Raw genomic sequence first — 44,254 nt, 5'->3', positions numbered from 1 at the left:
CTTATGCGCAGCTCAGGTTAGCTATTTTTTGAGACAACAGCAAAAACCTCATCTGCATAGGTCCGACTTTCAGTGGCCAAGTGATGTAAATTGCTAACAGGTGTTGCTGGACGCACTACAGCTAATACGCTTTCTGCTTCTTGCCAGTCATTTTTCTCAATAGCTATTGCGACCTTGAGAGCACCACCCAATAAGCCTTTATAATTTAGCAAAGCACCACTTAGGGTACTATCTAATGAGAACTCACTAATGATGGTCGTCAGGTCCATATCTAAAACAGCGCCTAACACAGACATCAAACCGATAAGATAACCCTGCTCTGCCATTTCTTCACCACCAGGTTCTAGAAATAGCTCCATAAACTTAGCGCGCATCAAACCATACTTTGTGAGCTCGGATGGCTTATCTACACCCAATTCACTGAGCGCTAAAACACGAACAAATTGCCTTAAAGCTTCTTCACCTAAATAAACAACCGCTTGTGAAATCGATTTCATTTCTAATTTATCTAAACCAGAGCGAGCATTTACTAACTTTAAAATACGTGCGGTTAGACTTAAATCTTTCGCTATTTTCTTTTCAATATCTTTAAAGCACAGATTAGTTTGTGCAGTTGATTTTAATAAATCTAAAACCACCAGCTTAGAAGGTTCAACATTGCCATGGGTCAGCATTTCAGGCTTAGCAAAAAAGTATCCCTGAAAATAATCAACTCCCGCCTTTTTTAGATATTCAAACTCTTCATACGTTTCTATACGCTCAACCACTATCTTCATTTTAGGGTATAAACGCTTCAGCTTTTTCACTAATAAGGTTGTTTTTAAGATTGGCTGCTCTAATTCTAACTTCACATAGGACATATGCGGCAGCAAAGGTTCCCAGCGTGGATCGCAATCATAGTCATCAAGCGCAAATTTATAATGTTGTTTACGTAAGGTCTTAACAATCGTAAGCAATTGCTCGATATTTTGTGAGCGCTCGACAATTTCTAAAACTAAATTATCTGGCTTTAAAAGCTTTGGAATTTCTTGTAGTAATGTGGTGTCGGATAAATTTACAAACGCACAATGATTCGCAACTAGCTTTTCTTTCCCTACTAATATAAGTGAATTAAAAAACACTCTCCCTGTTGCTTGCTCATCACTCACACCAATAGGAAAAGCATTGTTATGTGAGTCTCGATATAATAATTCATAAGCAAAAACTTGCTTAGTTGCATCGAGTATTGCCTGCCTTGCAATATATTGTGTTGCGGGTTTTGTCATAGGAATTACTGGCCAATGATTCAGTTTAGTTTTTAACTAATTTTCTCTATTGAGGTCTACTCATGAAACCCAGAGGCTTATATTAAGATTAGTTCAGGCTGAGTATTATGGGCTAACTCTGCGATGTCAGAAACACTTATTTGATGAATTAAGGAGTAAAATAAGGTGTTATCTTAGGAATTGTAGTATGTAAATTGACAGTAAGTCGATCACTTGATACCCAAGAAAAAAGACAAAATAAAAAGCAGCCTTAAAACAAGACTACTTTTATTTTTATCTTTTGTAACTTAATTATCTTCAAACTTAAATTTAAAGATAATATTTAAAGCCAGACCGGGCTGCATTCTCTCAACCGTTACTTTACCTTGTTGGGCATTAATGAGCTCTTTAACCAAAGCCAAACCAATCCCCGTACCTTGGGTCGCTCGGGTTAATTCATTGCCGCCACGGTAAAACAGCTCAAACAGTTTTTCTTGCTGCTCTTCACTAATACCAAAGCCATAATCACGTATTTGTAACTGAATAAACTCTGGCTGCTGCTTAGAATAATGAAAATTGAAATCGATTTTTTGTCTCTCAACATCATTGATCTTGGCTTGATCAAAGAACTTCACTGCGTTATCGGTAATATTAATCACCACTTGCGCAAAGGCATCCATGTCAACCCATAGCAATGCACAGTCTGGATGCTCAAAAGGCTGGTTAATATTGAGAGCAAAGTCGTTTTTCACCAATAACGACGATACTTTTGATTGGATAACGTCATTCAATATGCTCAATTTTACCCAGTTCGGCTCAACATTATGTGCAGGCTGACTAAGCTTTGAGAGCTGCAGGATATTATCTATGAGGCGAGACAAACGTTCACTCTCACTAAATATAAACTCGTAGTAATCACTGCGATGTTGCTCAGATAAAATTTGCCCAGACTTCAGCATTTCTGAATACATACGAATGGATGTTAGGGGGGTTTTTAATTCATGACTCACCGACGAAACAAAGTTTAAACGTTGCTCGGCTAACTTTAACTGACGTTTGCCCAAAGCATAAAAACCATAGCAACCAAGTGCAATGGTCAGTAATAAGACCCCCATTAACCCTAACCCATACAAGGCCAGACTACTGGTGCCAAACGCCTTAGTTGAAAATGAAATACAATAAGATGGAAACGGCCAGTGCAATTTGCTTTCTTTCAGGTGAACTTGCATCAACTTTGCCGGTAACGACGCTTGTAGCTGTACGTCCATGTCCCCATTTTTCAGCATCTTGGAAACAATAAACGCATCTTCGGCATGACCTTTCTTATCACTGATAGTCAATCCGAGAAATGCATTAGGACGCTTATTGGTCATCACTTCCATAATAAGTCCGAGTAAATAGCGCTGCTTATCTAGCACGTAGCCTTGCATTTTTACTTCATCACTCACCGTGACTGCACGATAAAAAATAAAGTAATCAGGTACGTCTTCTATCGCTTCATATTTTTCAGGTTGTACGATAAAGCCATTATTAATTAAAGTTTTTACCTGCTCTGAACGCATCACTACATCGTATAAACCACGTGCCATTTTGAGGCTTTCTTTTTGAGCTTCTTTTTCAGAGAAAACATCATCCGCTTGGATCACATCAGGCCACATAGGGCTATTAAAACGCCCTTGTGCATCTATTTGAAAGAACCCCACTAAACCTTCATAACGCTGAAAACTTTCTGGATCAGCAAGCGGAGATACTTGTCGCGTGACCTTTTTGGTTTCTGGGTTGTAAGCATACTGGTAATAATCAAACTCCGTGGGAGAAACCGAGTTGGTAATAATCGCTTGTTTAAATAGCCGTTTATTAATAATGTCGCTGAGCTTGGTTGCATGTTTTTGGTATTTAACGATTTGCTCTTGCTGAAATTGCTGAAACACAAACACACAAACCAAGGACACAGGAATAAACAACAGCAAGAAAAAGCTCAGCGTGAAAATTCTTAGCCTTTTTAAACGCTGTTGATAATTGAGCAAAGGTGAAGGTTTTAAGAATGCTTTCATCAAGAAGCCTGCCCGAATAATTGATACCCTTCACCACGCAGGGTCACTAGGTATTTTGGCGCTTTAGGATCAGGTTCAATTTTCTTGCGTAACTTGGCTATATGAATATCAACCGTTCGAGTATCAATGTGATCCGTTGACTTATACCCCCACACTTCTCTTAACAGTTCGCAGCGTGAAACTGGCGCTTTTTGCTGGCTCAAATAGTTTAAGATTTCTACTTCACGACGGGTATAGCGCACCGTTTGGTTAAACGATTGGCCAGTTAAACTCTGAGTGCAGATCTCTACCTGATCGCAAATGATTAGTTTACTGTCTTCGGGGCTCCACCCTGAACGACGCACTAAGGCTTTAACCCTTAAAACCAGCTCGGACGTCGAAAATGGTTTAGCTAAATAATCATCAGCCCCCAAAGTCAGACCATTGATGATATCTTCTTCACTGTTTTTAGCAGTCAGCATCAAAATCGCTTGGCTTTGCGAGTGTTGGCGTAGCGCATTACAGATCTCAAAACCATTCATACTCGGCAGCATCACATCTAAAATCACACAGTGATAATGACCTTGCAACGCGGCTTCTAACCCTTGCTTGCCATCTATTTCACTGTCGACCTCAAAACCATGGAAAATAAATAAGTCGGTCAAGCCGCGTAAAATACTGGCTTCGTCTTCCACGATTAACAATTTAGGTTTGATGCTCATAATTCGGTACTCCTTTTTACACACGCGTTACCCTACCCCAGACCTTACATTTTCTTAAGTAAACTTTTGTAAAAAGATCCTACTGAGAGTTTTACTTTTTGTGTCTATTTTACCTTGGCTCGCCCTCCTAATATGAACTCAAACGCCATTGAGGGAATTATCATGAAACGCCTTTTCACATCTCGTCTTTTAAAATTAAGTGTGGTTGCAACTGCACTGACTTTGTTTTTTAACAGCCAAGCAAGCTGTGCCAATGATGATGTAAGCAACAACACAGCCGCTAACATTGATACTTACGACGAGAGTTTCTTCACGCCATTTTCACCACAGAACCTGCGAGATATCTTAGAAAAAATTCCAGGTGCCAACAACCTACTGTTAGCCATGAATAACAACAATGAAACCCGAGGTTTTGGCTCGTCAGGCGAGCAAATATTAATTAATCGACAACGCGTATCGGGTAAAGGTAATAGCATAAAAAGTGAGATTGATAACATTCAAGCCAAAGATGTTGATTACATTGAGCTGATCAGAGGCTCAGTATCCGGTCTTGATGTACAAAGTAACGGTTTAATTATCAACGTCATGCTCAAAGACGACATCAGCACCGCGGTACTATGGAATATTGGGGTCACGAAAACAGACTCTATGCAGGGTAAACCGTTAGGCTCTTTAGTATTAAGTGGTGGTGAAGGCGATTTAACGTATCGCTTTGGTTTTGAAAGAAAGCTTTATCCCACGAAAGTCAAAATCAATGAGCTGTTTAGCTCTGCCGACAATGAACCGACGAAACACTACAAGCGCGTACGTAAAAATTGGTTCCGCGAAGACATATTCAGCAACAAGCTCAGTTACAAACACTCCAACAGCACCTCCATGACGCTGAACAGCATGTATAAAAAAATCTATCTAGATAGCGACTTTGATTCTACGTATATACAACTTGCGGACAACACCACAACGGCGGATAACCTGACATTTGATTGGGGCCTACGAGAATGGGAAATTAGTGGAGATATCAGTCATAAAATTAACGATAAACACAGCTTGAAACTACTCTTTATCGAAAACCGCAGTAAAGCCAATGATCAACTTTGGCAGACCATTATCAATGACGATGGCAGCACCACTGCGGGATACCAACTTCCCCGACTTTACAGAGAGTCAGAAAGCGTCGTGAGAGGAAGTTGGAAATATGCACTCGACAAGCAACATAGCTTCGACTCAGGCGTTGAGCTTGCTATTAATAAACTCGATGAAAACCTTCAATTCATCGACAGCCAAGATGATGTTTATCATTCTACAGAACTTAATGACATCAAAGAAACCCGCTATGAAGGCTTTAGTCACTATAACTATTCAATATCTCAAGCAACGAACCTACAGGCTTCTTTGGTTTACGAGTATTCAAAACTGGATGTTGCTACTGATTTTAGCCTGCAAACCGACACATTTGAGCAAGCAACCAGTGGATCAACGCGTTCATTTAATTACTTAAAACCACGTATTAACTTTCGCCATGATTTAAGTGACGATATTCAGTTACGTACCAATTTAGAGCGTACCGTGAGTCAATTAAGATTAAATGACTTTGTACCTCGCTTTAACCGAGAAGAACAGCGATTAGAAGAAACCAATCCAAACTTACGCCCAGAAGTCAGAGACGAGTTGTCTGTTAGTTTTGAGCGACAATTTCAAGCAACTAGCGGTAGCCTAACGCTGACGCCGTATTATCATAAAATCACCGATCTCATTGTTGAGATCCCATTAGTTAGCTACTCAGGTGAAGGTAATGTCGACAGCGCCAAAGAATATGGTGTTGAGCTTGAAACTGATTTTGGTTTAGACGTCATTGGCCTACCAAATACTATGATCAGCGCCAGTTATACTTGGCGTGATACTAATATGCGTGACCCATTTACAGGTCAAGACAACAAAATAGCGAGACTTAGCGATAATGAATGGCAAGTTAAAATCAATCAAACAGGCCCTATCGAAAACCTTGATTGGAGCATGACACTACAAGATAGAGGTACTTCGCCCTTTACTCGCTTCGACTATACCAGTACGTTAGAATACAAGTTGTGGGCGAGCATGGAGCTAAACTATAAATTGCCATCAAACTTAAAATTAACCCTCAAAGGCGACCGTTTACTAAGCCGTAAAACCAGAAATATCAGAACTCGACACGACGGCTTATTTACTGAAAATGGTATTTCACAATACGAAGATCGTCGCTTTGAACGCTCACCGCGCTTTACTTTACTGTTAAGCGGTCAGTTCTAACTGACTCCTTTATCTCTCAAAAGGCACGTTGTTGACTTCGTGCCTTTTGAAACCCGCTAGGTATTTAGCAAGCTCTTAAAAAGAAGCGCAAAACTACTCTAAAATCCACTTTGAGTGCTGTTTATCTGCACTGCCTGTCGAAGTTAATTGTGGACGCTGCTTATCTTGGTTATACCAAAAATACTGCTGCCAGTAGGTATTTTTAATATTCCATACGCCTCCTTGATAAACGAACTCGTACTCCGCTTGTTTTGGCGAGTCCCATAATTTGCCATACCCTGATGAAGACCCACTATAGCTAAAAAACAATGCAGGCGCTTGGCGACTTCGTAAATAGTAACGCCCTTCACTTGCTGGTACTTTTAACCACTCCACAGGGTTATTCTGTACTGTGGTTAAGCGCTCATTATTATTTAAAACAGATACCGACAGCGCCTTATCATCTACAGCAGACTTGATCACAACCGCTTTGCCACTGTCAGCTTGCTGCTTAGTCGGTTGCCAGTCATTTGGTGGTGTTTGCCAAGTAAGTGACTTCCAGCGCCAGTTATATGGCATTCCCATATAATCATCGTACAGATCTGCATATCCAGGTTCTGCTTCAATGTTATATAAGCACTGGCGACGCTCAGCATCTAATTGCGCAACACGCTCTGCTTGATTGGTTGTGCCTACCTTCAACTCTCCCATACAAGCTTCAAGTGTTTTACCAATACCGCTTTCACCTGGGGCGAGTACATAGGTATGGTCTCTATGCTGTTGATTGTCATACCATGCAAGCATCGCTTGTTCATCAAACGACAACCAATTGTCTACCAAGGTTTGCGCTTCTTGTCTGGCATAAGCTTCACGTGCACTCTTGTCTAAGGCCATTGTACGAATGAATGCCGCCCATAAGTCTTTACTTGCCTCTAGTGCCACCAGCGCAACAGGCTTCATATTACTTGCAGAATATGAATCCCACCCTGAATCAAGGCGAATATTTTCTTGCCAGATCACATCACCACTGCTGAAGTCGAGCACATCTTTGGTATCATGTGTGTGCTGCTCAGCACCTTCTGAACATAAATAAGCTTTTACTTGCCATACTTTTTCGTAGTTATCCGCTGGTAAACGTACTGTATGTTCCGGGCTAAATGAGTCTTGGAATAAGTGCACCGCTCGACCAAACAAGAAATAGTTATGATCCACTTCTGTTTTAGCTGAATAGCCTCCGCCATCCCACACTTGAATACGCTTTTGCTCTGCCATTGCGGCATTAACAAAGTGTTCAATAAAGCGCTTTTGACCGCGGTAAGCGGCATCTACACCACCTTGACCACCTATGTCATCATAACGGCGCATAAAGTGATCTTGTTGCAGATCGGCAGGTTCTTGCGAAATTGCACTAAAGCAGTTTGGTCCAGTCGGATCCGTACTGGCATTCGTCACATTAAACCCAGCAATATCAACCCAACGTTCACCCACAATGGCTGCATAGATATCATCATACTTAGGTTGGTAACTTGTATTGTTATTACTTTTAGCTTGTATTCGCTGTACTTCATTATACGCCGCAGTTAAGTCAGTGCGCTTCGCCAGGCCTTGCTGCCAGTGATATCGAGGATCATTGGGATCGGTTTGAATGATGTGCTCTTGGTCTAATAACTCTAATGCAGCGGTACGTGTGAGCCATTCATGACCCATTGGCATAATGCCACCGCCACCTAGTTGCGTGAATGCACTTGCTGATGTCGCACCTAGCAGTGCCAGACCAATACTCAGTTTTTTGATATTCATAATTTTCCTTATAGAACAGGCTTAATAAGCTTTTTATACCAATCCTCCTAATTGAGTCTTCTATTTGGAGGGTTGGTGGTCCAGCTCATATCCTTAAGCCAATAAAAATCATGCGCATAGTAGAGCTAAAACTCTAAAGTTACAACAATGTTAATTAAAATTTAAATAATATAAGTGAGGTTTTGATAACAGCCCTAAGTGATTGGGGAGGAACTCAGGGCTGGAGTTAGTAACTTTATTACTGGCAATTCGCGTTCGGGAAGTTGTTCACGTGAGTTACAATATGATCGGCGTAACTGTTATTTAAAATCGGCGTTGTACCGTAATACCCCGCATCTTTACCTATGGTAAAACTTTGAGAGGCACTTAGACCTGATTTGATGAATGCTTCAGCATCCGTTTTTGCATTGCCATAGGCGCGCACAATTTTAATGCCATTCGCTTCAAGTTTGTTGATCTGCTCTGTCTTGTATTCTGCAGTACGAAATAAGCTAGTTTCATTACTTAGCGATGTGCGCAGATAACCTTGAGGCAAGCCCATCCAAGATAGCCATTTGCGCGTACCTTTGGCATACCAATAAACACGCGCAGTAAGATAAATAGGCTGATAACCTAAATCCAAATAGCTACGCGCTAGCGTATAAGCCTCGTCCTTTGCATCAGCATAATCTATGCCTGTGTAATCACCAATTTGCTCAGCATCAGACTCTGTTAATGTGCCATCAATGTCGAATAATACCGCTTCTGTATTTGGCTCTACGACCGTTAAGAAACCTTCTGTGCCAGTGCCATCAGCTGGTACGCCCGCATAAATACGGTATTGGCCTGCAGACATGCCCGGTAAAGACAAGGTCGCTTTACCATCGCTGTTTGTGGTCGCTGTCGATAGATATTGCCACTGTGCGTCATTTTGGCCACGAATATAGAACTTCACTGTTTCAAACTCTAAGTCTTTATGCGCCACACTGCCGTAATCAAACTTAGCAGTTACTGTGACGGGTTTACCTACCGCGACAATTTCATCATGGATCATATGAAAGCTTGGCAGCCAAGTAATAAAACGATTTGACCAATTTTTATATTTTCCGGTTTCAAAGCTGGGCGCTTCAAAACGCTGCTCCATCAATTGTGGTTGCGGGCACTGTGGTAGTGCAAAAGCCGAGGCTGCGCTCAGCAGTAGCGGGGCAAAAAGCCATTTATTATTGTTCATATTCTTTCCTTAAGTAAAAACATCAATTACTTAGAATAGAATAAAAACTCAAAGTTACAAAAATGTTAAATATAAAATAAAAACTTAATTCATATAAAAAAGGCCGCGCACTTTATCAAGTGCGCGGCCTTTATGTATGCGTATGAAAATGAATTAGACGTTGCGCGATTTAGACACGATTTCGACTTCTTCAGGCACTAAGAACACCCCTGAAATCGCTTTAAGATTAGCTTGCTTCCCTTCAGGCAGACTAAATTCAAACTTATGCGCTAACTGAGCAAACAAGGTATGAATGATGTATTTACCAAAATGTTCACCCAAGCAGCGGCGCTGTCCTAAACCAAATGGGAAAGCCTTACCCAATTGCTTTTTGCTCAACTCGCCATCTTCATCTAAAAAGCGTTCAGGCATAAATTCATGCGGGTTTTCCCACAGCGTTTCATCTCGTGTAATACTGTAATTATTAATCACCAATGGCGTGCCTTCGGCAAGAAAGTAACCGTCTAATAGCGTGTCTTTGCTGGTTGCATAGTTGGCCGCAGGCATAGATGTAATTGAACAATGGCGCAATACCTCACTGATAAACGCCTGTGTATAAGGCAGATCCGCTTTGTGCTTATTCAATGGCACCGCGTTTTTACCCACCACTTCATCGAGTTCTTTTTGTACACGCTGCTGCTGTTTTGGAAAAGCAGCCAAGTACAACAACGCCCAGCGCATCGCAAATGCTCCAACACCGCCACCAGCTCCCGCGACTTGAGTCAGTGAACCGATGACAATTTCTTTTTCATCAATGTTTAAAGCAGCTTTCGTTTGCGCATCGACACTGTCATTTGCAGCAAACAAATAATCACATAAATCACGATACTCGCCCGGTTTATAATCGGCTTTACGACGGTCAACATTGAATGACACGTATTGATCAAGAGCGTTCAAGTTACCGCTAAACTTTTCAATCGCATCACCATACTGAGCGTAATATTTCTCTTGCAGCTCAGTAGGCATCAACTCGTAACGCGTGCTGTTAATAAAGCCATTTGGTAACCAACTTAAGCTTTTCTCGTCAAACAGGCCTTTTTCAAACTCACCAAAGCGATCATCAAACATGACCTTATGTAAAAAACTAGCAAGCTTAATTGACACTTCACGATTCGGGTCAAATGGCTTGCCCTCATCGGCTTGCCATACCGCTGCGATATCCTCAATTTCAGTGGTCATCCATTGCTCAATGTTATCCCAGCGCGTGGCAAAATATTCACGCATGGCATGGGCAAATACTTTACGGTGCACCTGCCAAGGCTCGCCAGCTTCTAACTCTAAAAAGTGCTTTTGTGGTGCCACTTGCAGAATTTTATAGTCGGCTCGTACATTAAACACATCATTCTGTGTGACCAATGCTTCTTTGATGTATTGATAGCCGTTTAATACCACCAAATTGCCCTTGGCTGTTTCAACCGAGTAGATATCTCCGTACTTCTTTGATAGAGACTCGATAATTAGGTGGTATTCCTCACCCCAAAAAAACAGCTGCCCGTCTTCGCTGTTAAATGGGATGTGAGGAATACTCGGAGTCAGTTTGTTAATGTCTAAATTGATTTGTGGTTGCGCCACGACGCTGTCTGTATTTTTCATTGCTCAAATTCCGCTGACTAAAGTTGGTGTTGCAGTGGTCGCTGCACTCGCTGTGAATTGCTCTGATTGCAGATACCAAACGAAAGGAAACTTTTCGGTGATCCGGAAGATCTTTTTACCCTGAGAGAACACCAAGTAGGTGCGATACAACACCAAATCATGGCTTGAAATCGCAAAGTGAGGTGCTAGCTCATTGGCATATTCAAATCCCCATGACAGCAAGGTTTTATAGGTTTCAACCTGAAACTTTTCCCAAGCTTTGCCAATGGGGATCTGAGAATGAGTCAGGGCGCGAGAAAAATTCACGTTCATGTTTCCGTGATAAACCAAGGAGTCGGCATACAGGTATGGCAAGCCTGAGGTCTCGCCTTGCAATAAAATAACCCGCCTTTGGCAATGTGTTTCAGCTTGTTGTTCGCTCGACGTTGTGGCGATCGTGTCACTATCAACATCGGCTTCAAACAGTTTATTCACCACCAACTTTTCATCGACAATACTTTCGATTAATTGGGTTACTGTGCCATCGGTGCCTAAGATGATTTTTTGCAAATGGCTTAAACGACTTAAATTAAAGCGGTGTGGTTGCAACGCATCATTTAGATTGCACAAGCACTCATCGGTTAGTCGGATCATAACGTTTTCCCGTCCCTGAGCAGCTATTTACTAAGCTCACGTAAGCCATCAAGGCGTAAACGTGAGAGTAGTTTTTGGGTGATCAAAGCCAACTCAAAATGAATGATGCGTGGCCAAGAACTGATATTTGGAAAGCCTAATAAGAACGAGCGCGCTGTATGAGTCATTTTATTTGGGCCATCTAAACGGTATTGCGCTGCAAACTGCGGGTTATGCAATAGCTTTACGCGCAACAGTGGATCTTTAAACAAGCTAGGGATCTCAGGCATGCAGCCAACCAGCTTTGCCATAGAATCCATGTAATGGCAGTAGTTCACCAAAGAGGCCACATGTGGGGTGATCTTATACTCCGTCTGCCAGTGCTCGGTATCGTATTTAATGATGTCGACCATTTCTGATAGCGGCGGTAATAACTTCTCGCCACTGGCCAGCTGTGATAAGTAACGACATTGCATTTCAGCAATAACCGGAATGCCCCCTTGTTGCGGACGAACAAAACCGATAAACGACAGTGAGTCACCCATTTCAGGAATAAACATTTGTTTGTACAAGTCACGCATATTGCTGATGCTGACATCTAAAAATGGGAAGCTCAGTTGATAGCCTGTGCAAAATACTACGGCATCAATTTCTTCACGCGTGCCATCTTGAAACACCACGGCGTTTTTTTCAAAACGCATAATGCCACCAATGTTAGGGACTACTTTGCCATCGGCGATTGGCCTGAATAGTCGCTCATTTTTAGTGACGGCTTGATGGTGAGAAGGGCCTGATTTTTTCAGCCACTCACCTCTGATCCGCACATGATCGTTACGGCTATTCACATACTTATTGAAAATGCCTTTCGTGATCCCACCATGATAACGATGTGGTAATTTATTCACGATGCGTGATGTTAACCAGCTGGTATCTATGGTGAAGTAAGGATCTTCTTGGAACGCCATATAGCGTGGTGCCACCGCAGGGTAACGGCGCAGCGATAAGATACATTTGCTCGCAACTTCTGAAATCTCAGAAGTAATGTCGGCACTACTTTCACCCAAACCTACACATAACACACGTTTACCGGCATATTTGTGCTTATCGCGGTAATCATTCGAGTGCTCAATTTCGCCCTCGAACATGTCTAAACCAGCAAGCTCAGGCAGTTTTGGCTTTTGGAAATGACCCGAGCAAACGGCAACCATGTCAAAGGTGTCAGTTTGTTCAGCCATGCCATGTTTTGTGGTGACCTGCCATTTTCCTGCTTGCTTTTCTACCTTTCGTACTTCGTGATCGTAATGAATGTATTGACCTAATTCGAAGCGGGCAAGATATTCGCCTAAGTAGTTAACGTATTCTTTTTTAGACCAGAACTTCAGCTTTTGCTGACTCGGCACATAATCTGAATACGCCATAAAGTAATTAGAAATGGTTAGGTGCAAATCTTCATAGATTTTTTTATCGGCAAATACACCACCAAAGCTTTCTGCTTTTTCAAAACAGACAACCTCATGGCCCCCGTCTGTAAGCTGTTTGATGGCGGCAATGCCTGATAAACCAGCACCGATGACTGCGATTTTTTTTCTCATTTTTCATTCCTTGTTTAACTAGGAGGTGCCTGCGGATGCAAGCGTGTTACGCCTCGCTCATCGTGTTCTGTACGTTGTTTTCAGATCCCGATTGAGCAGACAACCCAGATAAGCATTGACGCGATAATTTTCCGTTGCGATTACGAGGCAGTGCATCGTGCACTATCACCTGCTCTGGCAACATGTATTTAGGTAAACGTTTGGCACAGTGAATTTTTAGGGTTAATAAAGACGGCGCATCCCCCTCTACGGCAATATGCGCATGGAGTGTTTTTTGGCTGCTGAGCTCAACTAAACACTCTTTTACTGCTGGATGCTGGTAAATAGCGCGTTCAACTTCACCAAGATGAACCCGATAACCATTCACTTTCACCATATGATCTTGACGACCGACATACATCAACTCTCCCAACTCATTGAAATAGCCGATATCACCTGTGTTATAAGCTTCTGATTGCAGATCTGCGCGTCCCCAATAACCGCTGAAAACAGTCGGGCCAATTACAGTAACAAACCCTTGCTCGCCCACAGGCAGTGCTTTACCTTGTTCATCACAAATGGATAGCAAAGCATTGCTGGCTGGGTAACCTATAGGCAGCTTGTCTGGTACTACCCGAGGAACTTTGTAGTAACTACATACATTGGTTTCAGTCGGGCCATAAAAGTTGTAAAGCTCGGCATCGGGAAACGCTTCACGAAGGTGTTTAAGCGGTTTAATCGCAAAAGCTTCACCAGCAAAAATAATGGCTCTAAGCTGCTGGCAACGCTCAGCAAAGTCAGCCTCAGCTTCTAGCATCATCACCAGTGCAGTAGGCACTGAATACCAAACACTGATCTGCTTTTGGGCCACAAATGACACTAATTTTTGTGCCACATAGCTGTCGATTTCAGATACCAAATGAACACTTGCGCCTGATAATAAAGCCACATAAATATCAAGCACCGATAAATCAAAATGCCAAGGGGCATGATTGGCAAAACGATCTTGCACTGTTGCATTGAGTTTAGTCGCCGACCATTCAATAAAGGCAAGGGCATTTTCATGACTGATTTTGACGCCTTTTGGCACGCCAGTTGAGCCAGAGGTGTAAAGCATATACGCCAAGTCTGTACTTTTACCCTGTTTTGGTAAGTTGAGCTGGCTTGGTTGCTGAGCAGTAATATGTTGCCACGTGTGCACATGCAATACTGAGCTTATTAGCGCATCTTCGTCTAATACCACAAAGTCGCATAAAGCATTATCACCGCGCTGATATTGACTAAACTTAGCTTTATTGGTGATCAATACCTTCATGTCGCAGTCTTGACGAATAATATCCACACGCACTTTCGGATTCATTGGATCGATTGGTACATAAACGGCATTGAGTTTACTCACCGCCAACATGCCAGCCAGTGCTCGACATGACTTATCACACCAAAGCCCCACTCTATCACCCGCTTTAACGCCAATTTTTTGCAGCAGCACAGCAATTTGAGTCGCCCTGAGTTGTAATTCACCATAACTATACGACTCTGTGCTATCGCTCACTGCCAGAGCTTGTTCACCTGCACGCACTAAGCCTTGAGTTAATACTTGATTGAGCAATTTCATAGTAGGCCCAACCTATTGCAAATGAGTTCTCGTTGAATATCAGATGTGCCTGAGAACAACACCGACCCTAGGGCATCACGAATGCTGCTATCTATGCCGCTTTCTTGTAAATAACCGGCCGCGCCATGAATACGAATGGCGTCAATACCCGATTGCACAAACGCTTCGCTGATGGCTAACTTACTTGATGCCACTGCTTTGGTGTTATCAACGTCTTGCGACTTTTGCCAAGCCGCGAAATACAGTAGTAAGCGCGCACTTTGCAAACGTACTTCCATATCGGCAATACGATGTGACACTGCCTGAAATTTACTGATGGTTTTATCGCCCTGCTTGCGGGTATTGGCAAACTCAATGCAGCGCTCTAAATCGTTCTGCATCACACCAATAAATAAAGCAAATAAACAACAACGCTCCCAATCCATAGAAGCGGCAAAAATACGCGCGCCTTGCCCTTCACTGCCTAGTACATAGTCCTTATGCACTTTTACCTCATCAAAAAACACTTGGTTGAGCTGCGCCGAATCAAGCCCTAACTTTTTGTAGCTTTTTCCTACTTCAATGCCAGGTAAATCAGCAGGCACAACAAAGGCCGTTTGACCTAAGTAGCCAAACTTAGGGTTGGTGGTCGCATAGAGAACAAAGTAGTCGGCCACACTGCCATTAGTCACATAAGACTTAGCGCCATTGATGACGTAGTAATCACCCTCTCTGGTTGCCTTGGTGGTTAATTTGCCAATATCTGAGCCTGCTTCAGCTTCAGAAATGGCATTTGCCGCAATCTTCTCACCACTGGTAAGCGCCGGTAATAACTCATGTTTTAGTGTTTCACTGCCATGTTCATAAATCGGCATAACGCAAGCAAAGGTGTGTGCAGCACCGGCAAATAAAATGCCGGTATCTGCACAACCTTGACCAAGACCCTCTAAAATTTTAACTGTGGTTAAAATGTCAAAACCACTGCCACAAGGTGAGTAGCGGCTATCTACGGGTAAACCGTAGTAGCCAAACTCACCCAGTGATTGCCAAGCTTCCATTGGAAACTCACCTGCAGAGATCTTCGAAAAGTCGAGATCTCGTGCAAAGCTCAAGGCGTGCTCATGTAATGCGAGCTGATCCTCATTCCACGCAAAGTTCATGATCTATCCTCAACCAGCCATTTGTTTGCGGTCGTATTCTTCAATGGCATTTCTAAAGATGGTCGGGGCTTTCCATCCTTCACAATCAAAGCAACAGCCACCTAATAGACGGATGACTTCATCGCGTAAATCAGGGTTTTGCATTTGATAGCCAAAGAAAATTGGGTAGATCCAGAAGTAACGAATAAGATCTGCAGCAATTTGCTGACCGCCATTACTCCAATCGCGATATTCGTAGAAAGGCGTTTTCCAATCGTTACCATCGATGGCACTTTTAATTGCATCGGCAGCTTTAATACCCTCTTTCATGGCGAATGACACGCCATAAGAGAAAATTGGATCTAAGAATCGATGTGCGTCACCGATACACAACCAACCATCACCGACAAACGGCTCAATACGGTAAGAGAAGTCTGCCATAGATTGCGATTCCCCTACGCGCTCTGCGTTTTTGAAACGGCGTCTGATCTCCGGACTGATATGCTCCATACCCCATTCGATGGCATCGTCTGGGTTTTTACACTCTTTGTAGTACAAGTCTTTCGGGATCACTATTCCTAGACTGTCTGTGTCTGGCGAGATTGGAATGATCCACGACCAGTGATACTGCTTTGAATATAAAATGGTGGTATTCGTTGAGAAAGGCGGTAAATCGCGCTCAACATTTTTATAATGTGCAAAAGAAGCGATCTGCTGTGAAAAGAACTCGATTTCACGTTTTCCTGCAATGCCCTTGCGCGATAAAAAGGTATTTTGACCACTGGCATCTACCAGTACCTTTGAGCGTACTTGATGCTCAACGCCATCGGCTTTATAAATCGCACCAACCACTTTTTCTTCATGCTTGATCACGTCTTTAACTAAGCCTTGCTGATATTCAACGCCATGCTCTAGGGCTCTTCGCTTTAGCATGTTATCAAAATCGCTACGACGTACCTGCCAAGTTGGCGCTAAGATAGGAATAAAGAACTCATTTTTTGATAGTGAACCAATCACGTTCACACCGGGTTTGTCTGGGAAGCCTGCTGCATTCATTTCATCCGCCAAACCGAGATCACGTATGATCTGCCCCGCATTACCAGTTAGTGATTCGCCAATGTGAAAGCGCGGAAACTCGTCTTTTTCAATACATAAAACCGATAAGCCTTTTTTGCGACACTCTATACCGCATAAGCTGCCTGCTGGGCCACTGCCAATAATAACAACGTCGTAACTTTTAAACTGATCCATTACATTGCTTCCCTATTTAAGAAATCTTCCACTACCCAAACAAATTCTTCTGGGCGTTCAGAAGCCGAGAAGTGACCACAGCGAGAAAGGCGAGTAACACTGGCGTTATCAAGTAGCTCAGCGGCTTTTTCACTCCATTCTGGTGGAATAATTTGGTCGTGGTTACCTGCCACAAATAAAGTAGGTACCATCACCCCATCAAAGGTTTTCGCGATAGATTGACGCGCATAGTCATCTAAGAAGCTGTGATAGGCAGGGCGAGACAGAACATCATCAAGTAATGACTCTAAGGCTGGTGTCATCTTTGGTGGGTGGTAATAAGCGGCTGCCAAGAATTGCTCTGGGTTCGACGACATTTTCTTTAAATCGCCCCACCAGTTTTCGACGTCTTCAACTAAACCAAAGCCACTACAAACCAGGGCTTTTACTTTCTCAGGGAAACGACGTGCAATCTCAGTTGCGATCATGCTGCCTGCTGAGTTCGCCACCAGCACCCACTCTTGCTCTTCAAGCGTTGCAAGGTATTGCAATGTAAACTCAACATGATCAACATAAGATGGCGCTTCATTGGCACTTTGGCTCAACCCAAAACCCGCTAAATCAAGCGCCACAGCATTGTGACGACCTTGTACTGAACGCAGCGTTGAAGACCAAGATGTTGAAGGGTTGCCAAGTGCAGGGAGTAAAATCCATAAAGGGCCATCGCCTTTGACTCGCAATACGTGCTGCTTAAAGCCTTCACCCGCATCCACCAACTCACTCTGAATGCCATAGCTTTCTTGTAATTTCACCAGGCGCTCTAGCTCAGATACCGATTGCTCAGCCTGCATCTCATCTTTTGCGCTTAAGGTGTTAATAAGCGCTGCAAGTGTTTCTATATTCTCAAAATGCACCGGGGTAATATCGTGCTCAGGGATCTTCGCACCGTAGCGCTGATCTACATGCGCCAATAATCTCACCATCGATAGTGAATTTAAAATACCTAGCTCTAAAAGCGGTGTGTGCTGATCTAAATCAGGTGCCGCACCTTCAAGTAATTCGTTGTTTATAAAGTCGATTAGTTCTTCAATCATGCTAGTTTCCTGTCTAGTCTTTGCAAATCCTTCAGCCACGACTTATTTGCTTTGAATAGTAAGCGATGCCGCGAATGTTCGGGTTCAGTTTGAATCTATTAAAAACCTTACAGGGAATGTTGTTATAGCCATATAGCCCCTGTGGACTATGGCCTTGGTCCGTTGGGACTATAGGAATGTTCTACGCTTAGCTATACCTTGATGGTTCGCTATCACAGTTAGGAAGACTGCAATGCAGCAAACTAAAAACCACTTAGTCAGCCCGGTTAGTCGCGCTGATATTCCTGAGTTAGAGCCCATTTTGCAGGGCATTGAGAACAATCTAGGGTTTATTCCAAACGGCATTTTGACCATGGCTAAAAACCCTATGCTAGCTAAAGCATTTGGGCAGTTGTTTGGATGCTTAAGCCAATTTGAACACATCAGCACAGAACTAAAATGGGCGATTGCCACCATTAGTTCTAATGCTGCGGGGTGCCAATATTGTCAGGGGCATTTCTCGCATATTGCTAGTCGCGTGAATGTGAATCGTGCCAAGGTGTTGGCCGCATTTGAATTTGAAACCAGCATTTTATATGACGATGCTGAACGCGCAGCACTTCGCTTTGCATTTGCTGCAAGCACCTCGCCTGCTCATCTAGAAAAACACCATTATGACAACTTAGGTAAGCACTTTAGTGAAGCGGCAGTGATTGAGATCTCTGCAGTTATCGCCATTTGTGGCTTTTTAAACCGCTGGAATACCACAATGGACAGTCAACTAGAAGCCGATCCGGCGGCTATCTTGGCTGAAATTAATCAACTTAGTCGTTTTTCTGTGTAGGAGTCGTTATGCCTGATATTACTTTTATTGATTTTAGCGGCAATGAAACCACCATAGATGTGCCAGCAGGGACTTCTTTAATGCAAGCCGCGATGGAAAACATGATCGACGGCATTGAAGCTGAGTGTGGTGGTTCAGGTAGTTGCGCAACTTGTCATTGTTATTTAACTGACGACTGGCAAGGTAAAGTAAACGAACCAAATAGTAGTGAAGCAGATATGCTAGAAATGGTCTCAGAGCCGACGGAGTTAAGTCGTCTAAGTTGCCAGGTTTTAGTGTCTGATGAACACCATGGCTTGCAAGTAAGATTACCAGAATCTCAATACTAGCCCTGGATAATCTGAGCTTTAGCCACAAAATTAAGGGATAACATCATGGCAAGATGCATCATCATTGGCGGCGGACATGCTGGCGCGCAAGCGTGTATTAGCTTAAGGAAAGAAGGCTGGACTGACGAAATTGTTTTGATCAGTGATGAACACAGCTTGCCCTATCATCGCCCACCGCTTTCTAAAAATTATTTATTGGGTCAGGTAGATGAAAAAGGCTTATTAATAAGACCTGAGCAAGCCTACCAAAAAGATAACATCACCCTAAAATTACGCACTCGAGTGGCAAGAATAGAGCCCGCTTTACAAAGTGTGGTACTGCAAAATGGTGAGCGCCTAAGCTATGACCATTTGCTACTGTGCACGGGCAGTCGGGCGCGTAAAATCACTTGTTCAGGCAGTGAATTAAATAATGTTTTTTATATAAAAACCCTGAAAGATATTGAACAGTTAGCCACACGGCTTAGCACAGATAAACAACGTATTTTGATGGTTGGAGGCGGCTACATTGGTTTAGAAACCGCTGCTGTACTCAATAAAATGGGCCATCAAATAACACTACTAGAGCAAGCGCCGAGATTGCTTGCTCGCGTTACCGCCCCGTTTATTTCTGAGTTTTATCAGCAGCTTCACCAACAACAGGGCGTAGATATACATACCAACACACAAGTTTTAGCATTCACCGGTGAGCAAACCGTGACTGGGGTGCGTTGTAAAACACTTACCCAATTAGACGCTCCTGAGCAGTATTTTAATGCCGATTTAGTCATTGTTGGTATTGGCGCCGAAATTAACACTGAGCTTGCTGAACAAGCTGGATTACTGGTGGAGCAAAATGGCATTGTGGTCAATGAACTATGCCAAACCACAGATAAAAATATTTATGCTGCAGGCGATTGCACCATAGGTATTGAGCATCACAGTGGTATCGCAACACGTATTGAATCTGTGCCAAATGCGTTAGCACAAGCAAAAACTGCTGCTGCGACTATATGTGGTAAACATCAGGCGGTGACGTCGTCAGTGCCTTGGTTTTGGTCTGATCAATACGACTGTAAAATTCAGATCGCAGGCTTAAATCATGGCTATGACAACACTGTATTACGTCAACATTCATCAAACAGTTTTTCATTGTGGTATTTAAAGCAAGGCCGAATCATCGCAGCAGATTGCATTAACACGGCTAAAGATTTTATGGCCGCAAAAAAGATCATAGATAAAAAAATCTCTCTGCCTATCGACATGATAGGCAATACCGATATTGATTTGATAAAACAACTATCAGGTCGCTCCCAAGCTATTTAGTCTTAAATCCATTCATTTCAACCATCCAACGCTAATTAAGCCTAGTGTTTGAGCCCGACAGGGCTCTTTTTTTCTCAGCTAAAAAAGCCACAGCGGTTTGCCTCGCTGTGGCCTTTAAATTTTGTTACTCGGTTTAAATTGATTTTACAACTACGTTAACTTTTACATTACCATCTAACCCGTGCTCCTTAACCGCATTGCTCGAGTCTATACCATGATGACTGTGATAAGGCTTTGCTACCCCAAAGTCTTCTAAAATGCTATACAAACAAGGTAACACCAGCAGTACCAAACAAGTGGAGGCTAAAATACCAAACACAATGCTGGTCGCCAGCGGAATTAAGATCTGCGCCTGCAAACTAGTTTCGAACAATAATGGCGTCATACCCGCTATTGTGGTCACTGATGTTAACACCACCGCACGAAAACGGTCGTGACTTGCTTGAGCGGCAGCATCATGTACTGACAAACCCTCTTTGACACGACGCTTCACAAATTGCACTAACAAAATTGAATCATTAACAACAATACCTGCCAACGAAATAAAGCCCATTAGCGAGGGCATCGAGAAGTTAATTCCCATAATAAAGTGACCTAAAATAACGCCTATCATGGCAAACGGAATAGACACCATGACAATTAAAGGCTCAATATAACTTTGGAATTGCAAAGCCAACAGCAAGAAAATACCTATCATGCCGAGTAACATAGCGCGGCGCATAGACGACTGGGTGATCCCCGCATTTTTGACTTCACCTTCAATACTGTAAGCCATATCGGGAAAGCGTGAATTGAGCTCAGACAGCCAGCGTTTTTCGACATCTTTGACCACCGCAGAGGCGGTATTAAGCTCACTGTCGATATCAGCGAATACAGAAACCGTCGGCATATTATTCACGCGGTTGATCACCGCAAGCCCTCTGGTTTGCTCGATATTAACTAGCGCAGCTAAGGGAATGGCAACTTGGCTTTTTGGATGAATAATCAGAAAGTTATCAAAATCTCTGTATTCGTCCATGCTTTGCGCTGCCAGTTTTACTGTCACTTCGTAATTTTCGAGCCCAACATGAATGTCAGATAATTTGCTGCCTTGAAATGCTGGCCTAAGTTGCTGCGCTATGTCCGCAGAGGTAATGCCCGTAACTAATGCATCCGGTTTAAGCGTCAAGGTAAACTCAGGTTTGCCCGGCCTCAAATCGTCGGTAATATTTTGCACTCCAGGATAACCCTTTAACCAGTTTTTTAGCTCATAGGCTGCCCGACTCAACTGTTCTATGTCGTCAGACTGCAAACGAATATCGACCGCTCTGCCCTGAGGTCCCAATTTTGGTTCTTTAAACGATAAACTCAGCGCCTCTGGCACATCACCTAATTCTTTGCGCCATAGATCCGAAAAGGCCTGTAAGTGAGTATTGCGCTGCTCTGCACTGAGTAAATCCACTGAAATATAAGCCAAGTTGGCCCCTTGATCTTGGTAGTCTGGGTTTTGCCCATACACCACCGTGCTGGCAATCACCAACTCGCCGTCTTCTTGCTCGCTGAGTTTTGCATTGGTGCGCGCCAAAGCTTGCTCAATCTTTCGCATGGTTTGCTGGGTTTTAACCAACGGCGTGCCATTTGGCATTAACAAACGCGCTTGTAATACATCACCATCAATATCAGGGAACGCGGTAAATTTCAGCACGCCAGAAATCAACATACTCAGAGACAATAAAAAGGTGGCGATCACCGTACCGAACACCAAGTAGCGATAGCGGATCAACACATGGTTCAAATGCAATATCTGCTGATTCCAATGGGTAAACTTAGTTTCAAAACGAGCCCGAATAGCACCAACACGTTGTGCCCATTTTCCGTCTTTGCTTTTACTTTGTAGGGCGTGACTTAAGTGGTTCGGCAAAATGAAGAAGGCTTCAATCAAAGAAACGGTGATAACAGAAATAAGCACAATGGGGATCACTTTTAAGATCTGCCCTAAATTGCCCTCAATAAAGATCAAACCAACAAAAATACATAACGTAGTGACAAACGAAGAACACACCCCTGGCAAGACGACTTTAGTGCCTTGAAGCACAGCATCTTGCACTTTTAAGCCTTTTTCAATGTGCGATCCAATAGACTCGGCGATCACGATGGCATCATCCATTAAGATCCCAAGCGCCAATAACAGCGCCACCATAGAGAGCATATTGATTGAGATCCCTAAGTGCATCATTAGAAAGAAACTCGCTAAAAATGACACAGGTAGACCCATCACCACCCAAAACGCATATTTAAAAGAGAAAAACAGCCACATTACAAAAAATACCAACAACAAACCTTGCCACGCATTGGTGAGCAACAGGTTGATCCTGTCTTTAACTAAACTGGTGTTGTCGTTGGTCAAGGTTAAATGCACCCCACTAGGCAAACTGGTTTGTAACTTTGCCAGCACCGCTTCGGTGGCATGTAACACTCGCAAGCTATCTTCATTGGTGTTCTTTTTAATGGTGATTATGGCCGCTGGCACACCGTTAAAAAAGATCTGCTTTTCATCGCGTTCAAACGTATCGCTCACTTGCCCTAAATCAGCGATGCGCACATGATTACCTTGTGTGCCTGTGCTCACTACTACATCTGCCAACTGCTCCGCAGAGCGACGTTCGTCTTTAATACGAATTTGCGTGTCGGCTTCTGAAGTTTCGAGCACACCGAGCGGCAGTTCGATATTCTGCGCAGTTAAACGCTGACTCAAGGTTTGCAAGCTCATGCCGTATTGTTGCAGCGCGTCTTGCGATGCTGTCACACGCAGTTGATGTTTCGAAAAGTCGTTGATTTCAACAATCGGAATGTCTGGATGGCGCAGTAAAGTCACTTTAACTTGCTCAGCTAAGGCTTTTAACTCAACGCGCGATAAACCGTTGTCTGCTCCATTTTGTGCCGCATGAGTGGTGACTGCGACACTCACCACATCTTGTGTACGTCCTCGTTCATTGATGGTCCATTGCTCAACCTGAACAGGAAAATCATCTATGGTATCGATGGCATTTCTAACGTCAGTACTGAACTGTTCAAAGTCACCTTGTTCAAACATTTTGACCGTCATCTGGCCAACATTTTGTCTTGCCACACAATGTTTTTCTTCTAAAAAGCTGATCCCATCTAAGGCACTCTCTAGACTTAAACAGATCTTTTGTTCGACGTTTTCTGCACTGGCTCCGGGGTAAGGCACCACGATATCGAGCTGGTACTGGTTGATTTTAGGTAAAGTTTCACGGTGTATTTGCGGTAAGCTGACTAAGCCAATCACGATAAACAGCAACATCAAGATATTGGCTGCTGTGGGGTGTGCAGCAAAAAAGCGGATCATTATTACAGCTCCTTCACTGATGTCACCGCCAATACGGCATTTTCTGGCACTAACTGTAATTTACTGCCTGCGATCACAGGAAACAGATCTGTGGTGATCAGTTTCGCACCTACTAACTTTTCATCTTGAAATAAGAAATAATTTTGCTGCTTCAGCGCACTACGCGTATCAAGTTTTTGTAATGTGTTTTGTGCATCGGCTAAAAGCGCATAGCGACCTTTTACTACCGCCCTCGGCACCGCAATGAAGTTTTGCTCTGTGGCTAATAATGTTACTTTTACGCGCATACCTGCCAATAGGGGCGGCTTGTTTGCCAGCTCGATATTTTTATAACTATCGTCAATGGTGACAACCACCCCAACAGTTTGGCTTTGTGGGTCTATTTCATCACTCATACGAGCAATTTTAGCCTGCCAGCGCATACCTTCATGACCCAATAACTCTACCTGAGCTTGCAAACCTTGTTCGTCAAAATAGGCGGCCATACCTTGGGCAGATACCGTTGTAATATTAGGTGGACGTTGAAAGAATCCCGTAAATTGATGAAAGCTGTTAAAGGTGAATTGGGCATTTATTTGTACTTGCGCCACATCGCTGGCACTGAATAATGGCATGCCCATGGTGACCCATTGCGATTGCTCAATATTAACTTTATGAATACGTCCCGTAAATGGCAGACGAACTTGTGTACGTTCAATCGCAAGCTCTGCTTGTTTCACATCGGCTTGGGCTTTATTGACTCCCGCCTGTAGAGCTTTGATCTCTAACGGCAACAAGCTTTTGGTATTTTCGTTACGTTGCAAGTCTTGCTGTTGCAATAACACTTGTTGCTGGGCTCTATCTAGCTCATTTTGAGATATGCTTTTTTGCTTAAGTAAACGCGCTAAGCGCTCGTATTCGCTTTGCGCTATTTTGAGCTTATTGTGGCTAAGTTTAATGTCGAGCGCATTATTCAATTGTGCGGTCTTCTTGGCTGCAAGTTCGACCTCTGCTGCAGCTAAGTTGGCATTGGCTTTTGCCAGTTGGAGTTGGTAATCACTGTCATCTATAGTTAGTAATAAAGAGCCTTGCTCAAATAACTCGCCTTTTTTTAGCGCTGGATGCACATAGGTAATTTTACCCGACACTTCGGCAATACTATTAAATTTAATATTTGGCTCTACGCGTCCAAAGCCCACTATTTCTGGCTTTATTGCTCGCTGATTGAGCAACTGATAATGCGCTAATTGACCGTCATCAGTCGCAGGCTGATGCTGCATTGACGCATTTAATTTAACTATGATGACAACTAATAGAACGCCAATCGCCACTGCGATAGGCAAGTTCCTTCTTGCACTAAAATTCCACCTCATGAGTTTGTTGCTCCTTTAAGCCAAAAATAAACTGTAGATATAATTCCTTTACACGCTGTTCGCTTTGTATATCGGCGTCTTCAATTTGCCAAGCTTGCTGGCGTAGTGTTTTAAAAATGTAAGGTGACACCAATTGTGTCATCAGTGAAAAAGCCGCTAGCTTGGCTGTTTTATGATCATCAATGCCAACTTCTTGTTTGATTAACTCAGGTAAAAATTGTGACACTCGCTCTGGAAACGCACTCATAAAAGCCTGCGCTAATGGCGTGGTTTTATTTAGAATTTCTTCCGCTAATAAATGCACAAATCCGGGGTTCGTTTGCAGGATTTGATTGAACTGACGCATAAAGTGATAAACAGGCCGAGCTTGTGCATGCAAATCATCAAAATGAGAAAATTGCTCGTCTGCCAAGGCTTGGATCAACTCTACGAATAGGCCTTCTTTGCTATCGAAGTAATATTTGATCATCGCTGAGTTTACTTTTGCTTCGGCAGCTATCTCTCGAATGGTGATCTGGCTATACGACTTCATGTTGAGTAAATGCTGTGCGGCAATAACCAGCTTAGCCTTTTGTTCCGCTTTTTTGTTTTCGCAAACAGGTCTTCCTCGAGTAACTTTTGTTGTCATTTTATTCTCTTTATATTTAATTAACCAACTGGTTAATTAAATATAAAGTTCATTATTTAGTCAACTGAAGTTTATTTTGTATTTATAGAATAGATACTTATGCTAACTCTCTTGATTGCGAGTGCCAGTTGATGATTGCTTTTACTGCTGCCATAGTTCATAACCTGTAAAGAATACCTCTAGGCTGATTAACAACAGTAAAAAACTCACTAGTTGGCCAACTTTCACTTTTGAACAAACATAAGCCCCGAGTGGTGCGCCAACAACAACAATAGGAATTGCGGCCAATAAATATTGTTCTATTTCAGGCGTAATTGCATTGAGATGCCAAGCATTAATGGCGCTGCCCACCAATGAAGTAAATGCCATCACTACTACAGAGGTTGCGGTCGCTTTTTTGATGTCGGCTTGGTAGGCAATGATAAGCAAAGCAAATAATGCGATATCCGAACCAGACCCCACTAAACCGCTAGCAATACCGCCAACAAACCCAACTAATAAAAAGCGTCCTAAGCTAGGCTTTATATGCTCAGCACTGGGTTGATGATGCGCTTTTCGCCACCAGCGCAGCACCATGGTAATAGCAAAACACAAGAGTAGAAAACTGAAAATCGATTTAACCAATAATCTCGGCACGAATGGGGCTACATACAACAAACTGATTGCCACGCCTAAAGCCGACATAGGCAATGCCATAAAAACGATGTTGGTATAAATAGGAATACGACGACAAAAAATAGTGATTGCTGCCGCAGTCATACCAAAGCTCTGTATCGCCAGAGAAAACACTTTAGCTGTAGCAGGCTCTATGGCTAAAACCTTGGTCATCACAGGAAATGCGACCGCTCCCCCACCTAAAGCTGTTCCACCGGCCACAAAAGAGCCTAATGCCATCGTTAATGCGATCTCAAATTCATGAACTATTTGCAACAATGAATTCGAGAGGCCTTGTAACCAAATCAATGAAGCATAAATCAGCACAGTAAAATAAAATGGCCATGACGATGGTCGTCGTAATCTTTCAATCATATTACACCTTGATCCCTTTCAATCACCTGTTAAGTCTAACCATATATGTTGACAGATCGTATAGTCTGATAGGACCATCTATCACTGATGTTGCAAAATCAGAGATCTTGAATCACCTGTCATTACCTCACTCAACTGTGTTATTAGATTACATAAAAATTACTAATATCCGTCTATACGGTCTTACTTTGCTCGTTTCCCACCCAGTTTTATGACAATTACTCAAAATCAATAATTTATTCTTTTTCATTCACAATTTCTTCACTTTTAATTGCTATCAATTCCGCATTCATGCTTTAATTAATCACGCGATTAATTAAATTTGAATTTAGTAACTGCACCGCCTGCAGAATTAATATGAATAAATTCATTACCTTGACATCGTATTTTAAGGAGAATGCACATGTTTTTAGGTTGTACTGAAGAGCTATCAAGTATTTTAAAGGCCATAGAGCTGTTAAAAACATCTATTAAGGACCGTTCTTTTGATCTCACTACTTTTGAAGAGGTTATGTTTTTTGCTGAAAAGGAAGCGCTATACATCGCACTAATTGACAAATCTGACTTGTCTGTAAAAGCTGATTATGCCGTCGCATTTTCACCAGATCTGCAACAACAACTGCTCAAAAGCATCAGTTGCAATAAACTAAATAATATTAACTTACTAAAAAGCTATACAAAAGCGAGAAACCCGTTATCTGATATCGCGACATATGATTTAGATAACCAAGACTCTGGATTTGTGACTTTGGTGGCCTTTAATAACAAACGCTCAAATGCATCAGCCCCAGCGTCTTATCTAATCGAGCTCATTTTACCTTATCTACATAAAGCACAACTCTTTAGGTATGAGTCTATGAGAGCTTATAAATCACCGATCCACTTACTTACAGGACGTGAGAAAGAAGTGTTAGATTGGATATCATCGGGTAAAACCAACGGTGAGATTGGTATGATCTTAGGTATCAGCCAATATACGGTGAAGAACCATGTTGCGAAAATTTTAGAAAAGTTAAATGCGCCTAATCGTTCTGCAGCAATGGCATTGAATAATGAGTTAAATATATTAGTTTAAGCTTCCCTTGTGAGTGTGGCATTAAATCAATAAGTTGTTGGCTAAAGCACAACCTACAGGTGATGGTTTTGTTATCTGTAGGTCGTCATTTATGGCGGCAAGGTAACTTTTGCGCAAGGTGAAATGAGTAATTTTATCAGCTACTATTGAATACCCAATCTGTAGTTTTGTAGGCCGTTATTTATGCCGAAAAACTAACAAGCCTGCCCACATGCCCAGCCGCAACTCCACGCATACTGAAAGTTATAGCCCCCTAGCCAACCAGTCACATCGGTTACTTCACCAATAAAATACAAACCTTTTTGCTTTTTCGATTCAAATGTCTTTGAGCTTAACTCATCGGTATCAACACCGCCTAGGGTTACCTCAGCTGTTCTGTAGCCTTCTGTGCCATTGGGTTTGATCTGCCACTGGTGAATGTATTTTGCAATTTCATCAATTTCTGTGTGTGTTAATTGATTCAACGCTTTGTCAGGAATCGCGTGTTCGTTGATCAACACTTCAACAAAGCGCTTTGGCAAAATGTTAGACAAGGCATTCTTTAAAGACTTATTGCCTTGCTCTTTGCGCCATTGGTGAATAGCTTCATCTAATTGGAGATCAGGCAATAAGTTAATCGTCACCGCTTGCCCAGCTCGCCAAAACGATGATATTTGCAAAATGGCCGGCCCTGATAAACCGCGGTGAGTGAATAAAATATTTTCTCTAAATTTAGTGCCGCATTCACTCGAGACTAAACATGAAATGCTCACACCTGATAAACCATCAAAACGCGTTTTATCATGTTCATGTAAGGTAAAGGGCACCAGTGCAGCCATAGTCGGCAACACTTTTAAATTAAATTGCTCTGCGATTTTATAGCCAATTGGCGTAGCGCCAAGTTTAGGCATGGTTAATCCACCAGAAGCAATAACTAACGACTTGCAAGAAAAAACTTTATCAGAGGTAGTCACTTGATAACCGCCATTTTCTAACAAGGAAACATCTAGTACTTCATTTCTTAGGTGTAGCTCAACCCCCGCCCAATCACATTCAGTCATTAAAATATCAACGATATCTTGTGCGCTATTGTCGCAAAATAGCTGACCAAGCGTTTTATGGTGATATGCAAGACCATGACGATCAACCAGCTCAATAAAATCATGTTGGGTATAACGACTTAAACACGATTTCACAAAATGAGGATTGTCGCATAAATAATTAGATGGACTTGCCCCTTCATTAGTAAAGTTGCAACGTCCTCCTCCACTGATGAGTATTTTACGACCTGGTTTTTTACCCATATCAATGACTGCGACGCGTCTGCCACGATAGCCTACTTGTGCGGCACACATTAAACCCGCAGCACCTGCACCAATAATCACCACATCGTATTGCAACATATTTTTCTCTGTATTAGCGAAATGAGGGAGGATTATACCCTGATGGTCGCTCTTTTGTGCAAACAAGCATAAATTTAACTAAGTATTACCCCCTCATTTACAAGCGTTTACATTCAAAAAGCACCATGAAAATAATCATAAAAATTTAAAAAAACTATAATAATCAATACCATTAAAACACCAGAAGACGTTTAGCCATCCCGTTATAACTATTTCAAATAGTTAAATAACCTTTTCAATACTTTTACTTTGTTAACTTTTATTTTACCTTTCTTTCTCGCCGCAGTTTGGCGAATAAAAACAACAAGTGACTATTGGGAAAAATTATGACAAATAAAAAAACATTCAAATTAGGTGCACTTAGCCTAGCAATGGCATCTGCTATGGTAGCCGGTTCAGCAGCTGCTCTTCCTTCTCTAGAGCAATTCAATGCGCCTTCGCAAAGCCAAACAGCGGTAAAACTTAAACATCAATCTAACTTTGGTACACAATTCATCATCAAGTACAAAGACAGCTCACAACAACAAATGCTAATGTCTGCTGATCTTGGCGAAATGTCTCCAGCAATGATGAACCAACGTGCAAAATCTTTTGTTAAAAACTTCAAAAGCAAAAAAGCAAATGTAACGCCTCAGTACGTTAGAGCAATGGCACTAAGCAATCACCACGTTATGCGTGTTAATAAGAAGCTTTCTGCTCTTGAAGCCAATGCTCTAATGCAAGAAATTGCAGCGTCAGGTAACGTTGAATACATCGAAATTGACCAAATGTTACAACCTACAGCAACTCCAAGCGATCCGCGTTACTCTGATCAGTGGCACTACTTTGAAAATGCGGCTGGTATCAACGCGCCTGCAGCATGGGATAACGCAACAGGTGCTGGCGTAACTGTAGCTGTTCTTGATACTGGTTACCGTCCTCACGCTGATCTAAATGCTAACCTACTACCTGGTTACGACATGATCTCTAATCTTTCTGTGGCAAACGATGGTGGCGGCCGTGATTCAGATGCACGTGACCCAGGCGATGCGGTTTCGGCAAATGAATGTGGTTACACACACAGTGCGCGCAGCTCAAGCTGGCACGGTACTCACGTTGCAGGTACAGTAGCGGCAGTAGCAAACAACGGCGAAGGTGTTGTTGGTGTTGCTTATGACTCTAAAGTTGTGCCTGTACGTGTACTTGGTAAGTGTGGTGGTTTAACTTCTGATATCGCTGACGGTATTATTTGGGCTGCAGGTGGCTCTGTTTCTGGCGTTCCAGCTAACCCGAACCCAGCTGATGTTATCAATATGAGTTTAGGTGGTAGTGGTTCTTGTAGTTCAACCACACAAAACGCAATCAACCAAGCCCGTGCAAACGGTGCTGTTGTGGTAATCGCTGCAGGTAACGATAACGATAACTCTGCAAACTATAACCCTGGTAACTGTTCTGGCGTAGTTAACGTTGCATCTGTTGGTCGTAACGGCGGTCGTGCTTACTACTCAAACTACGGCTCTAACATTGATGTTGCAGCTCCTGGCGGCGCACAAAGCTTCGCAAATGACCCAGAAGGTGTTCTTTCTACCTACAATTCAGGTTCTAGCACGCCAAGCTCAGATAGCTACTCTTACTCTCAGGGTACATCTATGGCGGCACCTCACGTTGCTGGTGTAGCGGCACTTATCAAGCAAGCTAAACCTTCTGCAACGCCAGACGAAGTTGAGTCTATCTTAAAGAGCACAACTAAGAGCTTTGCTGCTACATGTAACAACTGTGGTACGGGTATTGTTGATGCGGCAGCTGCCGTAGCTGAAGCTTCAGGTGGTACAACGCCTCCACCAGTAGGTGATAACGTACTTGCAGATGGTGTAGCTAAAACAGGCCTAAGCGGCGCTCGAAATGCACAAGATTTCTTCACTATGGAAATTCCTGCAAATACAAGCAAAGTTACCTTCACTATGAGTGGTGGTACTGGTGATGCTGATATGTATGTGAAAGCGGGTAGCAAGCCAACTACATCATCATACGAGTGTCGTCCTTATAAAACAGGTAACAACGAAGTATGTTCAATTGATAACCCAGCTGCAGGTACTTACCATGTAATGCTTAATGGTTACTCTGCGTACTCAGGTGTTAGCTTAAAAGGTGATTTAACAGCTGGTTCTGTTGGTCCTCAGCCAGGTGGTATTACTGAAACAAACCTATCTGCAAGCCGCAGCAACTGGGTTCGTAAAACAGTTGATATTCCAGCAGGTATGACAAGCTTCACTGTTACTATTTCAGGTGGCTCTGGTGATGCTGACCTGTACGTAAGACAAGGTAGCCAGCCTACAACGTCTTCTTACGATTGTCGCCCTTATAAAAACGGTAATGCTGAAACTTGTACTTTCACAAACCCACAAGCAGGTACTTGGCATATCGGTCTTAGAGCTTACAGCACGTTCTCAGGTGTAACACTAGACGCGCAATATAAATAAGCTCTCCCCACTTATTAGGTCTCTTATATCAAAGCCGAGCTAAGCTCGGCTTTTTTACATTTTAATACTGATTTTTTTGCATGTTTAAGAAGCTGCTTCATATTTCAGATCACCCTTTTATAAGTCGCTCTTTTGATATGATCTGCATTTTGTCCTTACAATAAAAGGCACCCCATAATAAGTTAATACCGTATTTGCCCTCAACAGGGTGCTCTTGATTGATGCAACAAGTCACTTCTTAATTTCATATTTGTAGCGTGAATCATGGCGCTCGAGAAAAATGAAACAGTTTATCCCTGTCATCTTAATCTGTTTATTTCTTATAATAGGAATAATGTGACAATGGTTAAGTTTTAAATCTAGAGTCACGCTCTCAAGCAAATAAATAGAATGCGAGTAAAGTACATAAAAGCACGTTTTAAACTTGACAGTGAGCGCTAGTCACACATTAAGACACTCATGACTGAAAGATGTTTAGATACAAAAAAAGCCTGCTAAGCAGGCTTTGGAGATGTTGTTTGATATTCTGAATTTAGTTGGCGGTTAAAGCTCTGCGCCTTCCGCTAGACCTTTATCTTCACCTTCTTCAGGCTGGATAGTCGCTTGAAGTAAAAGCATATCTCTTAGCTTGCCTTCAATCTCGTTAGCGATCTCAACGTTCTCTTTTAAGAATTTAATTGAGTTAGACTTACCTTGACCTACTTTGCTGCCGTTGTAGCTGTACCATGCACCTGATTTTTCAACCAGTTTGTGCTTCACACCTAGGTCAATTAATTCACCTTCTTTAGAGATACCTTGACCATACATGATAATAAATTCAGCTTGCTTAAATGGCGGTGCAACTTTGTTCTTAACAACTTTAACTCGTGTTTCGTTACCCACTACTTCATCGCCATCTTTCACTGAGCCAATACGACGAATATCAATACGTACTGATGAGTAGAACTTAAGCGCATTACCACCTGTCGTTGTTTCTGGGTTACCGAACATCACACCTATTTTCATACGAATTTGGTTGATGAAGATACAAAGCGTATTTGAACGTTTGATATTAGCAGTTAGCTTACGCAAAGCTTGTGACATTAGACGCGCTTGAAGACCAACGTGTGCATCACCCATATCACCTTCAATTTCAGCTTTAGGCGTTAGTGCTGCTACCGAGTCAACAATCACCACATCTACTGCACCTGAACGAACTAGCATGTCACAGATTTCTAATGCTTGCTCACCCGTGTCAGGCTGAGAAACAAGCAGCTCGTCAACATTAACACCCAGCTTTTCTGCATAGACTGGATCTAATGCATGCTCAGCATCAACGAATGCACATGTTTTACCTTGCTTTTGGGCTTCGGCAATAACTTGAAGAGTAAGCGTTGTTTTACCTGATGATTCAGGACCATAAATCTCGACAATACGACCAGTTGGTAAACCACCTATGCCTAATGCGATATCAATACCTAGTGAGCCAGTAGAAATTGCTTCAATGTCTAACGCTTGGCTATCACCTAGTTTCATGATTGAACCTTTACCAAATTGGCGTTCAATTTGTGATAACGCGGCATCTAGTGCCTTTTGTTTATTGTCGTTCATTTGCTTCTCCAATCTTGCGTAATGCCAGTAAGTATACTGTATGAAATTACAGTATCAAGCATATTTTTATGAATTTAATAGCTCAATTGATTTTTCTAAAGAAAAAACAATAGCTTGCTCTCTAACTTCTGCTCTATTTCCAGTAAAAACACAATGATAGGTATGCTGTTTTCCCGACAAAAATAGGCCAAACCATACAGTACCTACCGGTTTTTCATCACTGCCTCCTGTAGGCCCAGCGACTCCCGAAATTGCAATAGCAAGGTCTGCATTGGCAGCTTTTGCAGCGCCTGCACACATTTCTAACACGGTTTGTTCACTGACTGCACCGTGTTCCTGTAAGGTACTTTCAGTTACCCCCAGCAATACCTGCTTAGCTTCATTACTGTAGGTGACAAAGCAGCGGTCAATATATCGTGAACTGCCCGATGTATCGGTAAGCGCATAACTCACTCCTCCGCCTGTACATGATTCAGCGGTAGTGATCGTCAGTCGTTTATCAGCTAAAATAGCGCCCAACTTTGACGCTAGAGTACTCACTTGTTGCTGTAGCTCCATCATTATCCTTTTAGGTCATTGCATGTCGATAGATTTATATTCAGAACATACTATAAAACAACAAACTCCCATGATGCAGCAATATCTGCGGATCAAAGCAGATCATCAAGATATTTTACTGTTTTATCGCATGGGTGATTTTTATGAATTGTTCTTTGATGATGCGATTCGTGCCGCTCAACTGCTTGATATTTCACAAACCCATCGCGGTAAAGCGGGCGGCGCCCCTATACCAATGGCGGGTGTGCCTTATCATGCTGTAGAAAACTATCTTGCTCGCCTAGTGCAAATGGGTGAGTCAGTGGCGATTTGTGAGCAAGTTGGCGATCCTGCAACCAGCAAAGGGCCGGTTGAGCGAAAAGTGGTGCGTATTGTCACACCGGGTACGGTTAGTGATGAAGCTTTGTTACAAGAGCGTCAAGACAACTTACTTGCCAGCGTTTATCAAAATAAACAAGGCCGATACGGCGTCGCTTATCTTGATATTAACTCAGGCCGTTTTAACATTGTTGAACTAAACACCGATGAAGCATTGGTTTCGACGTTACAGCGCCTGCAGCCCGCAGAATTACTCTACCCGGAGTCATTCCAAAATCTATTTTTACTTGAGCAAGTCAAAGGCGGTCGTCGCCGCCCTGATTGGGAGTTTGATTTAGATACAGCTAAACATTTGCTTTGCCAGCAGTTCGGTACACAAGATCTAATCGGCTTTGGCGTTGAAAAAGCCCATACAGGCTTAATCGCTGCTGGCTGTGTGATGCAATATGTTAAAGATACACAACGCATTGCTCTGCCGCATATTCGTGCCATTACCCTTGAGAAAAACGAACATGCGGTGATCTTAGATGCGGCAACCCGTAAAAACTTAGAACTGACAGTCAATCTATCTGGCGGGATCGAAAACACCCTAGCACAAGTATTAGATAAAACCGCGACACCAATGGGCTCTCGTTTATTAAAGCGCCGTATCCATACACCGGTACGTGATCGCAACGAATTAAATGCCCGACTAAATGCCATTGCCAGCTTGATCAACAGCCAAATTTGTATGGAGCTCTATGACAGCTTAAGACATATTGGCGATATTGAACGTGTGGTCGCTCGTCTTGCACTATGTACTGCCCGTCCTCGCGATTTAACACGTTTACGCGGAGCCTTACAAGCCCTTGCACCGCTGCATGCTTTACTCGATGAAGCAGCCGATCCACGTATAAAGTTGATCTGTGATCAATCTCCTATATTACCTAAGTTACAGTCACTCTTAGAGCAAGCGATTATTGATAATCCGCCCGTACTGATCCGCGATGGTGGCGTAATTGCTACTGGCTATAACGCTGAACTTGATGAGTGGCGAGCACTGAGTCAAGGTGCCACAGATATTCTTGAAAAATTAGAAGTGCGTGAACGTGAGCGTACTGGAATAAGTACACTTAAGATTGGCTACAACAAGGTGCATGGCTTTTACATCGAAATCAGCCGTGCCAACTCTCACCTAGTACCACCTGAATATATTCGTCGCCAAACGCTTAAAAATAACGAGCGTTATATCATTCCTGAACTAAAAGAGCATGAAGACAAAGTATTAGGCAGTCAGAGCAAAGCCCTTGCACTTGAAAAACAATTGTACGAGCAGTTATTCGAATACATTGCGCCTTACCTAGAGCAACTACAATTAATGTCTGCAGCACTCGCTGACTTAGACGTATTAAATACCTTAGCTGAGCGAGCACAAACGCTCGATTACTGTAAACCAGAATTAACGCTAGAAAGTGGCATCGACATCATTGATGGTCGCCACCCAGTTGTTGAACATGTTAGTCAAGAGCCATTCATTGCCAACCCCGTGAAACTCAATGAGCAACGTAAAATGTTGATCATCACAGGTCCTAACATGGGCGGTAAATCGACTTATATGCGTCAAACTGCGCTTATCACTTTAATGGCACATATTGGCTCTTATGTACCAGCAAGTGAAGCGAGTATCGGCCACATAGACCGTATATTTACACGAATTGGCGCGAGTGATGATCTTGCTTCTGGTCGCTCAACCTTCATGGTTGAAATGACCGAGACCGCTACAATTCTAAACAATGCGACCGAAAACTCATTGGTGTTAATGGATGAAATCGGCCGTGGTACCAGCACCTACGATGGTTTATCTTTGGCCTATGCAACCGCCGACTACCTAGCGAGTAAGCTCAATGCTAAAACCCTCTTTGCGACACATTACTTTGAGCTAACGGAGCTTGCAGAGCAACAAACAGGGCTTGTAAACGTGCATTTAGATGCGGTAGAACACAACGATACGATTGCCTTTAAGCACACGGTATTAGATGGTGCTGCGAGTAAAAGTTTTGGTCTGCAGGTCGCAGGGCTCGCCGGTGTACCAAAACCAGTTCTAGCCATGGCGAAAGAGAAGTTAAAGCGCTTAGAGCAACATGAAAGTGTGATTGACGAACAAAAGCCAATCACTCAGTCACAAGGTCAGTTACCATTTGAGCCAGTTATGCAAGAATCTGAGGTTGAGCGACAACTGGCGCACATTGAACCTGATGATCTGACCCCCCGCCAGGCGCATGAGTTACTCTATAAATTAAAAGGCTTACTCAATTAATCAGTCAATTATAGGTAATAAAAAACCACTTCAATTGAAGTGGTTTTTTATTATTAAATTAAGCTTATTGCTGTTCAAACAAGCTATCAATATTTAAGCCTTCATGCTGCAGAATGTCTTTTAACCGCCTTAGAGCTTCGACTTGAATTTGTCTTACACGCTCGCGTGTTAAACCAATTTCTCTGCCTACATCTTCTAATGTTGAAGGTTCATATCCAAGTAAACCAAAACGTCTTGCTAACACTTCACGTTGCTTAGGGTTAAGCTCACCAAGCCAATCCACAATGTGCTTATTGATATCATTACTTTGTACTTCATTCTCAGGGCCATGACCCTTTTCATCAGCAATAATATCTAACAGCGCTTTATCATTCTCACCACCTATTGGGGTATCAACTGAGGTGATTTTTTCGTTCAGACGAAGCATTTTAGTGACATCTTCAACCGGGCGGTCTAAGCATTCAGCAATTTCTTCTGCTGTTGGCTCATGGTCTAGCTTTTGTGTCAGTTCACGAGCTGTCCTAAGGTAAACATTAAGTTCTTTAACAACATGAATTGGCAGGCGGATAGTACGAGTTTGGTTCATTATCGCACGTTCGATGGTTTGTCTTATCCACCACGTTGCATAAGTTGAAAATCGAAAGCCTCGTTCTGGGTCAAATTTTTCAACTGCTCTGATCAAGCCCAAATTGCCTTCTTCAATTAAATCTAACAGTGCTAGGCCACGATTATTGTAACGACGAGCAATTTTAACCACTAGTCTCAAGTTACTTTCGATCATACGTTTGCGAGAAGCCTCACAGCCTTTAAGTGCTTTTCGCGCGAAATATACTTCTTCTTCAGCACTTAATAGAGGGGAAAAACCAATTTCACCTAAATACAACTGAGTCGCATCTAAGTTTTTAACAGTTTCTTCTTTTGCAAAAACATCATCTTCCGTTTCGACATCTTCCAAAAGTTCCATTTTTTCGTCATCTAATACTGCTTCTTCAGCTTCTGCAGTAACTAGTTTCTTAGTCTCTTTCTTTGCTGTTTGAGCCATATCATCCTCCCAAGCGAGTGAGTGGTATTAATCCATCATACAGTCAGTAATAAAGCATTCAGGGTAAGTACTTCTTTGGATTTACCGCTTGACCTTTAAAGCGAATCTCAAACCTCAAAGCCGTTTGCGTTGCATCCGTATTTCCCATTTCGGCAATTTTCTGCCCAGCTTTAACTTTTTGCTGCTCCCGAACAAGTAGTCGATCGTTGTGAGCATAGGCACTTAGGTAATCATCACTGTGTTTCAGGATGATTAAATTACCATACCCTCTCAACGCGCTTCCTGCGTATACGACTGTCCCTGCTGCTGCCGCACTTACTGATGTTCCTAATTTGTTTTTGATCTGCAAGCCTTTATAACCTTGCTCTTTGTTAGAAAAGCGCTTGGTTATTTGCCCTTGGGCCGGCCATTGCCAATCAATTTTGCCATTCTTTTTCGATGCTGCTGTGTTTACTTTTTGAGTGGCTTGTTTTTGAACATACTCCCGTTGTTTTGGCTTCGCAAGATCTTTTTTTACCAAGTTGTTATTTTTTTGTTTCTTATCAATAGTCTTTGTTTTAACAACTTTGCTTGTAGTGCTTTTTTTATTGCGCGTTTTAGGTTTAGCTAGTACTAACTTTTGACCAGGAAAAATTGTGTATGGGGGGGTGATATTATTCAGGGCTGCGATCGTTCGAACGTCCCTATTGGCGGTAAAAGCGATGGCAAACAGCGTATCGCCTTTTTGCACCGTGTACCGATTATTCTTGATAATTATCTTTCGTGAAGACAAAGAATCAGCGTAAGTTAGTGAAGTAACAGGCGCAGGCTTGTGGGTTGATGAACACCCTGCAATGAACACAATTAGTAACAAAATAATGAACATGTTCACTGCTTGCATTCACTTACCCAGTAAAGTTGACGATTAATTTAATAAAAATAACAAGATAAGAAGAGGTTAAGCAAGATCATAGCGAAATTTCTCCTGCTATTAACGGGACAAAACGTACCGGTGCCATTTTATGCTCAATAAATTGCTCACCTTTTCGTACAACAAGCGTTAACACTTGCTCTTCTTCACCAATAGGAACCAATAATGCGCCATCATCATCAAGTTGTTCAAGTAAAGCTTGAGGTAGTGATTTTGCCGCTGCAGTGACAATAATCCCAGAAAACGGCCCTTTCGTTTGCCAACCTTGCCAACCATCGCCATGCTTCATAGAAACATTATATAAATCTAATTGATGTAAACGTCGCTTTGCTTGCCACTGAAGTGATTTAATTCGCTCAACGCTAAACACTTGCTCGAACACTTGTGCTAACACCGCGCTTTGGTAACCAGAGCCAGTGCCTATCTCAAGCACTTTTCCTTTCACACCAACTTGTCGCAAAATTTCTGTCATCTTTGCAACAATAAATGGTTGAGAAATAGTTTGCCCATTACCTATGGGCAATGCCGTATTTTCATAGGCTTTGTGTTTTAACACATCATCGATAAAAAGGTGTCGGGGGGTATCTTTGATTACCTGTAGCACCTTTTTATCTTGTACTCCCGATGCTTTTAATTGCTCAGCTAAAGCATCTGCACTGCGGGCATAATTGCCAAGCACTTAGTTAGCTCCTTCCAGCCAAGAAGACATTGCCTCGATACTCTCATGCGCTGTCATATCAACCTTAAGTGGTGTCACTGCAGCATAGCCTTGATTAACAGCATAGAAGTCAGTGCCTTCGCCTGCATCACTTTCAGAGCCAAGCGAGCCATACCAAAAAACACTTCGGCCCCAAGGATCAATTTGTTCAGTCATGGTGTCGGCTTTATGACGTGCGCCTAAACGCGTTACCTTAATCCCTTTTAACTCTGCTAAAGGAATATCTGGCACATTAATATTGATAATTTGATCTTTAGGAAGCGGATGAGAGCTTAATTGTTTGATTATTTGCACCACCACTTCAGCTGCGGTTTCGTAATGCGCCTCTTTTTTTGAGCAAAGAGAAACAGCAATTGCTGGCAACCCCAAATGACGCCCTTCTGTGGCAGCTGCGACAGTACCTGAATAAAGTGTATCATCACCCAAGTTAGCCCCATTGTTAATACCTGCCACAACTAGGTCTGGCTCTTCATCTAAAAGCTGGTTTACACCAAGATGAACACAATCTGTCGGTGTGCCATTTACTGAGTAAAAACCATTTTCTAATTGTGTTGCACGCAATGGATTTAACAACGTCAAAGAGTTACTTGCACCACTACAGTTTCTGTCTGGGGCAATAACGATCACATTGGCAATTTTGCTCAAGGCTTCATACAATACAGATATCCCTTTTGCATGAACTCCATCGTCGTTACTTAGTAAAATCTTCATCGTTCTTCCTTATTTGCAAATGCGCTTTTATTCACATCAACGTAATTAACTAGCTCTCTAAGTACTGCTGTGGCGAATGTCCCTTTAGGTAATGCAAAGCGTAATTCGATACTGTCTAACGACAAGGTTTTCACTTCTAGATCTATGGGGATCAATCTTAGAGCACGGCGCTCATTTTTTAATCCTAATTCGGCAAGGCCATGATGCCAAGCACTAAAGGCTTCAAGAAACTCTTTTTCTTGCGCAATTAACCCTTTTTCACCTTTACCGACCAGAGGCGCCGACAAGCAAATATCTCCAGAGGTTAACCTTGCGATGTTTTCATCGCTGATATCATCTTCAAAGAACGCATTAGAGCCGTCTAGCATAAAGATTTCTCTATGCCAGGTCTTAGCTAAGCCATGCTCTTTAACTCGCATACTCACAAGCTGATTGAAAATGTGCGAGCGCGCAGCAGAAATAACAAGACTACGTAACTTTCTATCGCGAATATGTTCACCCGCAAACATACGCTCAGCCATAGTAAGGTTATGACCATCATGACCAAAGCGTTGCTCGCCAAAGTAGTTTGGCACGCCCTGACGCACCGCATTAATGCGTGACAAAATATCTAACAGCTTATCAATGTTCCGTAAGGTGATCGTAAAGCGATTTCCAGAGTGACAACCTGTTCTAAGTTTTCGATTATGCCGCTTTTGCTGAGCAACAAAAATAAAGTCATCGTTTAGTTCTGTAAAATCAACGTCTTTCTTTATGGGGACAGGTACACTAAACCACTGACTGCAAACACCATGGCGATCTTTCAGTCCCGCATAGCTGACATTTTTTGCGTGTGTTCCAGCTTGTTTTGCGATTTTCTTAGCGACATCTAAGGTGTTTATCTGTTTTTTAATAATATGCAAACAGACATGTTCACCTTCGCCGGTCAGTTCGATATCCAGTATTTCATCTACAATGAAGTCTTCTGGCTGACTTTTAAAATCAGCGACTGCTTCAGGCTTGCCATACAGATAGTGCAATTCCATTATGCTTTAACCAATAACACAACTGCATGGGCTGAAATACCTTCTTTACGGCCTTCGAAACCCAGTTTTTCTGTCGTTGTAGCTTTCACATTTACCTGAGTCAGCTCTGCCCTACAATCAGCAGCTAGGTTGGCGCGCATGTTATCAATATGTGGTCTCATTTTTGGTGCTTGCGCAACAATAGTCACATCGCAGTTACCAAGCTTATAACCAAGCGCTGTAACCTGTTCCATCACTTGTCTGAGCAAAATTCGGCTGTCTATATTTTCAAACTCTGCAGACGTATCTGGAAAATGTTTACCAATGTCGCCAAGTGCCATTGCACCGAGTAAAGCATCACATAAAGCATGAATAGCAACATCACCATCAGAGTGCGCAATAAAGCCTTGCTCAAAAGGAATTTTCTCACCGCAGATCGTTAACGGGCCTTCACCACCGAATTTATGTACATCAAAACCGTGACCAATTCTAATCATTTTCTTCTTCCTGCTCTTTTAGTAAAAACGCGGCTAAGCGTAAATCTTCTGGCGTGGTAATTTTAATATTATCACTGCGCCCTTCAACGAGTAACACTGGCTTACCTTGCAGTTCCATGGCTGAAGCTTCATCCGTAATAAGTTTGGATTCTGATAAACAGGACTTCAGAGCATCTTTTAATGCCTGATAGGGAAATAACTGAGGTGTAAGTGCCTGCCATAAATCAGCACGAGGTACGGTCTCTTCGCTATATTGCTGCCCACGCTTAATCGTGTCTTTTACCTTAGCTGCAAGTATACCGCCTTCTTGCTTTTCAAAGCAGCTAGCAATCAAGTTTTGAATATCAACAATTTGCACTATTGGTCTTGCAGCATCATGTACTAAAACCCAATCTGGATTTAGCGTTTCAAGTGCATTTAGCGCGTTTAAAACTGAATCTGCTCGCTCTTTACCACCTTCAGTAGTTTGCACTTTGGTCGTACTAAATTGTTGAGTATGAAATAGTGTATCTTCAGGGTTAATCGCTAACATTATAGTGTTAAGCTCACCCATAGAGCTGAGCTTATTAACTGTGTGCTCTAAAATAGACTTATTATTTATTTTTAAATACTGCTTTGGGATCTCAGCTTGCATACGGCTGCCAACACCTGCAGCTGGTACAACAGCAGCAATAATAGGAGAATTATTCATGTTACTTATTCGGTAAGACTCTAATGAAGGTTTCATTTGGCTTGATCATACCAAGCTCATGTCTTGCTCTTTCTTCAACGCCTTCTAAACCAAGTTTAAGATCGTCAATATCTGCTTTTAATAGCTTATTTCGTTTAATTAATTTCTCATTCGCTACTTGATGCGTATCTACAACACTTTTCAAGCGCGTATAATCTTGCATACCATTATGGCCGAACCAAAATTTATACTGAAGAAATAGCGCAAGGCTAAGAAGTAGAAACTGAAATATACGCAAAACTGCACTTCCCAATAACAAATTAATCAAACATTACGTTTAATAGAACGAACATTTTTCCAATTGATCATACTGGCTAATAGCATCTCGCGCAAACTAAGCCTTCTTGGTGGCACTGCTTTATTAAATTGCCATTGGTGACCACAGCAGGCTGCTGTCATGACCTGTTTACTTGGCTTTAGCACTTGTAGATTAGGGTTGGATTGAGAGGCCCCTGAAAAGAAAAACCATCCGCTTAAGTTGCTATGAAAACTATTTTTGTCAACTTGATCAATACAATCTAAGATCAAGGATTGATAACCTGTATGCTCTTTTAGTACAGGAATAACCAACCCTGTTTTAGCATGTTTTTTATAAAATGAAGCGTTTTGCTCTAGATCTTGAGAAGGAAGTTTTTTTTGAGTTGCAAGCCAACCGCCATTTTGCGAATCTAATTCTAACGGAATATCACCTTGCACTATATGCCGTGCAGCGCGTTCTACATAGAAGGGCAAACTAGCCAACGACTTACGCAGTTTCTTCTCGTTATGAACAGCAGCAAGTGCTGGAATTTCTCTGGCGTAGAAAACATTTACCAGCTCAGCAAAAATTAACCGCTCTTTTTCATCGTTCCATAGCTGAGCTTGTTGCACACTCTGCACTGACATCCCCTTCTTCGGTTACTTCAGTTTTTATAGCATGTGCAACGTATTACTGCTAGCCCTTAGGTTTATTGCCCAGTTTTACATCACCATTTTCTAAGAACTGTGCAACTGTATCGCGCTTTTTACCAAGCAACAAACAGCCGTCAGCAAGAAACATAAAGTTTTGCCAACAACGTTTGAAAACATCAAACTGGGTTTCAATCACACAATCTCTATTTAAGCAAAAATAGACCGTTGTATTACTTTCCCACTTTAGAAATTCATTTATGCTCTCTGGTAGCTCTTCTAATCCCGCCTCCCAGTCTTTTTCCCAGTTCAAATTTTCTTGCCATGAATTCGCTTTCCCCGCCCATTCATTTTCAGTGAAAAAGTCCGGGTGATCTTTTTCTCGACTAACCATAGTAGACCAAAGCACAGCTGAACGTGTCGGAGACATCAGTTTAATCTTTTCAAGATCAGTCGGGGCTATTTCCAAGTCTTGATGCCTAAACACCCAAGCTTTTTTGAATTCATTAAGGGGAAGATAATTCATTGTGACCTTTTAATTTTGCTCGCTGTCTGGGGGATGAAATTATCACTATGTTTAGATGAAAAGTGAATGATAATTTTAGATTTTATTTCTAAGGCTAAAACGAAAAAACCCCAACTATATCGAGCTGGGGTCTAAATTTGGTGCCTAGCAATGTTCTACTTTCACATGGGAAGCCCACACTATCATCGACGCTGTTTCGTTTCACTTCTGAGTTCGGCATGGGGTCAGGTGGGTCCAAAACGCTATGATCACTAAGCAAATTCTTTGAATTTGTTTGTATTCTTATATTTAAAATTAGGCCCTGGCGATGTTCTACTTTCACATGGGAAGCCCACACTATCATCGACGCTGTTTCGTTTCACTTCTGAGTTCGGCATGGGGTCAGGTGGTTCCAAAACGCTATAGTCACCAGGAAATACTTTACGTGCAAAGGGTTAATGACAAGTGCGTAGCACTCATTTCCTTTGCGCAAGGTGAATCGATTTCGCGATATCGCTTATCTTGTCACTTTGCTTTAAATCTGGAAAAAATCTGATAATTCTAAAACTTCTACTTCAGTTCATATTAGCTTCTGCGCTAAAACCACTTT

At 42.4% G+C, this 44,254-nt stretch carries 36 protein-coding genes and 2 rRNA genes; 7 read left to right on the top strand and 31 right to left on the bottom strand.

Going from position 1 to position 44,254, the window contains the following annotated elements; translation table 11 throughout:
• Positions 1 to 17 precede the first annotated feature (17 nt).
• From CWB72_RS15400 to CWB72_RS15390, 3 genes are all read right to left on the bottom strand, one after another.
• A complete protein-coding gene (locus tag CWB72_RS15400) occupies positions 18 to 1,265 on the bottom strand; it encodes an EAL and HDOD domain-containing protein (protein ID WP_138633160.1) in 1,248 nt (415 codons plus the stop codon).
• Between the two features lie 287 nt (positions 1,266 to 1,552).
• The gene (locus tag CWB72_RS15395; RefSeq protein ID WP_138633157.1) at positions 1,553 to 3,298 is read right to left on the bottom strand and encodes a sensor histidine kinase; all 1,746 of its coding nucleotides are present in this window, start codon (positions 3,296 to 3,298) and stop codon (positions 1,553 to 1,555) included.
• On the bottom strand, positions 3,298 to 3,999 hold the full coding sequence (locus CWB72_RS15390) for a response regulator transcription factor (protein ID WP_138633154.1): 702 nt from the start codon (positions 3,997 to 3,999) through the stop codon (positions 3,298 to 3,300). Before CWB72_RS15390 ends, CWB72_RS15395 begins: the two co-directional genes overlap by 1 nt.
• A 162-nt stretch (positions 4,000 to 4,161) precedes the next feature.
• Here CWB72_RS15390 and CWB72_RS15385 point away from each other — a divergent pair, with 162 nt between their 5' ends.
• Positions 4,162 to 6,285 carry a TonB-dependent receptor plug domain-containing protein gene (locus CWB72_RS15385; protein ID WP_138633151.1) on the top strand — a complete coding sequence of 708 codons (2,124 nt, stop codon included), beginning with the start codon at positions 4,162 to 4,164 and terminating at the stop codon, positions 6,283 to 6,285.
• A 93-nt stretch (positions 6,286 to 6,378) separates the two neighbouring features.
• Here CWB72_RS15385 and CWB72_RS15380 read toward each other — a convergent pair whose 3' ends face one another.
• The 9 genes from CWB72_RS15380 to CWB72_RS15340 all read right to left on the bottom strand — a co-directional run bounded on the left by CWB72_RS15380 (position 6,379) and on the right by CWB72_RS15340 (position 18,146).
• Positions 6,379 to 8,064, bottom strand: a complete 1,686-nt coding sequence (locus tag CWB72_RS15380; protein ID WP_138633148.1) for a hemolysin D — start codon at positions 8,062 to 8,064, stop codon at positions 6,379 to 6,381.
• 238 nt (positions 8,065 to 8,302) lie between these two features.
• Positions 8,303 to 9,274: an LNS2 domain-containing protein gene (locus CWB72_RS15375; RefSeq protein WP_138633145.1), complete on the bottom strand. Its 972-nt coding sequence runs from the start codon at positions 9,272 to 9,274 to the stop codon at positions 8,303 to 8,305.
• Positions 9,275 to 9,427: 153 nt separating this feature from the next.
• On the bottom strand, positions 9,428 to 10,906 hold the full coding sequence (locus CWB72_RS15370) for a cytochrome P450 (protein ID WP_138633142.1): 1,479 nt from the start codon (positions 10,904 to 10,906) through the stop codon (positions 9,428 to 9,430).
• Between the two features lie 3 nt (positions 10,907 to 10,909).
• Positions 10,910 to 11,539, bottom strand: coding sequence for a chorismate--pyruvate lyase family protein (locus CWB72_RS15365; protein WP_130254565.1), 630 nt, complete (start codon positions 11,537 to 11,539; stop codon positions 10,910 to 10,912).
• 23 nt (positions 11,540 to 11,562) lie between these two features.
• On the bottom strand, positions 11,563 to 13,110 hold the full coding sequence (locus CWB72_RS15360; protein WP_138633139.1) for an NAD(P)-binding domain-containing protein: 1,548 nt from the start codon (positions 13,108 to 13,110) through the stop codon (positions 11,563 to 11,565).
• Between the two features lie 46 nt (positions 13,111 to 13,156).
• Positions 13,157 to 14,704, bottom strand: a complete 1,548-nt coding sequence (locus tag CWB72_RS15355) for an amino acid adenylation domain-containing protein (RefSeq protein ID WP_138633135.1) — start codon at positions 14,702 to 14,704, stop codon at positions 13,157 to 13,159.
• The gene (locus tag CWB72_RS15350; protein WP_138633132.1) at positions 14,701 to 15,843 is read right to left on the bottom strand and encodes an acyl-CoA dehydrogenase family protein; all 1,143 of its coding nucleotides are present in this window, start codon (positions 15,841 to 15,843) and stop codon (positions 14,701 to 14,703) included. Before CWB72_RS15350 ends, CWB72_RS15355 begins: the two co-directional genes overlap by 4 nt.
• A gap of 9 nt (positions 15,844 to 15,852) precedes the next feature.
• A complete protein-coding gene (locus tag CWB72_RS15345; RefSeq protein WP_138633129.1) occupies positions 15,853 to 17,073 on the bottom strand; it encodes an NAD(P)/FAD-dependent oxidoreductase in 1,221 nt (406 codons plus the stop codon).
• Positions 17,073 to 18,146: an alpha/beta fold hydrolase gene (locus tag CWB72_RS15340; RefSeq protein WP_138566808.1), complete on the bottom strand. Its 1,074-nt coding sequence runs from the start codon at positions 18,144 to 18,146 to the stop codon at positions 17,073 to 17,075. The genes CWB72_RS15345 and CWB72_RS15340 overlap by 1 nt, the downstream gene beginning before the upstream one ends.
• Positions 18,147 to 18,378: 232 nt before the next feature.
• On the opposite strand from CWB72_RS15340, the gene CWB72_RS15335 reads away from it, so the two are divergent.
• Genes CWB72_RS15335 through CWB72_RS15325 form a run of 3 tightly spaced genes read left to right on the top strand, consistent with a single transcriptional unit; the run spans position 18,379 to position 20,603 of the window.
• Positions 18,379 to 18,969: a carboxymuconolactone decarboxylase family protein gene (locus CWB72_RS15335; protein ID WP_058028748.1), complete on the top strand. Its 591-nt coding sequence runs from the start codon at positions 18,379 to 18,381 to the stop codon at positions 18,967 to 18,969.
• An 8-nt stretch (positions 18,970 to 18,977) separates the two neighbouring features.
• On the top strand, positions 18,978 to 19,298 hold the full coding sequence (locus CWB72_RS15330; RefSeq protein WP_130254559.1) for a 2Fe-2S iron-sulfur cluster-binding protein: 321 nt from the start codon (positions 18,978 to 18,980) through the stop codon (positions 19,296 to 19,298).
• 45 nt (positions 19,299 to 19,343) lie between these two features.
• Positions 19,344 to 20,603, top strand: coding sequence for an NAD(P)/FAD-dependent oxidoreductase (locus CWB72_RS15325; protein WP_138633126.1), 1,260 nt, complete (start codon positions 19,344 to 19,346; stop codon positions 20,601 to 20,603).
• 133 nt (positions 20,604 to 20,736) lie between these two features.
• Here the strand turns inward: CWB72_RS15325 and CWB72_RS15320 are convergent, their stop codons facing one another.
• The 4 genes from CWB72_RS15320 to CWB72_RS15305 all read right to left on the bottom strand — a co-directional run bounded on the left by CWB72_RS15320 (position 20,737) and on the right by CWB72_RS15305 (position 26,961).
• Complete coding sequence (locus CWB72_RS15320) at positions 20,737 to 23,952, bottom strand: efflux RND transporter permease subunit (protein ID WP_138633123.1); 3,216 nt, start codon at positions 23,950 to 23,952, stop codon at positions 20,737 to 20,739.
• Between the two features lie 2 nt (positions 23,953 to 23,954).
• Positions 23,955 to 25,304, bottom strand: a complete 1,350-nt coding sequence (locus CWB72_RS15315) for an efflux RND transporter periplasmic adaptor subunit (protein WP_138633119.1) — start codon at positions 25,302 to 25,304, stop codon at positions 23,955 to 23,957.
• Positions 25,288 to 25,932 carry a TetR/AcrR family transcriptional regulator gene (locus CWB72_RS15310; protein WP_138633116.1) on the bottom strand — a complete coding sequence of 215 codons (645 nt, stop codon included), beginning with the start codon at positions 25,930 to 25,932 and terminating at the stop codon, positions 25,288 to 25,290. Before CWB72_RS15310 ends, CWB72_RS15315 begins: the two co-directional genes overlap by 17 nt.
• A gap of 141 nt (positions 25,933 to 26,073) precedes the next feature.
• Positions 26,074 to 26,961 (bottom strand): sulfite exporter TauE/SafE family protein, encoded by an 888-nt coding sequence (locus tag CWB72_RS15305; RefSeq protein ID WP_138633113.1) that lies wholly within the window; start codon positions 26,959 to 26,961, stop codon positions 26,074 to 26,076.
• Positions 26,962 to 27,364: 403 nt separating this feature from the next.
• Here CWB72_RS15305 and CWB72_RS15300 point away from each other — a divergent pair, with 403 nt between their 5' ends.
• Entirely contained in the window at positions 27,365 to 28,036 is a 672-nt protein-coding gene (locus tag CWB72_RS15300; protein WP_171037328.1) for a helix-turn-helix domain-containing protein, read from the top strand.
• A gap of 194 nt (positions 28,037 to 28,230) precedes the next feature.
• On the opposite strand, the gene CWB72_RS15295 is transcribed toward CWB72_RS15300, so the two are convergent.
• Entirely contained in the window at positions 28,231 to 29,418 is a 1,188-nt protein-coding gene (locus CWB72_RS15295; protein ID WP_138633110.1) for an NAD(P)/FAD-dependent oxidoreductase, read from the bottom strand.
• A gap of 326 nt (positions 29,419 to 29,744) precedes the next feature.
• Between CWB72_RS15295 and CWB72_RS15290 the strand changes: the two genes are divergently transcribed.
• On the top strand, positions 29,745 to 31,877 hold the full coding sequence (locus tag CWB72_RS15290) for a S8 family peptidase (RefSeq protein ID WP_138633107.1): 2,133 nt from the start codon (positions 29,745 to 29,747) through the stop codon (positions 31,875 to 31,877).
• A gap of 543 nt (positions 31,878 to 32,420) precedes the next feature.
• On the opposite strand, the gene recA is transcribed toward CWB72_RS15290, so the two are convergent.
• Together recA and CWB72_RS15280 are read right to left on the bottom strand one after the other, a co-directional pair.
• Positions 32,421 to 33,467 carry a recombinase RecA gene (gene recA, locus CWB72_RS15285; protein WP_130254550.1) on the bottom strand — a complete coding sequence of 349 codons (1,047 nt, stop codon included), beginning with the start codon at positions 33,465 to 33,467 and terminating at the stop codon, positions 32,421 to 32,423.
• 66 nt (positions 33,468 to 33,533) lie between these two features.
• Entirely contained in the window at positions 33,534 to 34,025 is a 492-nt protein-coding gene (locus CWB72_RS15280) for a CinA family protein (protein WP_138633104.1), read from the bottom strand.
• A gap of 22 nt (positions 34,026 to 34,047) precedes the next feature.
• On the opposite strand from CWB72_RS15280, the gene mutS reads away from it, so the two are divergent.
• Entirely contained in the window at positions 34,048 to 36,639 is a 2,592-nt protein-coding gene (gene mutS, locus CWB72_RS15275; protein ID WP_138633101.1) for a DNA mismatch repair protein MutS, read from the top strand.
• A gap of 64 nt (positions 36,640 to 36,703) precedes the next feature.
• Here the strand turns inward: mutS and rpoS are convergent, their stop codons facing one another.
• From rpoS to rrf (CWB72_RS15215), 12 genes are all read right to left on the bottom strand, one after another.
• On the bottom strand, positions 36,704 to 37,681 hold the full coding sequence (gene rpoS, locus CWB72_RS15270; RefSeq protein WP_138633098.1) for an RNA polymerase sigma factor RpoS: 978 nt from the start codon (positions 37,679 to 37,681) through the stop codon (positions 36,704 to 36,706).
• A 58-nt stretch (positions 37,682 to 37,739) separates the two neighbouring features.
• The gene (locus CWB72_RS15265) at positions 37,740 to 38,561 is read right to left on the bottom strand and encodes a peptidoglycan DD-metalloendopeptidase family protein (protein ID WP_138633095.1); all 822 of its coding nucleotides are present in this window, start codon (positions 38,559 to 38,561) and stop codon (positions 37,740 to 37,742) included.
• Positions 38,562 to 38,628: 67 nt separating this feature from the next.
• Positions 38,629 to 39,270 carry a protein-L-isoaspartate(D-aspartate) O-methyltransferase gene (locus CWB72_RS15260; RefSeq protein WP_138633092.1) on the bottom strand — a complete coding sequence of 214 codons (642 nt, stop codon included), beginning with the start codon at positions 39,268 to 39,270 and terminating at the stop codon, positions 38,629 to 38,631.
• Entirely contained in the window at positions 39,271 to 40,020 is a 750-nt protein-coding gene (gene surE, locus CWB72_RS15255; RefSeq protein WP_138633089.1) for a 5'/3'-nucleotidase SurE, read from the bottom strand.
• Positions 40,017 to 41,048, bottom strand: a complete 1,032-nt coding sequence (gene truD, locus CWB72_RS15250; RefSeq protein WP_138633086.1) for a tRNA pseudouridine(13) synthase TruD — start codon at positions 41,046 to 41,048, stop codon at positions 40,017 to 40,019. The genes surE and truD overlap by 4 nt, the downstream gene beginning before the upstream one ends.
• Positions 41,045 to 41,521 carry a 2-C-methyl-D-erythritol 2,4-cyclodiphosphate synthase gene (gene ispF / locus CWB72_RS15245; RefSeq protein WP_138633083.1) on the bottom strand — a complete coding sequence of 159 codons (477 nt, stop codon included), beginning with the start codon at positions 41,519 to 41,521 and terminating at the stop codon, positions 41,045 to 41,047. Before ispF ends, truD begins: the two co-directional genes overlap by 4 nt.
• Positions 41,514 to 42,212 (bottom strand): 2-C-methyl-D-erythritol 4-phosphate cytidylyltransferase, encoded by a 699-nt coding sequence (gene ispD / locus CWB72_RS15240; protein ID WP_130254542.1) that lies wholly within the window; start codon positions 42,210 to 42,212, stop codon positions 41,514 to 41,516. Before ispD ends, ispF begins: the two co-directional genes overlap by 8 nt.
• Before the next feature lies 1 nt (position 42,213).
• Positions 42,214 to 42,489: a cell division protein FtsB gene (ftsB, locus tag CWB72_RS15235; RefSeq protein WP_130254541.1), complete on the bottom strand. Its 276-nt coding sequence runs from the start codon at positions 42,487 to 42,489 to the stop codon at positions 42,214 to 42,216.
• 26 nt (positions 42,490 to 42,515) lie between these two features.
• Positions 42,516 to 43,136 (bottom strand): hypothetical protein, encoded by a 621-nt coding sequence (locus tag CWB72_RS15230; protein WP_130254540.1) that lies wholly within the window; start codon positions 43,134 to 43,136, stop codon positions 42,516 to 42,518.
• Between the two features lie 49 nt (positions 43,137 to 43,185).
• Positions 43,186 to 43,665 (bottom strand): DUF2947 family protein, encoded by a 480-nt coding sequence (locus CWB72_RS15225; RefSeq protein WP_138633080.1) that lies wholly within the window; start codon positions 43,663 to 43,665, stop codon positions 43,186 to 43,188.
• Positions 43,666 to 43,807: 142 nt separating this feature from the next.
• Positions 43,808 to 43,921, bottom strand: a 5S ribosomal RNA gene (gene rrf / locus CWB72_RS15220).
• A gap of 43 nt (positions 43,922 to 43,964) precedes the next feature.
• Positions 43,965 to 44,078, bottom strand: a 5S ribosomal RNA gene (gene rrf / locus CWB72_RS15215).
• Positions 44,079 to 44,254: the final 176 nt, after the last annotated feature.

Source organism: Pseudoalteromonas phenolica (assembly GCF_005886345.1).
In the GTDB taxonomy this organism is placed as follows: domain Bacteria; phylum Pseudomonadota; class Gammaproteobacteria; order Enterobacterales; family Alteromonadaceae; genus Pseudoalteromonas; species Pseudoalteromonas phenolica_A.
This window is presented reverse-complemented; position numbering and strand designations above follow the sequence as displayed.

Bases quoted from the DNA above. Each gene is read 5' to 3' on its own strand.
- CWB72_RS15400 (WP_138633160.1), bottom strand. From the start codon at position 1,265: ATGACAAAACCCGCAACACAATATATTGCAAGGCAGGCAATACTCGAT.
- CWB72_RS15395 (WP_138633157.1), bottom strand. From the start codon at position 3,298: ATGAAAGCATTCTTAAAACCTTCACCTTTGCTCAATTATCAACAGCGT.
- CWB72_RS15390 (WP_138633154.1), bottom strand. From the start codon at position 3,999: ATGAGCATCAAACCTAAATTGTTAATCGTGGAAGACGAAGCCAGTATT.
- CWB72_RS15385 (WP_138633151.1), top strand. From the start codon at position 4,162: ATGAAACGCCTTTTCACATCTCGTCTTTTAAAATTAAGTGTGGTTGCA.
- CWB72_RS15380 (WP_138633148.1), bottom strand. From the start codon at position 8,064: ATGAATATCAAAAAACTGAGTATTGGTCTGGCACTGCTAGGTGCGACA.
- CWB72_RS15375 (WP_138633145.1), bottom strand. From the start codon at position 9,274: ATGAACAATAATAAATGGCTTTTTGCCCCGCTACTGCTGAGCGCAGCC.
- CWB72_RS15370 (WP_138633142.1), bottom strand. From the start codon at position 10,906: ATGAAAAATACAGACAGCGTCGTGGCGCAACCACAAATCAATTTAGAC.
- CWB72_RS15365 (WP_130254565.1), bottom strand. From the start codon at position 11,539: ATGATCCGACTAACCGATGAGTGCTTGTGCAATCTAAATGATGCGTTG.
- CWB72_RS15360 (WP_138633139.1), bottom strand. From the start codon at position 13,110: ATGAGAAAAAAAATCGCAGTCATCGGTGCTGGTTTATCAGGCATTGCC.
- CWB72_RS15355 (WP_138633135.1), bottom strand. From the start codon at position 14,704: ATGAAATTGCTCAATCAAGTATTAACTCAAGGCTTAGTGCGTGCAGGT.
- CWB72_RS15350 (WP_138633132.1), bottom strand. From the start codon at position 15,843: ATGAACTTTGCGTGGAATGAGGATCAGCTCGCATTACATGAGCACGCC.
- CWB72_RS15345 (WP_138633129.1), bottom strand. From the start codon at position 17,073: ATGGATCAGTTTAAAAGTTACGACGTTGTTATTATTGGCAGTGGCCCA.
- CWB72_RS15340 (WP_138566808.1), bottom strand. From the start codon at position 18,146: ATGATTGAAGAACTAATCGACTTTATAAACAACGAATTACTTGAAGGT.
- CWB72_RS15335 (WP_058028748.1), top strand. From the start codon at position 18,379: ATGCAGCAAACTAAAAACCACTTAGTCAGCCCGGTTAGTCGCGCTGAT.
- CWB72_RS15330 (WP_130254559.1), top strand. From the start codon at position 18,978: ATGCCTGATATTACTTTTATTGATTTTAGCGGCAATGAAACCACCATA.
- CWB72_RS15325 (WP_138633126.1), top strand. From the start codon at position 19,344: ATGGCAAGATGCATCATCATTGGCGGCGGACATGCTGGCGCGCAAGCG.
- CWB72_RS15320 (WP_138633123.1), bottom strand. From the start codon at position 23,952: ATGATCCGCTTTTTTGCTGCACACCCCACAGCAGCCAATATCTTGATG.
- CWB72_RS15315 (WP_138633119.1), bottom strand. From the start codon at position 25,304: ATGAGGTGGAATTTTAGTGCAAGAAGGAACTTGCCTATCGCAGTGGCG.
- CWB72_RS15310 (WP_138633116.1), bottom strand. From the start codon at position 25,932: ATGACAACAAAAGTTACTCGAGGAAGACCTGTTTGCGAAAACAAAAAA.
- CWB72_RS15305 (WP_138633113.1), bottom strand. From the start codon at position 26,961: ATGATTGAAAGATTACGACGACCATCGTCATGGCCATTTTATTTTACT.
- CWB72_RS15300 (WP_171037328.1), top strand. From the start codon at position 27,365: ATGTTTTTAGGTTGTACTGAAGAGCTATCAAGTATTTTAAAGGCCATA.
- CWB72_RS15295 (WP_138633110.1), bottom strand. From the start codon at position 29,418: ATGTTGCAATACGATGTGGTGATTATTGGTGCAGGTGCTGCGGGTTTA.
- CWB72_RS15290 (WP_138633107.1), top strand. From the start codon at position 29,745: ATGACAAATAAAAAAACATTCAAATTAGGTGCACTTAGCCTAGCAATG.
- recA (WP_130254550.1), bottom strand. From the start codon at position 33,467: ATGAACGACAATAAACAAAAGGCACTAGATGCCGCGTTATCACAAATT.
- CWB72_RS15280 (WP_138633104.1), bottom strand. From the start codon at position 34,025: ATGGAGCTACAGCAACAAGTGAGTACTCTAGCGTCAAAGTTGGGCGCT.
- mutS (WP_138633101.1), top strand. From the start codon at position 34,048: ATGTCGATAGATTTATATTCAGAACATACTATAAAACAACAAACTCCC.
- rpoS (WP_138633098.1), bottom strand. From the start codon at position 37,681: ATGGCTCAAACAGCAAAGAAAGAGACTAAGAAACTAGTTACTGCAGAA.
- CWB72_RS15265 (WP_138633095.1), bottom strand. From the start codon at position 38,561: ATGCAAGCAGTGAACATGTTCATTATTTTGTTACTAATTGTGTTCATT.
- surE (WP_138633089.1), bottom strand. From the start codon at position 40,020: ATGAAGATTTTACTAAGTAACGACGATGGAGTTCATGCAAAAGGGATA.
- ispF (WP_138633083.1), bottom strand. From the start codon at position 41,521: ATGATTAGAATTGGTCACGGTTTTGATGTACATAAATTCGGTGGTGAA.
- ispD (WP_130254542.1), bottom strand. From the start codon at position 42,212: ATGAATAATTCTCCTATTATTGCTGCTGTTGTACCAGCTGCAGGTGTT.
- CWB72_RS15230 (WP_130254540.1), bottom strand. From the start codon at position 43,136: ATGTCAGTGCAGAGTGTGCAACAAGCTCAGCTATGGAACGATGAAAAA.
- CWB72_RS15225 (WP_138633080.1), bottom strand. From the start codon at position 43,665: ATGAATTATCTTCCCCTTAATGAATTCAAAAAAGCTTGGGTGTTTAGG.